Here is a 55,687-nt window from a genome sequence, read left to right as displayed (position 1 = left end):
GATCGGGGCGGAGGCGTTGAAGCTGCTCGTGGCCACGTTGGCCGTGCCGTATTCGAGGGCCGCCGCGGCCGTCAGAAGCTTGAAGGTGGAGCCGGGCTCGTAGGTGCCGACGGTCACGCGGTTGAAGCGCTGCTCGGTCGTGGCGGCGCCGATGTCGCCCGCGTCGTAGTCGGGCAGGGACACCATGGCGATGACCTCGCCGGTGTTGATGTCGAGCACCACCCCCGCGCCGCCGATGCCCGTGTACTCGTCGATCGCCTTCGCGACGGCGTCGCGCAGCGCGAGCTGCACGCGGATGTCGACCGAGATCCGCAGCGGGTCGTGCGGCCGCGCGCGCAGGCGCTCGTCGTGGTAGCGCTCCATGCCCGACAGGCCCGCGCCGTCCACGTCGACGTTGCCGAGCACGTGCACCGCGGCCCGCCCCTGCGGGTAGTAGCGGCGCTCGCCCTCCTCGAAGTGCAGCCCGGCGATGCCGAGGTCGTTCACCGCCTGCTTCTCGCGCGGCGTCAGCGCGCGCGCGAGGTAGGAGAACTGCCGCTCGCCCGAGAGCCGCCCGACCAGCCGGTCGCGGTCGAGCTGCGGCAGCACGCGCGCGAGCCGGGCCGCGACCTCCGCCGGGTTCTCGATCTGGCGCGGGTTGGCGTAGAGCGCGGTCACCGGAAGCGAGACCGCCAGGATCTCCCCGTTGCGGTCGGTAATGGAGGCGCGCCCCGTCACGGGGTCGGGCAGCGGCACCGTCGCCATCTCGCGCGCGGCCATGCGGCGCGGCTCGCGCGGGTCGAGCACCGTCGCGATGGAGAGCTTCAGCCCGACGGCGCCGAAGAGCAGCCCGAAGCCGGCGGCGGCGAGAACGAGGCGGCCGCGGCTGCGCTCGAGGATCGCGCGGCGGGCGAGGTCGGGCTGGCCCGCGCGGGCGCTGCGGCGCGAATCCGTCACGCGCGCCGCCCGCACCGGCTCGCGGAGCTGGTAGGCGGGCGCCGCGTGGGGGTCGGGGGCCGGCATGGTCACCGCCGGCGGTCCGGCGTCGCCGCGTTGGCGCTGGCGACCGGCACCGGCGGCGCGAGCGCCGCGCGGCCCGCGAAGACGGACCCGAGCGCCGAGGCCGCCTCGCCGGAGCGGGCCGAGGTTTGGGTCTGGGCAACGCCCGGCGCCGGGGCTCCCGCCGGGCCCGCGGCCGGTGCGCGCATATGCAGGGCGGTGCGCAGCAGCGCCGGCGGCTGCGGGGGCGCGCTGAGGTTCATGCGGTCCACCTCGCGCTCGGTCATGCGGATGTCGGTCGAGCGGTCGAGCGGGCGGATGGGGGCGACGAGCGCGCGCGGCGCCTTCGCCTCGGCCGGCCGCGCCTCCGGCGCCCGGGTCTCGGGGCCACGGGGCTCGGGCAGGCGCGCCTCGGCCGGCTGCGCCGGGGGCGGCGCCGGCAGCGCGGGCGCCGCCATGCGCTCCGCGGCCGCGCCGCGCTCGGGCAGCGCCGGGCGGGACGGGGCCGGCGCGCGATCGGGGGCGCGCTCCGCCGTCCGCTCGGGCGCCTTCTCCGCGGGGCGCTCGGCCGCCGGGCGCGCCACGGCCATCTGCAGCGCGCGCGGCGGCGCGGGCAGGGGCACGACGGAGACGGAGGGGGCGGCCTGGGCCGGCGGCGTCACCGCGGACTGGGCGACGCGCGCCGCGGCGTTGGCCGCCGCCACCAGCGCGGCCGCGATCGGCGCCGTGCTCGCCGCGGACGCGGGCGTCGCGGTCGTCGCCGCGTCGGCCGCCGAGGCCACCGCCGCCTGCGCGCTGCCCGGCCCGAAGAGGCTCGGCGCGCCCGCGAAGGCGACGGGGGCGGGAAGGCGGCGCTCGAGGTCGGCGGGGCGCACGAACTGCTCGGTCCGCATGACGTCGAGCGGAAGGTTGCGCGTGGCGGCGGCGCGCAGGCGCTCGGGCTCGTTCAGCAGCGCCCACTCCGCGCGCAGCACCGCCGTGCGCTCGCGGGCAAGCTCGGTCTGCTTCACCGTGTCGCGCAGCGTGCGCTCGAGCTGCGAGACCTCGTGCTTCACGCCGTAGAGGTGAAGCCCGGCCCCCGCGGCGGCCATGAGCGAGAGGAAGGTGAGCGGGCGAATCATGCGGCGGCGCGCCTCTCGATAGCGCGCAGCCGTGCCGACCGCGCGCGTGGATTCGACTTGGACTCTGCCACGGAAGGCCGCAGAGCGGTGCTGGTCAGAAGGCGAAAATCCGCCTTATTTTTGTTTCTTAGCAAGGAGGAGGGATCGAATCGCGACGCGCCCGGAGTCCGTCCCGCCGCGTCTCGCATGAAGCGCTTCACGATGCGATCCTCGAGCGAGTGAAAAGACACGACGACGAGCCTTCCGCCGGGCGCGAGCAGGCGGATCGCGGCGTCGAGTCCCCGCTCCACCTCGCCCAGCTCGTCGTTCACGCGCAGCCGCAGCGCCTGGAAGGAGCGCGTCGCGCTGTCCATGCCCGAGGGGTCGCGCGGCATCACTTGGTGGATGGCGGCCGCGAGCTGCATCGTCGTCTCGAAGGGCGCGTCGCCGCGGGCGGCCACGATCTTGCGCGCGATGCGGCGGGAGTACCGCTCCTCGCCGAGCTCCCAGAGCAGGTCAGCCAGCTCGCGCTCTGGCAGCGTGTTCACCAGCTCGGCCGCCGTCGGGCCGGACTTCTCCATCCGCATGTCGAGCGGCCCGTCGGCGCGGAGCGAGAAGCCGCGCTCCGCCTCGTCGATCTGGTAGGAGGAGACGCCGAGGTCGAGCACGACGCCGTCCAGCGCCTCGACCCCGCGCGCGGCCATCAGCGACAGCATCTCGCCGAAGCGCCCCTCGACCAGGTGCAGCCGCCCCGGGAAGCGCGCGACGAGGGCCGCCCCGCGCGCGATCGCCTCGGGGTCGCGGTCCACGGCGTAGAGGGTGCAGCCGGCGGCCGAGAGGATGGCGTTCGCGTAGCCGCCGCCGCCGAAGGTGCCGTCGAGGTAGGTCGCGCCGTCGCGGGGCGCGAGCGTCGCCAGCACCTCCGCCAGCATCACCGGCACGTGGCCGCCGCCCGTGGGGTCGGGCGCGACCCGGGGGGAGTGGGCCTCGCTCATGCCGCGCGCCCGTCGGTCGCCGCGCGGGGCGCGGGCACGGTCAGGCCGCGCTCGCGGGCGCGCTGGCGGGCCTCGGCGACGCGCTTGGCGGCCGCGGCGGGCTCCCAGATCTGGAAGGAGGTGCCCCGCCCCATGAAGGTCACGGCCTCGCCGAGCGCCGCATGGGCGACGGCGTCCTCGGCCAGCATCACGCGGCCGTCGCCGTCAGGGCGCATCGGGTAGGAGTCGGCGAAGAGGCTGAGCGAGAGGTCGTCATGGGCCTCCGAGAAGACCTCAAGCTGGTTCAGCCCGCTGGCCATGGTCGTGAAGGTCGTCAGCGGCCAGGCCTCGATGCAGGGATCGGTGTGGGACAGGCGAAGCACCAGGTCCGGGCAGCCCATGCGCTCCAGCGCAGCGCGGAAGGACGCCGGGACGGAAACCCGTCCCTTGCGATCCAGCTTGCCCGTGAAGCTGCCCATGAACTGGGTCATCCGCTGGACGTCCGCCCCCTCGCGGTCGCACCGGGCGATCTAGGTGTTCCCCTTCATCAAGTGGCCGGCGAGGCCCCCCGACCCCGCCGGCTCACCCGACCATCCCGCCAGCCCCTCGCCCCCCTCAGGTCCGGGCCCTTGCGGGATGCCGTGGGATAACATGGGCCGGCATGGGCAAACAAGCGTGATTGCACCCGCGTGACCAAGTGTTGCCATGGAGCAACGCTTTGCATTCCTGAGCAATTCAATCGGTTATACGGTGTCCTTGCCGGCTCGCGGCAGGAAAATGCCAGACGGCCTGTAAGCCGGGTTCTGTCGGTCCTTGCGGACCGGGCGACCATTCCTCTGGAGTCCCTGTCGCCAGGAACTTCTCGCGGCCAACCCGGATGGCGGGGCGGGAAGGCCCCTGGCGGCGAGCCCTTCCGGGCTCCCTCCGGCCATCCCTATTCGGCCTTGCTCCCGGTGGGGTTTACCGTGCCGCCCCTGTCGCCAGGGGCGCGGTGGGCTCTTACCCCACCGTTTCACCCTTACCCGCGGGCCTTTCGGCGACGCGGGCGGTCTTTTCTCTGTGGCACTGTCCCTGGGGTCGCCCCCGCCGGTCGTTAACCGGCACCGTCTTCTCGTGGAGCCCGGACTTTCCTCCACCGCCCCCAGGAATGACCCATGGGGGCTGGCAGCGGTCGCCCGGCCGTCTGGCGCGCCGGGTATGCGACTCGGAGGGGGACGGGTCAAGCAGCGGATGGAGTCGAGGCCGCAACTAACCGGGGGTTGTGCGACTCGGGCGCCGTTCTCCCGCCCCGCTCCCGTCATGGCACCGTCGAAGCGCCGGTCTTGCTCTCCCCCACCCCGCCGGCCGGCGCGAGCCGGAACAAGGCCTTCGGCCCGGCCGCGGCGTCCCTGACCTTCCCGGGGAGCCTCGCCTCACCCCGGTGCAACGGCATCCCCGGCCGCAACCGGCAGTTAGAGGGACGCGACGCCCCCTCAGGCCGGCAGCCGAAGGGGGAACCCCGTGTCCAGCGCCCCCGCCACGTCCAGCGGCCGGCGCAGCAGCCCGAACTCCACCGCGCGGTCGGCCGCGTCCTGAAGCTCGGCGACGACGGCGTCGTCGAGCGGGATCGCGCGCGTCCGTTGCACCCCGAAGGCGCGGCGCACGGCCTCTTCGGGCAGACGCGTCAGCCGGGCGTTGCTCGCGGCGTAGTCAGGAAGGTGCCCCTCCGCCCAGGCCCAGCCCTGGCCCTGCCGCGCCATCAGCGCCGCGAGCTGCGGTCGCCGGGCGCGCAGCGCGTTCTCGTGGGCGGCCAGGAAGCTGATGGTGGGCGTGAGGCCGATGCCGTCGAGCAGCACCCGCGCGCCGAAGCGCTCCACCTCGAGGGAGACGTAGGGCTCCCAGATCGCCCAGGCGTCCACGGCGCCGGAGCGGAAGGCGAGCGCCGCCTCGGCCGGGCCGAGGAAGACGTGCTCCACCGCCCCCGGCTCCAGCCCCTCCCGCTTGAGCGCCGCGCGCACCAGGAACTGCCCCCAGCCGCCGCGGTTCCCGGCCACGCGCCGGCCGCGCAGGTCCGCGAGGGTGCGGAAGCCGGAATCAGCCCGCACCACGATCGCCTGGGACCGCGGGTCGGCCCGCGTCGCGGCGTAGGCGCGGAGCGGCGCGCCCGAGGCGAAGACGGTCAGGAAGGCGAGGTCCCCCATGTTGCCCACGTCGAGCGCGTCCGCCGAGAGCGCCTCCAGCAGCGGGGCGGCCGCCGGGAACTCGCTCCACGCGATCGGGAAGTCGAGCCCCGCCCCGGCCCCGGAGGCCTCCAGCAGGGAGCGCAGTCCCCCCTTCTGGTTGCCGACCCGCAGCGCGGCCGGCGCGGCGCGCAGCACGGCCGGGGCCGCCGGCAGCCCGGCCGGGGCGAGCAGGGAGGCGAGGAGGAGGGAGCGTCGGGAGGGGTTCTTGCGCATGCGCGCATCCTTCCCGCCCTGCATCTGCCGCGAAAGAGCGGGGAGAAGGCGAAGATTTCCCGGAAACAGCGGCCTTGTCCTCCGCGCGTAAGGGCGCGTGGAACGGCCGCCCTCCCGCTCGCCTCAGCCCGCCTCGGCGAGCGCCAGCACGGCCTCCAGCCGCGCGAGCGTCCCCGCGTCGGCGCGCCCGCCGCACTCCTCCTGCCGCCAGTGGCGCTGGAAGGCGACGAGCGCGACCTCGGGCCGCGCGGGGTCCACGGGATAGCCGATCTGCCGCAGCAGCCCGGCCGCCCGCTCTATCCCCCCCGGCACGGCGGAGAGGTCGCCCCCCTCCACCCCCTCGGGCCAGAGCCCGACGCCGAGCGAGGCCAGCCCTTGCCAGTCGAACAGCTCCCCCGGGTCGCGCTTGCGGTCGGGCGCCACGTCGCTGTGGGCGACGACGTTGCGCGCGGGAATGGGGTGGCGGGCCAGGATCCCGAGGCAGAGATCGGCCACCGCCGCCATCTGCAGCGCCGGGAAGTCGCGGTAGCCGCAGGAATGGCCGGGGTTCACCACCTCGATGCCGATGCTGCGCCCGTTCAGCCGGTCGTGCCCGCGCCAGTGGGAGACGCCCGCGTGGAAGGCCCGCCGCGCCTCCGGCACCAGGCGGAAGACCTCCCCGTCCTCCTCCACGACGTAGTGGGCGGAGACCTTGGCGGTGGGGTCGCGCAGCCGCTCGATCGCCGCGGCCCCGCTCTCCATGTCCGTGTAGTGGAGGATGAGGGTGTCGACCGGCACGCCCTCGGGCCGGTCGTCCTGGTTGGGGCTGGGCACGTCCCGGATGGCCGGCACGCCCTCGCTCGGCACCAGCGGCAGCACGGCGCCGCCCCGCGCCCGCGCGCCCGGCGGGCCGCGGAGGGGGCCGCGCCGCGCGGTCACGCCGCGCGCCCCAGGACCGCGCGCCCGCTCACAGCTTGCGCTCCCGCTTGATGCGGTCCCAGGCCGCGTTGATGTCGGCCACCTTGCCGGCGGCGCGGCGGACGGCCTCGGCGGGCAGGCCGCGGGCGGTCATGCTGTCCGGGTGGTTCTCGCGCATGAGGCCCTTCCAGGTGTCGCGCACCTGCTGGTCGGTCGCGTTCCGCGGCAGGCCGAGCACGGCGTAGGGGTCCGGCCCCTCCTGCTCCAGCCGCGCGCCCGGGCTCGGCCGGCCGAGCCGCGCGCGCTCCCAGGCGGCGGCGTCGAGGCCCATCCGCGCGTGCATCCCGCCGAGGAAGGCCAGCTCCGCCCGGTTCACCGGCCCGTCGGCCTCGGCGATGCGGAACAGCGCGCCGAGCACGTCCTCCAGCACGTGGCGCTCCTCGGCGAAGGCGGCGCCCAGGCGCTCGGCGTAGGGCTCCGCACCCTCCGCCTGGTCCCGCGCGCGGTCGAACAGCTGCGCCACCTCGCGCATGTTCTCGGGCGGGATGCGGAAGGCGCGCTTGAAGGCGTCGATCTCCTCCCGCTTCACCGGCCCGTCGCACTTGGCGAGCTTGGCGGAGAGCACGACGACGGAGACCGCGAAAAGGCTCTCGCGCGAGCCGAGCATCGCCGCGATCCGCGCGCCGTCGAGGCCCGGCAGGCCGGGGAAGCCGCGGCCGATCGTGCCCTCGTCCGCCGCGTGGCCGAGCGCGCTGCCCAGCACGGCGCCCGCGGGCCCGCCCATGGCGAAGCCGACCGCGCCGCCGATGATCTTGCCCCAGAAGCCCATCCGTTCTCCGTCACCGGCCCGGCACGCGCCCGGCCCCCAAGCCTATGCCCCGAAACCCGCCGCGCCGGAAGCGCGGCCGCGCCCCGCCGCTTCCTTGCCGCCCGGCCCCGCCTCAAGCATGTTCCACGCCACGGATTCGGCACGTTCCAGCCGGGCGGAGGTGCGTTGTCAGGTAACGGGACCAGCGGGCGCGGGCTGCGCGGCCATCCGCGCCGCGATCACCGGCGCGCGCGCGGCCGTCGCGGCCCCGCCGCCGGGCCGGGCCCACGACGCCGGGGTCGCGCCTGAGATGCGCCGGCGCCCGTTCCGCCTCCTCGCCGCCGCCCTCCTCCTTCCCGCCGTCCTTCTCGGCGCGCTCTGGGCGGCCCCCCTCTTCACGGACTGGACGGCGCGGCGGGACCAGCTCGCCGAACTCGCCTCCGCCCGCCTCGGCCGCCCCGTCACCCTCCACGGCCCCGTCCGCCTCCGCCTGCTGCCCCACCCCGTCGTCGAGGCCGAGGGCGTCACCCTCGGGGCCTCGAACGATCCCGGCGGCGATAACCTCGCCTTCTCGGCCGGGGCGCTGCGGCTGCGGGTGGACGGCGGCGCCCTCCTGCTCGGGCGGATCGCGCCGAGGGAGGTCGCGCTGGTCGGCGCGGAGCTCCGCCTGCCCTGGCCGCCCAGCGACGCCGCCGGCCTGCCGGGCGGCCTCTCCGCCCTCTCGGCGGAGCTCGTGGACAGCCGCCTCATCCTCGGCAGCCTGCGCCTTGACGCCGTCCAGGCCCGGCTGACCGCGGGCGACGCCGCGCGCGGCCTGCGCGCCGAGGGCCGCTTCGCCTGGAACGGCCTCGCCTGGCGCTTCGACGCGGTGCTCGGCCGCCCCGGCTTCGACGGCATCACCCCCGTCGAGCTGAACCTCGCCATGGGCGACGCCGCCCTTTCCGCCCGCGGCGTCCTCACGCCCGACGGCACGCTGGAGGGGACCATCGAGACCGCGGGGCCGGACCTCTCCCTCTTCGTGCCCGGCCCGCCCGGCCCCTTCCGCGCCCGTGGGCGGCTGACGGTCGCGGCGGAGCTCCTCGCGGCCGATGACCTCGCGATCGACATCGCGGGCAGCCCGGCCCGCGGCGCGCTCACGCTGCGCCTCCTGCCCGAGGCGCGGCTGGACGCGGCGCTGCAGGCGGGGCGGATCGACCTCGACGCCTGGCTCGGCGCGCTCCGCCAGCGGCCGGGCACGATCCCCCTCGGCCTCGACCTCTCGGCGGAGGCGGCGACCTTCCGCGGCATCCCGCTGCGCCGCCTCCGCGCGGCCGTCTCGCGGGACGGCGCGGCGGCGGAGGGGGCGGCGAGCCGGATCGCCCTCTCGGACGTCTCGGCCCTCCTGCCCGGCAACACCGCGGTGGATCTCCGCGGCGCCGTCACCGGGGAGCGGCTGGAGGCGACGGCGCGCTTCGCCGGCACCGACCTCCGCGCCACGATCGACTCCCTCGGCGCGGCGCTCGGCCTCGGCACGGACTGGATCGCGCCCGCCCGCCTCCGCGGGGGCGAGGGGCGGGCGCGCCTCGTGGTGGAGCCGGGCTCGGTCGCCGTGCCGGAGCTGACGGCCACGATCGACAACGCCCGCGTCTCCGGCGCCGGCGTGCTGCGCCAGGGGCCGCGGCCGGCGCTCGGCCTCGGCCTTAACCTCGACACGCTCGACCTCGAGGGCTGGCTCCGCCCCGGCCTCGACTGGCCGACCGCCAGCCGCATGCTCGGCGGCATCGACGCCAACCTCCGCCTCGCCGCCGAGCGCGTGCGGGGCGGCGGCGTGACGCTGGAGCGCGCCTCGCTCGACGGCGCGCTGGAGAACGGCCGCCTCACGCTCCGCCGCCTCGCCGGGCGGGTGGCGGGGGGCGACCTCGCGGCCTCCGGCACCGCGACCCTCGGCGCGAGCCCCCGCCTCTCCGACGTGACGGTCGAGCTGGCCGCGCCGAACGGCCGCGCCCTCGCGGCCCTCCTGCCCGCGGGCTGGGCGCCCGGTAGCGGCCTGGCGGAGGAGGCGCTGGCGCTCCGCGCCACCCTCAACGGCGCGCCCGAGGCCCTCGCCGCCCAGCTCGGCATCGATCTCGGCGAGGCGCGGCTGGAGGCGGGCGGCACGCTCGACCTCCCGGGCCGCAAGGGCGCCGGGAACCTCACGCTCCGCCACCCCGGGGCGCCCCGCTTCCTCGCCGACGCCCTCGGCCTCGACCCCGGCGAGTGGGTGGGGCAGGGCTCGCTCTCCCTTGTCGCCGGCCTCGCCGCGGGGCCGCAGGGCGTCTCGGCGGAGCGCTTCGACCTCGTCGCCGGCGGCTTCCGCGCGAGCGGCGCCCTCTCCCTCGCCCTGGACGGCCCGCGGCCGCGCCTGTCCGGGCGCGTGGCGGCCGAGAACCTGCTGCTGCCCGCCGTCCCCTGGGCCAGCCGCGCGCCGCTGCCGCTGCTCGCGCTGCGCGCCGCCGACGCGGAGCTGGCCGTCTCCGTCGCCCGCCTCGAGCCCGCGGGGCTGCCGCCGCTGCGCGACCTCCGCGGCCGGCTGCGCCTCCTCGCCGGCGTCCTCTCGCTGGAGGAGGCCGAGGCCTCGCTGGAGCCGGGGACGCTCCGCGGCACCGCGACGCTCGACGCCGCCGGCGACGTCCCGCGCGCCACCCTCGCCGCGACGCTCCGCGGCGCCCCGATCAGCGGTCCCGTCCTCGGCCTGCCGCTCGACCTCGTGGCCGGCGAGGCCGATGCCGAGGCCCGGCTGGCGGCGGAGGGCAGCAGCCCCGCCACCCTCCTCGCGACCCTCTCGGGCGAGGCCTCGCTCGCCGCCACCCGCGGCGTGCTCGCCGGCCTCGACGCCGCCGCGGCCGGGCGCGCCGCCGCGGCGGGCGACGAGGCCGGGCTCCGCGCCGCGCTCGCCGGCGGCGCCACCGGCTTCGACAGCCTCGCCCTCCGCGCCGCCGTCTCGGCCGGCCGCGCCACCCTCGCGGAGGGCACGGCGACGGGGGAGGGGGTGGCCCTGACCCTGCGCGGGGACCTGGACCTGCCCCGCGCCGCCCTCGACCTCCTGGCGGTCGAGGCGCCGGGGGAGGGGGTGCCGCCCGTGGGCGTCCGGCTCACCGGGTCCGTCGCCCAGCCCCGTCGCATCGCCGACCTCGCCGCCTGGCTCCGTTGGCGGGCTGAGCGCTAGCGCGCCACCCGCAGCGCCAGCACCCGCAGCGCCGAGGCGAGCGGAAGCGACGGATCGTCCCGCGCCGCGTCCGCCGCCGCCACCAGCCGCAGCAGCGGCTCCCCGCGCCGCGCCGCCTCCGCCTCCAGCACCGACCAGAACTCCGGCTCCAGCGCCACCGAGGTGCGGTGGCCGGCGAGCGTGAAGGACCGCTTCACGAGGTGCCCGGCCACGCGCGCCTCAGCCGCCGGCCAGCGTCGCCCCCGGGCGCGTCATCTCCTCGGGCCGCACCCAGCGGTCGAAGTCCTCGCCCTTCACGTGGCCGAGCCTCTCCGCGGCGTCGCGCAGCGTCAGGTTCTCGGCGAGCGCCTTCTTCCCGATCTGCACGGCCTTGTCGTAGCCGATGCGCGGGTTCAGCGCCGTCACCAGCATGAGGGACTTGGCGAGGTTCTCGGCGATGCGGTCCCGGTTGGGCTCGAGCTTGTCCACCATGTTGCGGGCGAAGCTCTCGGCCGCGTCCCCCAGCAGCGTCGCGGACTGCAGCACGGCCTGGATGATCACGGGCTTGAAGACGTTCAGCTCGAGGTGGCCCTGCATCCCCGCGACGGTCACCGTCGTCGTGTTCCCCATCACCTGCGCGCAGACCATCGTCAGCGCCTCCGACTGCGTCGGGTTCGTCTTGCCGGGCATGATGGAGGAGGAGAGCCCGTCCGCCGGGATCACCAGCTCGGAAAAACCCGCCCGCGGCCCGGAGCCGAGCAGCCGGACGTCGTTCGCGACCTTGGTCAGCGACACCGCCACCGTGCTCATCGCGCCCTGGAGCGCCACGAACGCGTCATGCGCCATCATCCCCTCGAAGGGGTTCGGGTGGGCCACGAAGGGCAGGCCGGTGAGGTCCGCCATCCGCTCCGCGAAGGCGCGGGCGAAGTCCGGGTGGGTGTTCAGCCCCGTCCCCGCGGCCGTGCCGCCCTGGGGCAGGCGCATCAGGTCCGGCAGCGCCGCCTTCACCCTGATGATGCCGAGCTCCACCTGCATCGCCCAGGCCGCGAATTCCTGGCCGAGCGTGACCGGCACCGCGTCCATGAGGTGCGTGCGGCCGAGCTTGACGATCCCCGACCACTCCTCCGCCCGGCGCGCCAGGCTGGCGTGCAGCGCCTCCAGCCCCGGCACCAGGCGGCGCGTCACGGCCTCGGCGGCGGCGACGTGCATGACCGCCGGGAAGCTGTCGTTGGAGGACTGGCCGCGGTTGACGTGGTCGTTGGGGTGCACCGGCTTGCGGCTGCCCAGCGGCTGGCCGAGCGACTGGTTCGCGCGGTTCGAGATCACCTCGTTCGCGTTCATGTTCGTCTGCGTGCCGGAGCCGGTCTGCCAGACCGGCAGCGGGAAGTCGGCGTCGCGCTCGTTCGCGGCCACCTCGCCCGCCGCGGCGATGATGGGGTCCGCGATCTCGGCGGGCAGCTCGCCCAGCGCCTTGTTCGCCTCCGCCGCCGCCCTCTTCTGCAGGCCCACCGCGCGGATGAGGGGCGGCGGGAAGACCTCGGAGCCGATGCGGAACAGGCGGCGCGCCCGCTCCGTCTGCGGGCCCCAGAGACGGTCGGCCGCGATCTCGATCGTGCCGAGGGAGTCGGTTTCGGTGCGGGTGGCCTGGCTGTCTGACATGCGGCCCAGTTGGGGCACCGCCCCCGCCCATCCAACCCGTGAGGGGCGGGCGCCCGATGATCAGCGCGTGATCAGTGCCAGCCGTCCACCCGCGCCCAGCGCCCGGCCGGCCGCCCCGCGCCGTCCACCACGTCGTAGGCGCCGTAGCCCCCGGCGGCGGTCAGGCAGGCGTGGTTCGGGTAGACCCGCACCCGGCTGCCCACCGGCAGCCGCCCGAACCAGGAGGGGTCCGGCACCGGCACCGTGCCGTGCTCCTGGTGGACGATGGTCACGTGCAGCGGCAGCGCCGCGCCGGTCTCCGCGTCGGCCAGGCGCCCGTAGGCGGTCTCGGGCGCGAAGGCGTTGGCCGTGACGTCCTTCGACAGCGCCAGCGCCCCGGCATCCAGGATCAGCGCCCCGGCCGCCCGGTTGTGCCCGATGACGGTCGAGACGACCGAGAGCGCCAGCTCCTCCCAGCCGCAGAGGCCCCGCGACATCTGCGCGAGGTCCCAGAAGAGCGAGACCCCCGCCCGCACCTCGGTGACGCCCTCGAGGTGCCTTGCGTGCAGCAGCGTGGGCGTGGACCCCACCGAGACCACCGGCGCCGGCATCCCCGCGCCCCGGATGGCCTCCGCCGCCGCGACCGCCGCCGCCCGCTCCTCCTCCGCCACCGCGGCCAGGCGCGCGGGATCGTCGGTCGCGTAGGAATGGCCCCCGTGCGTCATCACGCCCGCGAGCCGCAGGCGGCGCGCCCCGTGGATCGCCCGCGCGACGGCCAGCGCCCCCTCCGGCGGGACCCCCGCGCGGTGCTCGCCGCAATCGACCTCGACCAGCACCTCGTGCGCCGCCGTCGCGGCCTCGTCGAGCTGCCGCGCCATCTCCGGGCTGTCCACCACCAGCAGCAGCCGCGTGCCGTGCGCGCGCGCCAGCGCCTCGGCCCGCGGCAGGCGCGCGGGGATGGCCGTGGCCGCGAGGAGAATGTCGGCGGCCGCCTCGGACGCGGCCAGCGCCTCCGCCTCCTTCATGGTGGAGACCGTCGCCGGCCCCGGCGCGCCCCCGTGCGAGAGCCGCGCCACCTCCACGGACTTCGCGGTCTTGAAGTGCGGCCGGAAGGCGACGCCCAGCGCCGCCGCCCGCGCCCGCAGCCGCGCCGCGTTGGCCTCCAGCCGCGCGCGGTCGAGCCGCAGCCGCGGCGTGTCGGCCGCCTCCATCAGAGGGACGCGTCCCCGTAGGAGGAGATCTCGATGAGGTTCCCGTCGGGGTCGCGGCAGTAGACGGAGTTGAGCGTGCCGAGCGCGCCCGCCTTCTCCACGGGGCCGAGCTCGATCGTGATGCCGCACTCCCGGAGGTGCGAGACCACGTCCTCGGCCGGCATGGTCACGATGAAGCAGAGGTCGTTGCCGCCGGGCGCGGCCGACACCCCCGTGAACCAGTCCTCCTGCGTCGCCTCCTGCGGGCGGAGGTTGATCTTCTGGCCGCCGAAGCGCAGCGCCGTGCGGTTCTGCGGCCCGAAGCTGTCCATCTCCATGCCGAGGACGCGCTGGTACCAGTTCGCGCTGGTCTCCACGTCGCTGCAGGTGATGACGAGGTGGTCCAGGCGGTCCACGGCGAAGCGCATCGGTCGTTTCCTCAGAAGGGGATCAGGGGGTCGCGTGGGACAGGCGCGCGGTGGCCTCGATCTCGATCCGCATGGCGTCGGTCTGCAGCCCCGCGTGGATGAGGGTGGAGGCCGGGCGGCTCTCGCCAAAGTGCCGCCGCAGGATGGGCCAGCAGGGCTCCCAGTCCGCCCGGTTCGGCACGATGAAGAGCAGCCGCACGATGTCGGGCAGCGTCGCGCCGGCCTCGGCCAGCGCGGCCTCGATGTTGCGCAGCGCCTGCTCGCACTGCGCCTCGACGCCGTCGGCGATGGTCATGCTCGCGTAGTCGTAGCCGGTGGTGCCGGAGACGAAGACCGTGTCCCCGTCCACCACCGCGCGCGAGTAGCCGATCTCCCGCTCGAAGCGGGAGCCGGAGGAGATCAGGCGGCGCACCGGCCCTGCCTCACTCGAGCCCGTCGTAGAAGTCGTGGCCCTTGTCGTCGACCACGATGAAGGCCGGGAAGTCCTCCACCTCGATCCGCCACACCGCCTCCATGCCGAGCTCCGGGTATTCCAGCACCTCGACCTTGCGGATGCAGTCCTGCGCCAGCCGCGCCGCGGGACCGCCGACGGAGCCGAGATAGAAGCCGCCGTTCCTCTGGCAGCTCTCCGTCACGGCCTTGGAGCGGTTGCCCTTGGCGAGCATCACCAGCGACCCGCCGGCCGCCTGGAACTCACCGACATAGGAGTCCATCCGCCCGGCCGTCGTCGGCCCGAAGGAGCCGGTCGCCATGCCCTCCGGCGTCTTGGCGGGCCCGGCGTAATAGACGGGGTGGTCCTTGATGTAGTCCGGCAGCCCCGCGCCGCTGTCCAGCCGCTCCTTGAGCTTCGCGTGGGCGATGTCGCGGGCCACCACGATGGTGCCGTTCAGCGAGACGCGGGTGGAGACCGGGTGCTTGGACAGCTCCGCCCGGATCTCCGCCATCGGGCGGTTGAGGTCGATCCGCACCACCTCGCCCGCCTCGGGCACGCCCTCGGTCTGGTCGGGCAGGAAGCGCGCGGGGTCGTGCTCGAGGTCCTCGAGGAACACGCCCTCGGCCGTGATCTTCGCCTTGATCTGCCGGTCGGCCGAGCAGGACACGCCGATGCCGATCGGCAGGCTCGCCCCGTGCCGCGGCAGGCGGATGATCCGCACGTCGTGGCAGAAGTACTTGCCGCCGAACTGCGCGCCGATGCCGAGGTTCTGCGTCAGCTTGTGGACCTCCGCCTCCAGCGCGCGGTCGCGAAAGGCATGGCCCGCGCGGCTGCCGGCCTCGGGCAGCGTGTCGTAGTAGCGGGTGGAGGCCATCTTCACCGTCTTGAGGTTCGCCTCGGCCGAGGTGCCGCCGATGACGATCGCCAGGTGATAGGGCGGGCAGGCGCTGGTCCCGAGCGTCCGGATCTTCTCCTCCAGGAAGGCGAGCAGCTTCGGCTTGTTCAGCACGGCGCGCGTTTGCTGGTACAGGAAGGTCTTGTTGGCGGAACCGCCGCCCTTGAGGATGAACTGCAGGAAGAACTCGTCCGCGTGGTAGTCGCCGGGCGAGGCGTAGATGTCGAACTGCACCGGCAGGTTGTTGCCGGTGTTCACCTCCTCGAACATCGTCAGCGGCGCCATCTGGGAGTAGCGCAGGTTCGTCTCGGTGTAGGTGCGGTGCACCCCGTAGGAGAGCGCCTCCTCCTCGTCGCCCTCCACCCAGACGCGCTGGCCCTTCTTGCCGAAGACGATCGCCGTGCCCGTGTCCTGGCACATCGGCAGCTTGCCGCCGGCCGCGATGTTCGCGTTCTTCAGCAGGTCGAGCGCCACGAACCGGTCGTTCGCGCTCGCCTCCGGGTCCTTGAGGATGTTCGCGAGCTGCTGCAGGTGCCCCGGGCGCAGCAGGTGCGACACGTCGCGGCAGGCCTGGAAGGCGAGCCCCTCCAGCGCCTCCGGCTTGATGCGGAGGATCGTCTTGCCTTCCACCTCGAGGGTGGAGACGCCCCCGATGTCGAGCTTGCGGTAGGGGGTGGTGTCCTCGGCCAGCGGGAACATCGGGCTGAACAGGAAGCCCTCGCTCCGCTGGGAGACGGGCATCCCCGCGTCGGCCTCGGCCCCGGCATGGGTCGCGACGGGGGTGGCGGTCTCGCTCGCGCCAGGGGGGACCGGCGGCTGGCCGGCGTCGAGGGTGTTGGAGCTCACGGGGCGGCTCTCCGGCTGGAAGCCCGGCGCGTCCGGGCGGCGCGGCCGGCCGCACGCGTGCCGCGGCCGGGCCTTGCTTGGAAACGGTGCCCCTTAGCGCGCCCCCGGCCCCCGCGCCAGCGGGGGAGGGAGGGGCCGGGGCCCGCCCTACTCGCGGGTCGGGCGGCGGCGGAAGGCGTCCAGGCTCACGACCTGGGCGGGGGTCTCGGGCTTCGGCGCGGGGGCCTCGGGCAGGGAAGGGGGGGCCTCCTCCTCCTCCACCTGGTCCGCCATGGCCTCGGCGTCGCCCTCGGCCGCGCTCGTCTCGCCGAAGCGCAGCCCCACCCGCACATGCGGGTCCCAGAAGGCGACGAGGGCCGCGAAGGGGATCACGAGCGTCGAGGCGACGCCGCCGAAGGAGAGGCCGACCGAAATCTTGGCCTCCGCTCGGTCCACCTTCAGGTCCCAGAACTGGTGCTGCAGGACGATCGTCATCTCCTGCGGGTAGCGGGCCTTCAGGTGTCCCGGCACCTTCGTGTCGGGGTGGTCGGTGCGGAAGGTGAGGTAGAAGTGGTGCTCCCCCGGCAGGCCGTTCCTCGCCGCGAACTCGAGCGCGCGGAGGGCCACGTTCCGCATGGCCTCCTCGGTCCAGCGGTCGTAGGGCAGCAAACTCTCGGGGGGCGGCGCTTGCTCGCTCATGCGCGGGTCGTGTCCAAGTCAGGTCCGGGGGGGATTTCCCCCTTCATAGGACATCCCCCCAACGCGGCATAGCAGCGCGGCGAGCGAGGGGGGCGAAGGGCGTCAGGTGGGGGGATTCTGTTGCCCCGTTCCCCCCGGACGGCGCTTACCTATCTCTAGGCAGCGAGCGCCATGGTCTCGCGACCATTATCGTTGGCACTTGTGATTTAGCCCGATAACGGCGGTACAATGCCGGGCAAAAGACACGTCTTTACCGCGCGCGTCGAGCCTGTTTCGCCCCCATGCTTCCCTCGGAAAAGCCCGGAGGCTTCGCCGAACCCGCTGATAAGGCGGGGAAGGAATGGTGGAGGCGCCGGGTACTGCCCCCGGGTCCGCAACGCTTATTCCACGAGCCGTTTATCGCCATAGCCGCCCGAAGGAGGCCCGACCCATATAGCGCGGTCGCCCCCCGATTGCGAGGGGGCAGGCCCGCCCCTCAAACGACCTTGTAGACCCGGATGCAGACCGCCGCCCGCGCCGGGCGCAGGCTGTCGAGGGTGCCGACATAGACCCCCCGGTTCAGCCAGGCGTGCGGCCCCTCCGGCGCCGTGATCTCCAGCGTCGAGAAGGCGTAGCGCGGCCCCCCTTGGGGGTCGTCCACCAGCACGCGGTTGCGCACCGTGATCACCGCCCCGTCCTCCGCCCGCAGCTCGTAGAGCGCGTCGAGCTGCCGCACCCCGTCGTGCCGGACGAGCTGCCGGTCGGCGCCCCCGGGCAGGACGGTCCCCCGGATCCGCGGTCCCTCGAAGGTGCCGCCGGTGATCGGCACCATCCGCCGCTCGCCGAGCGGCGAGTCTCCCAGCATCATCGTCGGCGCGAGGTCGCAGACGGCCTCGTAGACGAACTCCGTCCGCGGCAGCACCAGCGGCACCGCCCCGGCCATCGGCGGCGCGTAGGGCGGCGGGGACTGCGCGGCTACCGGCCCCGCCACCGGCCCGGCCGCCGCGAGCGCGACGCCCGCCACCAGGGCCCGGCGCCCTCCACCCCGCGGCGCGGGCGCGCCCCCCTCGGCATCGGCCACGGCAGCCCCTCCCTCTTTCCGGCCCGGCGGTGGACCCGCGGGGCTCATGCACCGCGGCAACATGCCCGCCGCGCCTTCCGCGCGTCGAGCCTGGAAGGCTCCGCCGGACCTTTCGCCGCCACCCCGCCGCCGCTAAACCGCCGCTCGTGCCGCCGGCCACGGTGGCGGCCGCCGGGGGATCGCGCGATGGAACTGACGGAAACCCAGCGGCAGGAGCTGGCCGAGGCCGAGGCGCAGCGCCACGAGACCCGCCGCCCCGTCTCCCCGGGGCTGGAGGCGATGCTCTTCCGCCCGCTCCCCGTCCTCGACCACGGCTTCGTCCGCGTGGTGGACTATATGGGCGACGACAGCGCGGTGGTGCAGGCCGCCCGCGTCTCCTACGGCCGCGGCACGCGGGCCGCCAACGAGGACCGCGGCCTCATCCGCTACCTCATGCGCCACCGCCACTCCACGCCCTTCGAGATGTGCGAGATCAAGTACCACGTGAAGCTGCCCATCTTCGTGGCGCGGCAGTGGATCCGCCACCGCATGGCGAACATCAACGAGTACTCGGCCCGCTACTCCATCCTCGACCGCGAGTTCTACCTTCCCGCGCCGGAGCAGCTGGCCGCCCAGTCCGCCGTCAACCGCCAGGGCCGCGGCGCCGTGCTGGAGGGCGACCAGGCCGCCCATGTGCTGGACCTCCTGCGCGAGGACGCGACCCGCAACTACGACCACTACCTCGAGATGCTGAACGAGGACGCCGAGGGCCGCGTCATCGAGGAGGGCCGCACCGGCCTCGCCCGCGAGCTCGCCCGCATGAACCTCACGCTCAACGCCTATACCCAGTGGTACTGGAAGGCGGACCTGCACAACCTCCTGAACTTCCTCGCGCTCCGCGCCGATTCCCACGCGCAGTACGAGATCCGCGTCTACGCCGACGCCATGCTGGACACCGTCAAGGCCTGGGTCCCCCTCGTCCACGAGGCCTTCCGCGACTACCGCCAGGGCGCCGTCACCCTGTCCGCCCAGATGCTCGCGGTCGTCCGCGGCATCGCCGCCGGCGCCGACCCGCGGCAGGAGGGCAGCGGGCTGTCGAAGCGGGAGTGGCGGGAGCTGATGGCCATGCTCGGCCGCGAGGCCTGACGCCCCGTCCATGGCCCGGACGCCCGCCAAGCCCGAGCCCCGCCCCGCCGCCCGGCCCCGCGGCAAGGCGCCCGCCCGCCCGGCGCGCGCCCCCCGCGGGAAGGGCGCGCTCGGCCAGAGCCTGGCCCGGCGGGCCTGGGGGGGCGGCCCCTCCTGGCTCGCCGTCGCCCTCCTCGTCCTCGCGGTCCTCGTCCTCCTGCCCATCGCCGCCGCGGTGCTCGGCGACGTCTGGGCGGTGATCCTCGGCGCCCTCCTGGGCGGCTTCGCCCTCGGCCGCGCGACGGCGCGCTGACCGGCGCGCGGCCGCGACACCCAGGCGCCCTCCCGCGCGTTCCGGACCACGGACCACAGAGGAGGCCAGCATGGCCGCGTTCGAGGGCAAGGTCGTCATTGTCACCGGGGCGGGGTCGGGCATCGGCGAGGCGACCGCCCGCCGCTTCGCCGCCGACGGCCACGCCGTGGTGCTCGCCGGCCGCACGGAGGCGAAGCTCGCCCGCGTCGCGTCCGGCCTGCCCGCCGAGCGCACCCTGGCCGTCGCGACCGACGTCGCGGACGAGGGGCAGGCGGTCTTCCTCGTCAACCGCGCGCTGGAGCGCTTCGGGCGCCTCGACGTGCTCGTCAACAACGCCGGCACCGCCGTCACGGGGCCGCTGGCCGAGGCCACGACCGCCGACTGGCGCCGCGTCATGGGCACCGACCTCGACGGCGTCTTCTTCCTCTGCCGCGCCGCCATCCCACCCCTCGTCGCGACGCGGGGATGCATCGTCAACACCTCCTCCGTCTCCGGCCTCGGGGGCGACTGGAACATGGCGGTCTACAACGCCGCCAAGGGCGCGGTGACGAACCTCACCCGCGCGCTCGCCCTCGAGCTCGGCCGCCACGGGGTGCGCGTGAACGCCGTGGCGCCGAGCCTGACCGTCAGCGAGATGACGAAGGACATGCTGTCGGACGCGGCCCTGATGGCGAAGTTCGCCGAGCGCATCCCCCTCGGCCGCGCCGCCGACCCGGAGGAGGTGGCCGACGTCATCGCCTTCCTCGCCGGCCCCGACGCCCGCTTCGTCACCGGCGTGAACCTGCCCGTGGACGGCGGCCTCTCCGCTTCCAACGGCCAGCCGCCCCAGGCCTGACGCCGGCCGCAGCGCGCTGGCGGAACGAGCGGGGCTGGGCGCCCGCCGCGCCTTGCCAGGCCCGGCCGGGCGGGCCCTAACTGGGGCCGTCCAGCAGGGAGCCGCCCCGAATGTTCCTCCGTCCGCCCCGCCCGCGCCTGGTGGCCGACGCGCCCGGCGCCTCCCGCCGCGGCTTCCTCGCGGCCTGCGCCTGCGCCTGCGCCTGCGCGCTTCCCCTCCTCCCGGCGGGCGCCCAGGCCCAGATGCCCCCGCCCGCCGCCGTCGAGGCCGGCCCCGCCCGCGCCCTGCACGCCGCCCTCGACGCCTCCGCCCGCGCGGCCGAGGCGCGGATGATCGCCTGGCGCCGCGACATCCACCAGAACCCGGAGCTCGGGAACCAGGAGGTCCGCACCTCCGCGCTGGTGGCCGCCCATCTCCGCGGCCTCGGCTACGGCGTGCGCGACAAGGTCGCGGTCACCGGCCTCGTCGCGATGCTTAAGGGGGAGGGCGGCCCCGGCCCCGTCCTCGCTCTCCGCGCCGACATGGACGCGCTGCCCGTGCCCGAGGAGGTGGACCTCCCCTTCGCCTCGCGCGCCAAGACGATGTGGGGCGGCCAGGAGGTCGGCGTCATGCACGCCTGCGGCCACGACTGCCACACCGCCATCCTCATGGCCGCAGCCGAGGTGCTGGCGAAGCACCGCGCCGACCTCCGCGGCACCGTCGTGCTCCTCTTCCAGCCCGCCGAGGAGAACCTGCCGGACGGCGAGATCGGCGGCGCCCGCCGCATGCTGGCCGAGGGCGCCTTCGACGACCCGAAGCCCGACGCCGTCTTCGGCCTGCACGTCGTCAGCGGCCTCACCGCCGGCACGCTCGGCTACCGCCCCGGCCCCGCCGCGGCCAGCGCGGACGAGTTCACCATCACCGTCCACGGCCGCCAGACCCACGGCGCGCGCCCCTGGGCCGGGGTGGACCCGATCGTCATCGGCGCGGGGATCATCTCGGCGCTGCAGACCATCCAGAGCCGCCAGGTGGACAGCGGCGCCTCGCCCTCCGTCCTCACGGTCGGCCAGTTCCACGGCGGCAACCGCAGCAACATCATCCCCGACCGCGCGACGATGAACGGCACGCTCCGCACCTACGACGAGGAGCGCCGCCAGTTCATCATGCGCCGCGTGAAGGAGGTGTCGGAGAGCATCGCCCAGGGCATGGACGGCCGCGCCGAGGTGTCCTGGATGCCCAACGGCTACCCCTCCATGGCCAACGATCCCCGCCTCACCGCGCGCATGGCGCCGAGCCTCGCCCGCGTCGCCGGGCCGGGCGCGCTGCGCAGCATGCCGCCGGGCCTCGCCGCGGAGGACTTCGCCTATTTCTCCAGCGCCGTGCCCGGCGTCTTCTTCAACGTCGGCGTCACCGCCCCCGGCACCAACCCGCGGGAGGCGCCGAGCAACCACTCGCCCCGCTTCCGCGTGGACGAATCGGGCCTGCTGCCGGGGCTGCGCGCCATGCTGCACATGGTCGCGGACTACACCGGCAGCGGCGTCGCCTAGTCCTCGCGCTCCTAGCGCGGCCTAGTCCACGCGCCGCTGGCGCGGCCTAGTCCACCACGATCCTCGGCGCCCCGGCGGCCAGCGGCGCCGAGGCCTTCTCCCAGACCCGGTCCGCGATCGCGCGATAAGCGGCCGCCTCGTGCGAGTCCGGCGCGGCCAGCACCACGGGCTTCCCGGCGTCGGACAACTCCCGCACCGCCAGCGTCAGCGGCAGCTCGCCGAGGAACTCCACCCCAAGCCGCGCCGCCTCGGCCCGCGCGCCCCCGTGCCCGAAGATCTCGCTCCGGTGGTTGCAGTTCGGGCAGCAGAAGTAGCTCATGTTCTCGACGAGCCCGAGCACGGGCACGCTCACCTTCTCGAACATGCGGATGCCGCGCCGCGCGTCCAGCAGCGCTACGTCCTGCGGCGTCGAGACGATCACCGCGCCCCGCAGCGCGACCCGCTGGGACATGGTGAGCTGCGTGTCCCCCGTGCCCGGCGGCATGTCGACCACCATCGCGTCGAGCGCGCCCCACTCCACGCCCGACATCATCTGCTCGAGCGCGCCCATCACCATCGGCCCGCGCCAGACCATCGGCGTCTCCTGGTCCACCAGGAAGCCGATCGACATCGCCTTCAGCCCCCAGCGCTCGATCGGCAGGATCCGCCCCTCGGCCGTGCGGGGCTTCTCGTGCGTGCCGAGCATCTGCGGCAGCGACGGCCCGTAGACGTCCGCGTCCAGCAGCCCGACGCGAAGCCCCTTGCCGGCGAGCGCGACGGCGAGGTTCACCGCCGTGGTCGACTTGCCGACGCCGCCCTTCCCCGACGCCACCGCGATCACGGCGCCCACCTCCTGCAGCAACATCGCGGCCGCGGGACGTCCGCCGGCTGCGGGCGGCGCCGCGGCGGGGGCGGGCGCGGCCTCGCGATGAGCCGTCAGCACCACGCTCGCGGAGAGCACGCCCGGCACCTTCCGCACCGCGGCCTCCACCGCGGCCCGCAGCGGCTCCATCGCCCGCGCGCGCTCCCGGGGGACGGAAACCTCGACCTGCACCATGCCGTCGCGCACCGCGACACCGCCCAGCAGCCCCGCCGAAACCACGTCCCGCCCGCTGGCGGGGTCGCGCACCCCGGCCAGCGCCGCCCGCACCGCCGCCTCGAGACCGCTCACCATCGCTTGAAAACCTCCGCCACCCGGCCAACATGGCCCACAACCGGAACGGCGCCAGAAAGCGGGGGCGCCGGGCCATGGTTGCCATATGGGCGGCCCCGACCCCGCGCAAGCGGCCGGGCCGCTCCTTTCCAGAGGGGAGACTGACCGGCCCATGCCGTGGAACAACAGCGGCGGACCGAGCCCGTGGGGATCCCCCGGCGGCGGCAACCGTCCGCAAGGCCCCTGGGGCGTTCCGCCCCCCGGCGGCGGGAGCGGCGGCAACGGCCGCGGCCCCAACATCGACGACGCCATCCGCCAGGCGCAGGACGCGGTCCGCCGCTGGCTCCCGCGCGGCATGGGCTCCACCGGCAACGGCGGCAAGGGCCTCGCCATCCTGGCCGTCCTCGCCGTCGCCGCCTGGGGCGCCTCCGGCTTCTACCGCGTGCAGCCCGACGAGCAGGGCGTCGTCATGCGCTTCGGAGCCTTCAACCGCACGACGCCGCCGGGCCTGAACTACCGCATCCCCTGGCCGGTCGAGAGCGTGACGACGCCGCGCGTCACCCGCATCAACCGCGTCGACGTCGGCTTCCGCAGCGCCGTCGACTCGGGCGCCATCAGCCAGCGCCCCACGCCGTCGCGCGACGTGCTCGAGGAGAGCATGATGCTGACCGGCGACGAGAACATCATCGACATCGACTTCGCCGTCTTCTGGCGCATCCGCGACGCCGGCGAGTACCTGTTCAACACGCGCAACCCCGACGTCACCGTGAAGTCGGCCGCCGAGAGCATGATGCGCGAGGTGATCGGCCGCACGCCCATCCAGCCCGCGCTGACTGAGGCGCGCGCCCAGATCGAGCAACAGGTCCGCCTCGGCACCCAGGCCATCCTCGACCAGTACCGCGCGGGCGTGGAGATCACCCAGGTCCAGCTCCAGAAGGTGGACCCGCCGGGCGCCGTCATCGAGGCCTTCCGCGACGTCCAGCGCGCAAACGCCGACCGCGAGCGCGCGCGCAACGAGGCGGAATCCTACCGCAACGACATCATCCCCCGCGCCCGCGGCGAGGCCGCGCGCATGGTGCAGGAGGCCCAGGGCCAGAAGGACAGCCAGATCGCCCGCGCCCGCGGCGAGGCGGCGCGCTTCATCTCCGTGCTCTCCTCCTACCAGGCGGCGAAGGATGTCACGATGCGGCGCATCTACCTCGAGACGCTCGAGGAGATCTTCCGCCGCAACCCGAAGATCATCGTCGACAACCGCCTCCAGGGCCTCGTGCCGCTGCTGAACCTCGACGGCGGGCGCCCGGCCGCCCCGGCCGCGCGGCCCGCGCCGCCGGCGGTCGCCGGCAGCGTCCCCAGCATGGCCCCCCCGCCACGCGCCCCGCAGACGGGAGCCGCCCGATGAACCGCCTCACCATCGCGGCCGTCGCGGCCGCCGTCATCCTCGTCACCGCGGCCTCGTCGCTCTTCACCGTGCAGCAGACGCAGCAGGTGCTCATCACGCAGTTCGGCAACCCCGTGCGCGTGATCCAGAGCCCCGGCCTGCACGTGAAGGTGCCCTTCATCCAGAGCGTCATCGCCCTCGACCGCCGCCTGCTGGACTTCGAGGCGCCCGGCGAGGAGCTCATCCTCGGCGACCAGCGCCGCCTGATCGTGGACAGCTTCACCCGCTACCGCATCACCGACCCGCTGCTCTTCTTCCAGACCGCGGGCGTTGCCGAGAACGGCATCCGCGGGCGGCTCGCCTCCATCGTCTCCTCGGCGCTGCGCCGCGTGCTCGGCAACGAGTCGCTCCTCTCCGTCCTCTCGGCCGAGCGGCTCCGCGTGATGAACGAGATCCGCGACCAGGTGAACGTGGAGGCCAAGCGCTTCGGCATCGAGGTGGCGGATGTCCGCATCCGCCGCGCCGACCTGCCGGAGGAGAACACCCAGGCCGTGCTCTCGCGCATGCAGTCCGAGCGCGAGCGCGTGGCCCGCGAGGCCCGCGCGGAGGGCGCCGAGCAGGCCACCCGCATCCGCGCCAACGCCGACCGCGACCGCACGGTGCTGCTCGCCGAGGGCGGCGCGAGCGCGGACATCCTGCGCGGCCAGGGCGAGCAGGAGGCGATCCGCATCTCCGCCGACGCCTTCCAGCGCGACCCGGAGTTCTTTGCCTTCTGGCGCGCCATGCAGGCCTATCGCGAGGCCTTCTCCGAGGGCGCCGAATCGCGCCTGCTCCTCTCGCCGGACAGCGAGTTCTTCCGCTTTTTCCGCGACCTGCCGCCGTCGACGTCAGGGACAGAGCCGGGAACGGGAGCGGCGGCAACGCCCTGACCGCCGGCCCGCCCGGCCCCGAGCGGCCCGTCCCGGAAGGGGCGGGCCGTTCCCGTGTGGCAAAGAGTTACATCCCACCGAGGCGTGATCGCGCCGGCCGCCCTTTGTTCCCCGTGGGACCTTCCCCGGCCGGGCGTTCGGGCCAAATGTCGCCTCTACCGTGACCCAACCCTCCGAAGGGAACGTGCCCGTGCGCTTCCGCCTGCCGATATCGACCACGCTCGCGCTGATTGCGGCCCTCGCCGCCGCCCCCACGGGGCCCGCGCTCGCGCAGACCCCGATGCGGGACGCCCCCACCTCCTTCCGGCCCCTCGCCCAGCAGCTTCTCCCCGCGGTCGTCAGCGTCCAGGTCAGCACGGCGCCCACCGCCCGCAACGCGGCCCGCCCCGACGCGCCCGACGCCCCCCAGGCTCCCCCCGGCAGCCCCTTCGAGGAGTTCTTCCGCGACTTCCTCGAGCGCAACCGCCCGCCCGGCCAGGGCGGCCCCGGCCAGCGCCCGGGCCAGCCGCCCCAGCAGCAGCGCCGCGGCACCTCGCTCGGTTCCGGCTTCATCATCGACGCCGCCGAGAAGCTCGTCGTCACCAACAACCACGTCGTGGAGGGCGGCACCGAGATCAACGTCGTCCTGAACGACAACACCACCCTCCCGGCCGAGCTCGTCGGCACCGACCCGCGCACCGACATCGCGGTGCTGCGCATCAAGACCGACCGCCAGCTCACCGCCGTCGAGTTCGGCAACTCCGACGAGGCGCAGGTCGGCGACTGGGTGCTCGCCATCGGCAACCCCTTCGGCCTCGCCTCCTCCGTCTCGGCCGGCATCATCTCGGCGCGCTCGCGCGACATCCGCCAGGGCCTCTACGACGACTTCATCCAGACCGACGCCGCCATCAACCGCGGCAACTCGGGCGGCCCGCTCTTCGACATGTCGGGCAAGGTGGTCGGCATCAACACCGCCATCTACTCGCCCTCCGGCGGCTCCATCGGCATCGGCTTCTCCATCCCGTCCAACCTCGCGCGCGGCATCGTCGCCCAGCTCCGCGACGGCGGGCGCGTGCGGCGCGGCTGGCTCGGCGTGAACATCCAGCAGGTGACGGACGAGATCGCCGACAGCCTCGGCCTCAAGGGCGGCTCGCGCGGCGCCCTCGTCGCCCGCGCGCAGGAGGACGGCCCGGCCGCCAAGGGCGGCATCCGCAACGGCGACATCATCCTTCGCTTCAACGGCCAGGACGTGCGGGAAATGCGCAACCTGCCGCGCATCGTCGCCGAGACCCGCGTCGGCACCGCGGCTCCCGTCACCGTCTGGCGCGACGGCAAGGAGGAGACGGTCAACGTCACCATCGCCGAGCTCCCGGCCGACCAGGCCGAGGCCCAGGCCCGCGGCTCGACCCCCGCCCAGCCGCCCCGCAGCCAGGTGGTGGAGCTGCAGGGTCTCGGCCTCAAGGTCGGCCCGATCACGCCCGAGGCGCGCGAGCGCTTCAGCCTGCGCCCCGAGCAGCGCGGCGTGCTGATCACCGAGGTGGACGCGGGCGGCAACGCGGCCGAGCGCGACCTCCGCGCCGGCGACGTCATCGTTGAGGTCCAGCAGGAGCGGGTGAACACCCCGCAGGAACTGCAGACGCGCATCGAGGCGCTGCGCCGCCAGAACCGCGCGAGCGCCCTGCTGCTGATCGAGGGCGCCCAGGGCCAGCGCTTCGTGCCGCTCCGCATCCGCGAGGAAGGCAACCAGCGCCGCAACTAGCGGCCGCCCGAGCGGCGCCGGCGGCCCTCCGCCGCCGGCGCCCGCCCCTTACCCGAGCGCCTGCCGCATCCACTCCGCCCAGCGCAGCGCCTCGCGGTCGCGCCCCGGCGCTGCCACCACCTGCACGCCCAGCGGCAGCCCGCGCGGGCCGAGCCCCGCCGGCACGCTCACGGCCGGCGCGCCGAGCGCCGTCCAGAGAAGGTTGAAGGCGGGATCGCCCGTCCATCCCAGCCCCTCCGGCGCCTCGCCCGGCGCGGCCGAGGTCAGCACGGCGTCGAAGCCCGCGATCGCCGCGGGGAAGGCGGCCCGGGCCCGCGCGAAGGCCTCGCGCGCCTCGGCGAGGGCCGCGGCCGGCAGGGCCGCCGCCGGCTCTAGCTTCTCCCGCAGCACCTCCGAGATCGCCTCCCGGTGATGGGCCAGCTCCCAGGCCAGCGCCTGCGCGCTCTCCATGTTCATCACCACCGGGTGCGCGGCCGCGGCCGCCGTCACCGCCGCCGGCAACTCGCCGCGCGTGACCGTCGCCCCCGCGCGCGCCGCCGCCTCCGCCGCCCGCTCCATCAGCGCGAGCGTCTCGGGCGCCGCCTGCGCGGCGTCGCCGGGGACGAGCAGCAGGCGCGGCGCCCGCTCCGGCCGGGCCTCGGGGTCGCCGAGGTCGGCCCGCGTCATCGCGCCCACGAGCAGCGCGCAATCGGCCACCGTCCGCGCCAGCGCCCCGATGGTGTCGAGCGTCTCGCTCATCACCTTCATCCCCGCTCGGTGGATCGCGCCGTGGGTGGGCATGTAGCCGACCACCCCGCAGAAGGCCGCCGGCCGCAGGATGCTCCCCGCCGTCTGCGTCCCGAAGGCGAGCGGGAAGAACCCCGCGGCCACCCCGGCCGCCGAGCCGGAGGAGGAGCCGCCCGGCGTGTGCGCGGGGTTCACGGGATTGGCGGTCGGCCCCGGCCGGCGCGTCGCGAACTCCGTCGTGACGGTCTTGCCGATCACCACCGCCCCCGCCCCGCGCGCGACCGCGACCGCCGCCGAATCCGCCCGCGGCACGAAGCCCTCCCAGATCGGCGAGCCGTAGCCGGACGGCAGGCCCGCTGCGTCGAGCACGTCCTTCACGCCGAGCGGCAGCCCGTGCAGCGCCCCCGGAGCCGCGCCCGAGGCGAGCCGCCGGTCCGCCGCCCGCGCGCCCGCCATGGCCGCCTCTTCGTCGAGGGAGGCGAAGGCGCGCAGCGCGGGCTCGCGCCCGCGGATGCGGTCAAGATGCGCGGCCATGACCTCCGCCGCCGAGACCTCCCCCGCGCGGAGGCGCCGGGCGAGCTGCGTGGCGGGGAGGGCGGTCAGGTCGGTCATCGGTCGCTCGCGCATGGGGGAGGGGGATGGTGTTCACTCCGCGCCCGCCCGTCCATGCCCCCCCCGTCGTGGCATGCCATGCCCGCCCTTCCACACTCCTTGCGGTGACTTCCACAAATCCGTCGCAAGCCTGTAAGCTCGGTGAAATAACGGGCCGCTAGCTGCCGGCGGCACCCAAGCACAAGGAGGTTTCGTGCCCATGCGGCGACGCACACTCGCGGCCAGCGCCCTCGCGCTCTCCGCCCTCGCCTGGACGCCCGCCGGCGCCCAGGCCCCCGCCTCCCAGCCCATCGAGATCCAGTTCTGGCACGGCCTGACGCCGCCGGTCGGCCCGCAGCTCGAGCAGATCGCGGCCGACTTCAACGCGAGCCAGACCCGCTACAAGGTCGTCCCCTCCTACCGCGGCAGCTACGCCGAGACGGTCGTGGCCGCCATCGCCGCCTTCCGCGCCAACACCGCGCCGCACGTCGTGCAGATGTTCGAGGTCGGCACGGGCACGATGATGACGGCGGGCCGCGCCGTGAAGCCGCTGCACGAGATGCTCGCCGAGACCGGCGTCGCCATCGACACGCGCGACTTCATCGGCCCCGTCGCCGGCTACTACAGCGCCGCCGACGGCCGGCTGATGGCCATGCCCTTCAACAGCAGCACCGCCATCGCCTTCTACAACAAGGACATGTTCCAGCGCGCCGGCCTCGACGCGAACACCTTCCCCCAGACCTGGGAAGGCGTCGAGCAGGCCATGGTGAAGCTCAAGGCCGCCGGCATCGCCTGCCCCATGACCAGCTCCTGGCCGAGCTGGGTCATGGTGGAGGAGCTGCTCGCCATCCACGACGTCCCGCTCGCCAGCCGCGCCAACGGCTTCGAGGGCCTGAACACCGAGCTGAACCTGACCAACCCGCTGATGGTCAGGCACCTCGAGAACCTGGTCCGCTGGCAGAAGGACGGCCTCTTCCGCTACGGCGGGCGCGACGCCACGGGCGACCCGCTCTTCCCCTCCGGCGAGTGCGCGATCGCCTTCGGCTCCTCCGGCCTCCGAGGCCGCATCGAGCGCGAGGCGCGCTTCCAATGGGGCGCGGCCATGCTGCCGTTCTACGAGGGCACCTCGCCGCGCAACTCCATCATCGGCGGCGCGGCGCTCTGGTCCATGAACCGCGGCCCGAACAACACCCGCAGCACCGAGGAGTGGCGCGGCGTCGCCGAGTTCTTCCGCTACGCGACCAGCCCCGCCGTGATGGCCAAGTGGCACCAGGACACCGGCTACGTCCCCGTCACCCGCGCCGCCTACGAGCTCAGCCGCAGCCAGAACTACTACGCCCGCAACCCCGGCGCCGACGTGCCGATCGAGCAGATGCTGCGCGGCGGCGAGCCCACGGCGAACAGCCGCGGCATCCGCCTCGGCGGCTTCATCGAGATCCGCAACATCATCCAGGAGGAGATGGAGCGCGCCTTCCAGGGCGGGCAGTCCGCGCAGCAGTCGCTGACGAACATGAACACCCGCGGCAACACCGTGCTCCGCAACTTCGAGCGCACCAACCGCAACAACTAGCCGGGGCCAGGCGGGGAGCGATCCCCGCCCGCCTCACCCGCCGCCGAGCGCGCGGTCGAGCGTCGCCGACGCCCCCGCCTCGTGCAGCGAGGCCATCCACCGCCGCAGCGCCTCCACGAAGCGCGCCTCGTGCCGCAGCCCGCCGAACAGCGATTCCACGGACAGCAGCGGCCCCGGGTCCGCGCCCCCCTCCGCCGCCCGCTCCTGCAGCAGCGCGGCCAGCGGGTGGCGGATCTCAATCGCCTCCCCCCGGTCGTCCCGCCCGCGCAGCCGCCGCATCCAGGCGGCGAGCGCGAGCGCGAGCAACTCCACCTCGCCCCCCGCCGCGAGGCTCGCCTCGATCGGCATCACCAGCAGGTTCACCGGCGCGTCCGTGTTGATGCGCTCCACCGTGTCCTCGATCGCCGGGTTGGCGAAGCGCGCGACGAGGTCGCGCTTGTAGGCGCCAAGGTCCACCCCCGGCACCGGCGCCAGCGTCGGCCCCGTCTCGCGGTCCATCAGCGCGGCCATGTAGGCGCGCATCCGGTCGTCGGCCATGACCTCGTGCACGAAGCGGTGCCCCATCAGCCGCCCGAGCGCCGCGATCGCCAGGTGGCTCCCGTTCAGCAGCCGCAGCTTCATGATCTCGTAGGGCGCGACGTCGGGAACGAACTGCGCGCCCACCTCCTCCCATTCCGGCCGCCCCGCCGCGAAGCGGTCCTCGATCACCCATTGCGTGAAGCGTTCGGAAAAGACCGGCCAGCGGTCGCGAAGCCCGTAGTCCCGCTCCAGCTGCGCGACTTGGTCGGGCCGCGTCGCCGGCGTGATCCGGTCCACCATCGTCTCCGGAAAGGCGCCGTGCTCCTCGATCCATCCCGCGAGCCGCGCGTCGCGCATCCCCGCCAGCGACAGCACGGCCGCGCGCAGCACGCCGCCGTTGCCCTGGATGTTGTCGCAGCTCATCGCCGTGAAGGCGCGGCCCCCGGCCTCCATGCGCCGCCGGTAGGCTTCCACGATCACCCCGACCGCGCTCCGCGGCCGCGCGGGCGCGGCGAGGTCCGCCCGGATCATCGGGTGCTCCGGGTCGAGCGCCCGCGTCGCCGGGTTCAGGCCGTAGCCGTTCTCGCTCACCGTCAGGCTGACGAGGCGGATTGCGGGGTCCTCCATCCGCGCGAGCAGCCCCTCCGTCGTATCCCCGGCGTAGACCACCTCCGCGAGCGAGCCGATCACGCCCGCCGTCTCCTCCACGCCGTCGCGCTCCACCAGCGTGTAGAGCCCGTCCTGCGGCAGCAGGCAGTCCCGCACCCGCCGGTCCGCCGGCAGCAGCCCCGCGCCGACGATCCCCCAGTCCAGCGCGTCCGCGCGCCGCTCCATCAGCGCGTGGGTGTAGCGGGCCATGTGCGCGCGGTGGAAGGCGCCGAGGCCGAGATGCACGATCCCCGCCCGCACCGCCGCCGGGTCGTAGCCCGGCACCCGCAGGCGCGGCGCGATCCGCGCGAGGGTGTCGCGGCGGAGGTCGACCGCCTCCACGCGGGGCCTAGTCCTCGTCCTCGCCCGTCAGGAAGTCGAAGTCGCAGCCCTTGTCGGCCTGCAGCACCGTGTCGTGGAACAGCTTCGCGTAGCCGCGCTTCGGGGCCGGGCGGGGCGGCACGACCTCCGCCGCGCGCCGCGCCAGCTCCGCCTCGTCCACCAGCAGCTCCAGCCGCCGCGCCTCGACGTCGAGCGCAATCCGGTCCCCCGTCCGCACCAGCGCCAGCGGCCCGCCCACCGCCGATTCCGGCGTCACGTGCAGCACGATCGTGCCGAAGGCCGTGCCCGACATCCGCGCGTCGGAGATCCGCACCATGTCCTTCACGCCGGCCTGCGCCAGCTTGCGCGGGATGGGCAGGTAGCCGGCCTCCGGCATGCCCGGCGCGCCCTTGGGCCCCGCGTTGCGCAGCACCAGCACGTCCTCCGCCGCGACGTCCAGCGCGGGGTCGTCGACCCGGTTCGTCATGTCCTCCACGCTGTCGAAGACCACCGCGCGCCCGGTGTGCTTGAGAAGCGAGGCGGTCGCCGCCGCGTGCTTGATCACCGCGCCGCCGGGGCAGAGGTTGCCGCGCAGCACCGCCATCCCGCCCGTCTCCTTCAGCGGCGCGCTCCGCGGGCGGATCACCGTCTGCCCCGGCACCTCCTCCGCCAGCGTCAGGTAGTCGCCGAGCGTGCCCCCCAGCACCGTCGGCGCGTCGAGGTCGAGATGCGGCTCCAGCTCCCGCAGCAGCCGCGGCACGCCGCCCGCGTGGTGCAGGTGCTCCATGTAGTGGTCGCCCGACGGCTTGAGGTCCACCAGCACCGGCACGCGCCGCCCGATCGCGTCGAACTCCTCGAGGTCCACGCGCAGCCCCACGCGCCCCGCGATTGCGGCCAGGTGCACCAGCCCGTTGGTGGAGCCGCCGATCGCCTGCAGCACCGTCATCGCGTTGCGCAGCGACCCCGCCGTCAGCAGCGCCTTCGGCGCCGGCCCGCCGCGCGCCGCCATCTCCACGGCCACCCGCCCGCTCGCCTCCCCGCAGCGCAGCCGCTCCGCGTGCGGCGCCGGGATGGCGGCGCTGTGGGGCAGGGAGAGCCCCATCGCCTCGATCATGCAGGCCATGGTGCTCGCCGTGCCCATGACCATGCAGGTGCCGACGGAGGGCGCGAGCCGCCCGCTGATCACCTCGATCTCCGTCTCGTCGATCTTGCCCGCGCGGTGCTGCCCCCAGAGCCGCCGGCAATCCGTGCAGGCGCCGAGCACCTCGCCGCGGTGGTGCCCCACCACCATCGGACCCACGGGCACGACGATCGCCGGGATGCCCGCGCTCGCCGCCCCCATGATCTGCGCGGGCAGGGTCTTGTCGCAGCCGCCGATGAGGACGACGGCGTCCATGGGCTGGGCGCGCACCATCTCCTCCGTGTCCATCGCCATGAGGTTGCGAAGGTACATCGAGGTCGGGTGCGCGAAGCTCTCGTGGATCGAGATCGTCGGGAAGGCCATCGGCAGCCCGCCCGAGAGCATCACCCCGCGCCGCACCGCCTCGATCAGCTGCGGCGCGTTGCCGTGGCAGGGGTTGAAGTCGCTGGCCGTGTCGGTGATGCCGATGATCGGCCGGTCCAGCGCGTCGTCGGAATAGCCGGCCGCCTTGATGAAGGCCTTGCGGAGAAACAGCGAGAAGCCCGCGTCCCCGTAGCTCGTCAGCCCCTTGCGCAGACCCTTGGCCATCCGCCGCCTCCCCCTTCCCCTGGCCCGCATCGGGCAAGGGGAGGAGTGCGCGGGGCGCCCGCCTTGTCAATCGCCCCCCGCCGGGGGCGAGGGGTCACCCCCGCTCGTAGAGCAGCCGCGCCCGCACCGTGCCCGGCAGCGCCCGCAGGTCGTCCAGCACGGCGTTCGCGTCGGACAGCCCCTCGGCGTCGACCACGACGTAGCCGATCTCGGAATCCGTCTGCAGGTACTGGCCGGCGATGTTGGCGCCGCGCCGCGTGAAGACCTCGTTGATGGCGGCCAGCGTGCCCGGGTGGTTGCCGTGGACGTGCAGGAAGCGCGCCCCCCGCTGCCGCGCCGGCAGCACCGCCTCGGGGAAGTTCACCGCGCCCAGCGTCGCCCCCATGTCGGAGTAGTCCACCAGCTTGCGCCCGGTCTCCTCGCCGATGCGCGACTGCGCCTCGATCGTGCTGCCGCCGATATGCGGCGTCAGGATCACGTTGCGCAGGCCCTGGAGCGGGGAGTGGAAGGGGTCGGTGTTCTTCTCCGGCTCCTCCGGGAAGACGTCCACCGCCGCGCCGCCGAGATGCCCGGACTCCATCGCCGCCCGCAGCGCCTCCAGGTCCAGCACCCGCCCGCGCGCGTTGTTCAGCAGGATGGCGCCCGGCCGCATCAGCGCGATCTCGTCGGCGCCGATGAGGTTCTGCGTCGCCGCCGTCTCCGGCACGTGCAGCGTCACCACGTCCGCCCCCTCCAGCAGCGCCCGCAGCGAGGGCACCGAGAGCGCGTTGCCGTGCGGCAGCTTCGGGATCACGTCGTAGTAGGTCACGCGCATCCCGAAGGCCTCGGCCAGCACCGAGACCTGCGCGCCGATGTTGCCGTAGCCGACGATGCCGAGCGTCTTGCCCCGTACCTCGCGCGAGTCCGCCGCCGACTTGTCCCAGACCCCCACATGGGCGCTGTTGGACCGCCCGGGGATGCCGCGGAGCAGCATCACGATCTCCCCCATCACCAGCTCGGCCACCGAGCGCGTGTTGGAGAAGGGGGCGTTGAACACGGGGATGCCCCGCCGTCGCGCGGCCGCCAGGTCCACCTGGTCGGTGCCGATGCAGAAGCACCCCACCGCGATCAGCCGGTCCGCCTCGGCCAGTACCGCCTCCGTCACCCGCGTGCGGGAGCGGATGCCGAGCAGGTGGACGCCCTTGATGGCGTCCCGCAGGGCCGCCTCGTCCAGCGCCTTCTTCTCCCGCCGGATGTTCGTGTAGCCGGCCGCGTTCAGCGTCGCGACCGCGCTGTCGGAGATCCCCTCCAGCAGCAGGATCCGGATCTTGTCCTTGGCCAGGGACATGGGGGCGGCGGAGGGAAGGGCGTCGGGCATGGCCCCTGGAATGCCGCAACCGCCACCCGCCGCGCAACAGCGCTGCGCGCGGGGCAGGACCGAGCGCCCCGGAGGGCCCGGCCCGGGGGACTAGCCGAGGTTCGCCCGGATCGAGGCCGCCATCTCCTCGGGCGTCGCGCCCGGGCGGAACAGGGCGCGCAACGAGCCGTCGCGCCCCATGAGGTAGGTGAAGGCGGAATGGTCCATCAGGTAGTCCGTCGCCCCCGCCGGCGTCACCTTGCTGTAGTAGACCCGCCAGGCGCGGGCGGCGGCGGCCACCTGCTGGGGCGTGCCCGTCAGCCCCGTGATGGCCGGGTGGAACTGGGCCACGTACTCCTTCATCTTCGCCGGCGTGTCCCGCTCGGGGTCCACCGTGATGAAGACCGGCCGCACCTGGGCCGCCTGCGGCCCCAGCAGGTCCATCGCCTGGGCGATCACCTGCAGCTCCGTCGGGCAGACGTCCGGGCAGAAGGTGAAGCCGAACAGCACCAGCGAGAGCTTCCCGCGCAGGTCGTCCTGCGTCACGGTCCGCCCGTCCCCGTCCACCAGGGTGAAGTTGCCACCGATGCTCACCCCGCCCGGCAGCGCCACCCCGCCCGCGCTGGGCGGCGTGCTCCCGCCCCCGGCCAGCCGCGCGAAGGCGGCCCCCAGCCCCTCCCCGGGCGCGCGGGTGAGAAAGGCCGCGCCCCAGAGCCCGCCGAGCACGGCGACGAGAAGAAGGACGGCGATGCGGATTGCGCGGGTCATGGCCCCCCATATAGCGCAGCCGGCGCAACGAGGGATGGGGTAGGCACGTTAGCAGCCCTGTCGCCCACCCCGAGAGCGGGGGATTGACTTGCGGCAGAGGCCCGGAAGGACAAGCGAGACGATGCCCGCCCACCAGATCCCCGCCACCGAGACGCGCGCCCGCGAGAGCCAGGCCCTCGAGAGCCGGACCCTTGCGAGCCTGGCCGAGATCGCGAACGACAACCTCGCCGAGCCGCGCCGCCACGAGGCCGCCGCCCGGGTGCTCAACGCCGCTCGCGAGGTCCGCGGCCTCGTCGGCGAGGCCGCGCGCGAGGCCGGCCAGCCCGTCGAGGCGATCGCCGCCGGCTGGGACCCCCGCGCCGTGACCGCCCTCGAGTTCGCCGAGACCCTGCCGGTCCCCACCCTCGACGGCCTGCTCGGCGACGCGCCGGGCTGGGCGCGCGCCATGCGCGCCCTCATCGCCGCCCAGGAGCCCGGCTCCGCCGCGGCCTGACCGCCTGAGGCGGGTGCGGCGGGGCACTTAACCCCGCTTTCACCCGCCCCGCCCATCCTCCGCCGCGTCAGAGAGACGCGAGCGGGGATCCGATGCCGATCACGGCTGCGGGCACGGTGCCCGCGTCCATTTTCGAGAACAACAGGGCCGGCGACTGGGTCGCGACCCTCGATCTCAGCGAACCCGGCACCATCGCCGAGATCGCCCTCACCGGACCGGACGCCTCCCTTTTCCTCGCGACGCTCGGCGGGAACGGCCGCGTCACCATCCAACCCGCCCAGGCCTTCGACCGGGAGGCCTATGCCCCCGGCCCGGACCCCGTCCTCAGCTTCAGCCTCTCCGTCCGCACGGGCACGAGCTGGATCGCGCTCGCGGATGCCTGGTCCGTCACGCTCCAGGGGGTGGACGACGAGGCACCCAGCAACCTCCGCTTCTCCACCGGCGGCCAGGTGCTCGAGACCGACGTCGGGGGCACCATCGGCACCCTCCTGGCCGACGATCCCGACAGCCCCGCCGAGAACCTCACCTACCGCGTCCTCTCGCCGGACGACGCCTGGTTCGAGATCGTCGGCAACACCCTCCGGCTGCGGGAGGGCGTGGACCTCCTCCGCCAGGGCGGCACGCTGCGCGACGTGATGATCGCCGCCTCCGACGGCGTGAACGAGTCCGCCTTCAGCCTCGACGTCGACGTCGTGAACGTCACCAACGACGACGACACCCCGCTGCCCTCTCCCCCGCCCCCCGTCTCGCCGCCGGTGTCGCCGCCCGTCTCGCCTCCCATCTCCCCGCCAGTGTCGCCGCCAGTGTCGCCGCCAGTGTCGCCGCCGGTGTCACCGCCGGTCTTGGAACCGGTGTCACCGCCCGTCTCGCCGCCGGTCTCCCCGCCAGTCTCGCCACCGGTATCGCCGCCCGTGTCGCCACCCGTCTCTCCCCCGGTCTCGCCGCCGGTGTCGCCGCCCGTGTCGCCCCCGGTCTCGCCACCTGTCTCCCCGCCACCACCACCACCGCCCCCGCCGGAGGCGAGCATCGTCGTCACCCACACCGACGGCTCCACCGATGTGACCGAGGGTGGGAGGACCGACTCCTTCACCGTCCAGCTCTCCCGAATGCCGAGCGCCGTGGTCAGCCTCCAGCTCACCGCCGACAGCGACCTGATGATCTCCACGGGCACCTCGAGCCCCGCCATGAAGACCGTCACCTTCACCATCCAGCCCGCCGACTGGGCGACGCCCCGGGTGGTCAACGTCGGCGCCGCCGTCGACACCCTCGTCGAGGGCACGGAGACCGCCCACGTCAGCTTCACGATCGGCAGCAACGACCTCAGCTTCAAGGCGCTGACGGGCACCGGCGTCGGCGTCACGGTCACCGACGGCAACCACGGCCTCCTCCTGCAGGAGACGGGATTGAACACCGCCGTGGTCGAGGGCGGCGCCGGGGACGGCTTCAGCGTCGCGCTCAGCGTGCGCCCGACCGCCCCCGTCACGCTCGAGATCCTCGGCGGCCAGGACCTGCGCGTCGCCGCCTCGGGCGGCGCGCCGGCGCCGCTCCACCGGATCGTCTTCACCCCCGACGACTGGAACACGCCCCACGCCGTGACCGTGACGGCGATCGAGGACGGGCTGAAGGAGGGCAAGGAGGTCGCCGGCCTCCTCTTCCGCCTCACCAGCGCCGACCTCCACTACAACAACCTCGCCGTCCCCCCCCTCGCGGTCCTCGTGGCGGACGCGGCCGTGCCGCGCGGCGGGGGCGCGGCCGCGGCGTCCTGGGCGGCCGACCTGCAGCGCGCCGCCCCCGCCTACGACAACCACGCCGAGAAGCACCCGGCCGCCGTCGGCCACGGCAGCGATGGGCCCTGGTAGGCGCCCGCCCTCACACCACCGCCGAGATCTCCCGCTTCAGGCAGCGCAGCGTGAAGGCGCTCCGCGTGTGCCGCACGCCCGGCAGCCGGTAGACCTTCTCCCGCAGCAGGCTCTCGTAGCCCGCCGTGCCGTTCACCGCGGCCTTGATGATGTAGTCGTACTCCCCGGTCACGAGGTGGCACTCCAGGATCTCGGGAATGGCGTTCACCGCGTCCTCGAAGCGCCGCAGCGCGGCCTCGTCGTGCTTCTCCATCATCACCTCCAGGAACACCGTGTCCGGCATCCCCAGCGCCGCTTGGTCGAGCAGGGCCGCGTAGCCCTTGATGACCCCCGCCGCCTCCAGCCGCCGCACCCGCGTCCAGCAGGGGGAGGGCGAGAGCCCCACCTCCTCCGCCAGCTCCGCGTTCGACAGCCGCCCCCGCCGTGCCAGCGCCCGCAGGATGCGGCGGTCCGTCGCGTCCAGGGCGCGCTTCTCCGGGGTGTCGGGGGCGCGCCGATCCGCTGTGTCCATGATTCCTCCCTTTCGCAGAAGCTTCTTCCGTTTCTTCGGCGCCGCACAACACAAAACGGGAGAAAACCGCCGGGACTTCCGGCGCATTCTCCCCCATATCAGGGGGCAGAGAACGAGCGCCGGAAAGGAGCCGTCCGTGGGAAGCATCCAACGCGCGACCGTGAAGCTGGAGGACCGCTGGGAGTCCGGCGCCGACCCCGTCCTGATGACGGGCATCCAGGCCCTGGTCCGCCTGCCGCTCGCCCAGCGCGCCCTCGACCTCGCGGCCGGCCACGACACCGCGGGCTTCGTCACGGGCTACCGCGGCAGCCCGCTCGGCACCTACGACAAGGAGCTCCACCGCGAGGCGAAGCGCCTGCTGGAGGCCGGCATCGTCTTCCAGCCCGGCCTGAACGAGGACCTGGCCGCGACCGCCGCCTGGGGCAGCCAGCAGGCGAACCTCTTCAACGACGGCACCAAGGCCGGCGTCTTCTCCATCTGGTACGGCAAGGGCCCGGGCGTGGACCGCAGCGGCGACGCGCTCCGCCACGCCAACATGGCCGGCAGCGCCCCGCTCGGCGGCGTGCTGGCGCTCGCCGGCGACGACCCCTCGGCGAAGTCCTCCACGGTCGCCAACGCCTCCGACCACGCCTTCATGGACCTCGAGATCCCCTTCCTCGACCCCTCCGGCGTCGGGGAAGTCCTGGAGTTCGGCCTCAAGGGCCTCGCCCTCTCCCGCTTCGCCGGCACCTGGGCCGCCATGAAGTGCGTGGCCGACACCATGGACGCCAGCGCCACCTTCCGCATCGACCCCGCCTGGGCCCCGGTCATCCCCGAGGGCGACTTCGAGGGCGAGGACGGCCGCCACATCCGCCTCCGCGACGTGGTGCTGGCCCAGGAGCGTCGCCTCCGCCTCACGCGCCTGCCCGCCGCCATCGCCTTCGCCCGCGCCAACGGCCTCGACCGCGTGGTGCTGAACGCGCCCCGCCCCCGCTTCGGCATCGCCGCCCGCGGCAAGGCCTACGCGACGCTGCGCCAGGCGATGCTCGACCTCGGCATCGACGACACCGCCGCGCGCCTGCTCGGCCTCCGCATCTGGAAGGTCGGCCTCGCCTGGCCGCTCGACGCGGAGGCCGCCCGCGCCTTCGCCAACGGCTTGGAGGAGGTCCTCGTCGTCGAGGACCGCCGCTCCTTCCTCGAGGCCCAGCTCCGCGACGCCCTCTACGGCACGCCCGGCGCCCCCCGCATCACCGGCAAGCGCGACGCGGACGGCCGGCCCCTCCTCTCCGAGCTGACGGAGCTCGACGCCGCCGCCGTCGCCCGCGCGCTCGACGCCCGCCTCCCGCGCGAGGGCCGCCCCGACACCATGGCCGCCCGCCTCGCGGCGCTGGACGCCCTGGCCCGCGCCGCCACCGACCCCGTGGCGCTGCGCCAGCCCTGGTTCTGCCCGGGCTGCCCCCACAGCACCTCCACCAAGGTGCCGGAGGGCTCGCGCGCCATGGCCGGCATCGGCTGCCACTACATGGCGACCTGGATGGACCGGAACACCGAGGTCTTTACCCAGATGGGCGGGGAGGGGACCCCCTGGCTCGGCCAGATGGCCTTCGTGAACACGCGCCACGTCTTCGCCAACCTCGGCGACGGCACCTATTCCCACTCCGGCAGCCTCGCCATCCGCGCGGCCATCGCGGCCAAGGCGAACATCACCTTCAAGGTGCTGGTGAACGGCGCCGTCGCCATGACCGGCGGCCAGACGCCCGAGGCCGAGATGACGGTCCCCCGCATCGCCGCCCAGATGGCCGCGGAGGGCGCCGCCCGCGTCGTCGTCGTCTCCGACGATCCCGAGCGCCACCAGGGCGACCCGCTCATGCCCCGCGGCGTCGCCTTCCACCACCGCGACCGCCTCGACGCCGTGCAGAAGGAGCTGCGCGAGACCGAGGGCGTCACGGTCCTCATCTACGACCAGGAATGCGCCACCGAGCGCCGCCGCCACCGCAAGCGCGGCACCGCGCCCGCCGCCGGCAAGCGCGTCGTCATCAACCCCCGCGTCTGCGAGGATTGCGGCGACTGCGGCGTGCAGTCCAACTGCCTCGCGGTGCAGCCGGTCGAGACCGAGTTCGGCCAGAAGCGCGCCATCGACCAGAGCGCCTGCAACCAGGACTTCTCCTGCCTGAAGGGTTTCTGTCCGTCCTTCGTGACCCTCGAGGGCGCGGAAGTCGCGGCCCATCCCGAAGCCGCGGCCGCCCCCGCGGACCTTCCCGACCCCGCCCCGCCCGCGCTCCGCGGCGAGGCCTGGAACATCGTCCTCGCGGGCATCGGCGGCCAGGGCGTCACCGCGCTCTCGGCCATCCTCGCCATGGCCGCCCACATCGACGGCCGCCCCGTGCGCACGATGGACCAGCTCGGCCTCGCCCAGAAGGGCGGCGGCGTGCAGGCCCAGCTCCGCATCGGCGCCGAGGGCGCGGCCGCCGAGACCCTCGCCGGCCCCCGCATCGGCGCCGGCCAGGCGGACCTGCTGATCGCCGCCGACGCCATCGGCGCCCACGGCGCCTCCGTCCGCCCGCTCCTCTCCGCGGAGCGCACGGCCGCGGTGGTCAACGCCGAGCTCGCCGCCACCGCCGGCTTCCTGCTGGGCACGCCGCGCGCCGACGCCGCCGCCGTGCTCGACAACCTCCGCGCCGCCTCCCGCGACCTCCTGGCCATCCCGGCCTCGCACCGCGTCGAGGAGGCGCTCGGCGACGCCATCTTCCTCAACGTCTTCCTCCTCGGCACCGCCTACCAGCGCGGCCTCTTGCCGCTGACGCTCGCGGCCATCGACCGCGCGCTGGAACTCAACGGCACGGCCGTGGAGAAGAACCGCCGCGCCTTCGCCCTCGGCCGCGCCGCGGCGCTGGAGGCCCCCGCCGCCCCCCGCGCGCCCGAGACGCTGGACGCCCTGATCGCCCGCCGCACCGCCGACCTCACGGCCTACCAGAACGCCGCCTACGCGCGGGACTACGCCGGCGTCGTCGCCCGCGTCCGCGCGGTCCCCGGCGCCGACGAGGCCCTGGCCCGCGCCGTCGCCGTCCAGCTCCACCACCTCATGGCCTACAAGGACGAGTACGAGGTCGCCCGCCTCCACGCCGACCCCGCCTGGCAGGCAAGCCTCCGCGCCGGCTTCACCGGCACGACGCGCGCGGTCCTCCACCTCGCGCCGCCCTTCCTCTCCCCGGTCGACCCCGAGACGGGCCGCCCCGCCAAGCGCGCCTTCGGCCCCTGGATGCTCCGCGCCATGGGCCTGCTGCGCCACGGCAAGGTGCTGCGCGGCACCGCCCTCGACCCCTTCGCCCGCACCGCCGAGCGCCGGACGGAGCGCGCCCTGATCGCCGAGTTCCGCACGGGTCTCGAGGCCCTGCTCCCCCGCCTCGACGCCACAACCCTGCCGGTCATCCAGGAATGGGTGGAGGCCTGGGGCGCCATCCGCGGCTTCGGCCCGGTGAAGGACCGCAACATCGAGCGCACCCGCCCGCGCCTCGCCGCCATCGCCGCCCGGCTGGACGCCACCGTCCCCGCCATGGCCGCGGAGTGACGGGGCCGTCAGGGACGGCGCGGCGCGAGCGTCCCGAAGGTGAAGACCCCCTGCGTCCCCGCCGCCGGGTCGGCGTTCCCCGTGAAGGCGAGCGCGAAGTCGGACGCCGCCCCGGCACTCGGGGAGATGCGGTAGCTGATCTGTCGCGCCGGCGCCGCGTTGGGCACGGGCACGGTGCCGTCGAAGGCGCGCGTCACCGTCAGCCCCGGCCGTGCCACCCGCTCGGCCAGCCGCACGAAGAGCGGCTCGGCCGTCTCCACGTCCATTCGCTGCAGCCGCATGGTGCAGCCCGCCGGCCGGTCCGACAGGATGAGCACGATCGCCCCCAGCGCCGCGCCCTCCGCCACCAGCACCCGGCCCCGCCCGCCCCGCAGCATCGCCCGCGCGCGCTCGGCCGGCACCTCGGCGAAGCCGGACTCCCGCGCCGCCGCCAGGCTGTCGCCGCCGGTCAGCACCGCCGCGCAGACCTGCATGAAGCTGCCCATGGCCGCCGCCGTCTCCTCCGTCAGCGGCGAGGCCGCCCGCGCGGGGCCGGCGGCCAGCAGCGAGAGGGCGAGAAGCAGGGCTGGACGCCGCGGCCCGGCGGCGCGCCAATACGAAAAACGAGAGAGCACGGTCATGCCCCTGGATAGCGCCTTCGACCTCCCCGAGGACACCCGCGCGCTCCGCGAGGTCGCCCAGGACTTCGCCCGCGACGTCCTGGCCCCGAAAGCGCTCGACTGGGACGCCGAGCGCCACTTCCCCGTCGAGGAGATGCGCCAGGCCGCCGCCCTCGGCATGGCCGCCCTCTACGTCCGCGAGGAATCGGGCGGCGCCGGCCTCACCCGCCTCGACGCCGCCGTCGTCTTCGAGGCGCTGGCCACCGGCTGCCCCACCACCTCGGCCTTCCTCTCCATCCACAACATGGTCGCCTGGATGATCGACCGCTGGGGCAGCGAGGCCCAGCGCGCCGAGCACCTGCCGAGCCTCGTTACCATGGAGCGCCTCGCCTCCTACTGCCTGACCGAGCCGGGATCGGGCAGCGACGCCGCGGCGCTCCGCACCCGCGCCGCCCGCGACAACGAGGGCTACGTGCTGAACGGCTCCAAGGCCTTCATCTCCGGCGCCGGCAGCTCGGACCTCTACCTCACCATGGCCCGCACGGGCGGGGAGGGGCCGGACGGCGTCTCCGCCCTGCTGGTCCCGAAGGAAACCCCCGGCCTCTCCTTCGGCGCAAACGAGAAGAAGATGGGCTGGAACGCCCAGCCCACCCGCACCATGGCCTTCCAGGACGCCCGCGTCCGCGCCGAGGCCCTGCTGGGCGAGGAGGGCCAGGGCTTCCGCATGGCCATGGCCGGCCTCGACGGCGGCCGCCTGAACATCGCCGCCTGCTCCCTCGGCGGCGCCCAGCGCGCGCTCGACATCGCCCTCGACTACACGCGCGAGCGCCGCGCCTTCGGCAAGGCCGTGTCCGACTTCCAGGCCACCCAGTTCCGCCTCGCCGACATGGCGACGGAGCTCGAGGCCGCCCGCTCCCTCCTCTGGCGCGCCTGCTCGAAGCTCGACGGCAAGGCCCCCGACGCCGGCCCCTTCTGCGCCATGGCCAAGCGCTTCGCGACCGACACCGGCCACCGCGTGGCCGACGAGGCCCTCCAGCTCCTCGGCGGCTACGGCTACCTGCACGACTACGGCGTGGAGAAGCTCGTCCGCGACCTCCGCGTCCACCGCATCCTCGAGGGCACGAACGAGATCATGCGCGTCATCGTCGCCCGCCACCTCCTCGGCCGCCGCTAGGCCCGGAGCGCCTTGACAGGACGGGGGTGGAACAGCACAGTATCGCAACGAAGGGTTGTGGACGGGAGTCGTCCCGCCACCAACCCGTCCTGTTGCGCCCCGCGCGCAAAAACCCCTGCCGCGCCCCGGCGCGAGGAGACAGCATGCCGCCGCGGCCCGCCCTTGCCGTCCTTCTCGCCGCCCTGGCCCTCGTCGCCGCCATCCAGCCCGCCGCGGCGCAGCTCCGCAGCGTCGTCGTCCCGGCCGAGGGCGCGGTGATCATCCCGCCCCGCAGCGCCCCCCGCCTCGCCGCCCGCCCGGCCAGCAGCGGCGTCTCCATCCCGCCCTCCCGCACCGGCCAGCCCGTGATGCTGCCCGACACCGGCATGGGCCTCGCCGGCCCCGTCGTCGGCGTGCTCCTGCCCGCTCTCGCCGGCGCGCTGCTGGGCGGCTCCGTCGCGGGCTCGCGCGGCGGCACCTCGGGTCCCGCCCGCACGCGCTGAGCCGCGCCCGGCCGCCGCTCCCGCTTCAGCGGCCTCGCACCGCCGGCACCGCCCTGGCCGTCCCGCGCGCCCGCGTCTCCGCCTCCTCCATCGCCGCGTTCAGCGCGCCGCCGAGCGCCGCCGAGACCGCGCCCTCCGCCTCGCCGCGCGCGGGGATGGGCGCGCCCACCACGGCCACGCAGCGCGCGAAGGGCAGGGGAAAGATCATCCGGTCCCAGGAGGCCAGCCGGCGCGACGGCGCGGCGAAGGCCCCGCAGGGCACCACCGGCACCCCCGCCATGACGGCCAGCCGCACCGCCCCGGCCGAGACCCGCCGCCGCGGCCCGCGCGGCCCGTCCGGCACCACCACCGCGACCCCACCCGCCCGCACCCCGCGCAGGAGGTTCATCCCGGCCGAGCGCCCGCCCCGGGACGAGCTCCCCTCCACCGCCGTCAGCCCGTAGCCGCCGAGCGCGTTCGCGATCAGCGCCCCGTCCCGGCTGCGCGAGACGAGCACCAGCCCGGGCTTGCGCGCCACCCCCGGCCCCATCCCCTCCCAGAACCGCGCCCAGGCGAGCGGCATCACCGGCAGGCACTCGTGCCAGAAGGCCAGCACGAAGCCTTCCCGCCCCGCGGCCAGGGCGTCGAGCGCCGCCGTCCCGTGCAGCTCCCACCGCGCCGTCCGCCGGCAGAGGCCAAGATAGAGGCCGATGAGGTGCCAGAGGGCGTGGGACAGGGCCCGGGACTTCCCCACCGCCTTCATCCCCCGCGCGAGGGGCCCGCGGCGCCGCGCCGGGGCCGCGGGCGCCCCGGGCGGGCAGGGCCCGGGAAGAGGCTGCGGCATGGCAGGGGTCCGGAAGAGGGAAGCCAGCGCATACGGTAACGGCCGCTCCCGGTCGAGGCCGCCCGCCTCGCCCCGCCGCCCGATCCGCCCTATGAGGCCAGGGCCACGAGAGAGAGGGGCCCCATGCCAAGCCGCGAAGCCGCCATCGCCCGCGCGACCGCCGAGTTCGACGGGGGCGCCTTCCGCGACCGCCTGGCCGCCCTCGTCGCCATCCCCTCCACCTCGCAGGACCCGGCCGCCGCGCCCGAGTCCCGCCGCTACCTCGAGGAGGGCCTCCGCCCCTGGCTCGCGCGGCTCGGCTTCACCTCCGAGGTCCACCCCAACCCCGAGACCGGCTGCGGCCCCATCCTGACGGCCACCCGCCTCGAGGACCCCGCCCGCCCCACGGTCCTTCTCTACGGCCACGGCGACACGGTCCTCGGCCTGGAGAAGGCCTGGTCCCCCGGCCTCGACCCCTGGACGCTGACCGAGCGCGACGGGGTCTGGTACGGGCGCGGCACCGCCGACAACAAGGGCCAGCACGTCGTCAACCTCGCGGCCCTCGAGGCCGTCCTCGCCGAGCGCGGCGGCCGCCTCGGCGCCAACGTGAAGCTCGTGCTCGAGATGTCCGAGGAGCTCGGCTCGAAGGGCCTGCGCGCCTTCGTGGAGGGCCAACGCGACCTCCTCGCCGCCGACGCCCTCATCGCCTCCGACGGCCCGCGCGTGGAGCCCGGCCTGCCGACCATCGCCGCGGGCTCGCGCGGCAGCTTCATGTTCGACCTCGTGGTGCGGCTCCGCCAGGGCGGCGTCCATTCCGGCCACTGGGGCGGGCTGACGCGCGACCCCGCCATCCTCCTCGCCCACGCCATCGCCGCCATCGCGGACCAGCACGGCCGCATCCAGGTGCGCGACTGGCTGCCCGGCGAGACCGTGCCCCCGGCCATCCGCCGGGCGCTGGAGGGCTGCCCGGTGGGCGGCGGGGAGGGGGCGGCCACGATCGACGAGGGCTGGGGCGAGCCCGGCCTCACCGCCGCCGAGAAGATCTACGGCTGGGCCTCCTTCATCGTCCTCGCCATGACCTGCGGCAACCCGGCCTCCCCCGTGAACGCCGTCGCGCCCGAGGCCCGGGCCGCCTGCCAGATCCGCTACACCGGCGACAGCGACACGTTCCGCTTCGAGCCGGCGCTGCGCGCCCATCTCGACGCCCGCGGGCTCCAGGCCGTCTCGATCGAGCGCGCCGGCATCCGCATGCCCGCCAGCCGCACCCCGCCCGACGCCCCCTGGGTGCTCTGGACGAAGGCGAGCATGGAGCGCTCGCTCGGCACCCGCGTGCAGGTCACCCCCAACGCCTCCGGCGGCCTGCCCGGCGACGTCTTCGTGGACCTGCTCGGCACGCCCCTCGTCTGGGTCCCGCACTCCTACAACGGCTGCAAGCAGCACGGCCCGGACGAGCACGTCATCCCCGCCCTCCTGCGCGAGGGCCTCGCCGCCTTCGCGGGGATCTGGTGGGACCTCGGCGAGCCCGGCACGCCCGCCCGCTAGCGGCGGCGGCGGGGGAGGGGGCCGTCACGCTTCCTCACCCGCCGGTCCTCGGTCCGTTACACCAGGGCGCCTATCCTGCCCCTCCTGAAGGAGGACCAGCCATGCCCCGCAAGACCACCCTCGCCACCCTCGCCGCCGCCGCGGCGCTCGGCGCCCTCGCCCTGCCCGCCATCGCCCAGGAGGGCCGCCCCTTGGAGAGCCGACCCCCGGAGAGCCGGGTCCAGGACGGGCGCGCGCCGGCCGGTCCGCCGGAGGGACGCCGCGCGGCCGGGCCGGCCGCCCTGTTCCGCGCCGCCGACACCGACCGGGACGGCCGCGTCACCGCCGAGGAGGCCTGGACCGCCCTCTCCATCCGCTTCGCCGAGGCCGACGCCAACCACGACGGCGGCGTCACCTGGGAGGAGGCGCGCGCCTACGCCCGGGCCCGGATGCGCCCCCCCGGCCCCCACCGCGCCGAGCCCGCCGCCTCGCGCATGGAGGAGCGCGGTCAGGGCTTCTTCCGGGCGCTTGACGCCGACCGGGACGGCAAGGTCACCCTCGCCGAGCTCCGCCCCGCCGCCGAGGCGATGTTCCGCGCCCGCGACGCCAACGGCGACGGCGCGCTGACGCCCGACGAGGTGGGCCCGCGCGCCCGCCGCTGAGGCCCGGGAAAACGGACCGGGACGCCCGGCGGAGGCCAAGGCCGCCAGGCGTTCGGCCGCCAAACGCCGAAAGCCCGGGCCATGGCCCGGGTGGGATGATCGTGAAGGGTATCCGGGGGGCGGTGGTGGGCGCGACAGGGATTGAACCTGTGACCCTTCGCGTGTGAAGCGAATGCTCTCCCGCTGAGCTACGCGCCCTGACGGGGCGGGGGATATCCCCGGCCGCCCCGCCCTGTCAAGGCGCCCTGCCTGCGCCCCTGGTCAAAGAGGAACCGCGCCACGATCTAGGGACCAACAGCGAGAAGGCCCCGCATGCCCCCGGCCCCCCGAGCGCTCCTGTCCCTCCGCTTCCCGTCCCCCCGCCTGCTGGCTGCTGGCCTCGCCGCGGCGGCCCTCCTCGCCCTCCCGGCGCGCGCCCAGCCCGTCTCCGCCACCTACCTCGTCCAGGCCGGCGGGGTCACGGTGATGGAGCTGAACGCCACCCTCGACATCACCGACGCCGCCTACTCCGTCGAGTTCCGCTCCCGCCTGCGCGGCGTCGCCTCGGCCTTCGGCGGCGGGGAGCTGGTCACGCGGGTCGAGGGCACCTGGCAGGGTGACGCCGCCCGCCCGCGCCGCTACGTCTCCGAGGGCTCCTTCCGCGGCGAGAGCCGCCGCACCGTCCTCGAGTGGCCGGGCGGCCAGCCCGCCATCCGCGTCATGGTCCCGCCCAACGAGGCCGAGCGCCTGCCCGTGCCCGAGGCCGAGCAGCGCAACACGATCGACAACCTCTCCGCCATCGCCCAGCTCGTCCGCCAGGTCCGCCGCACCGGGCGCTGCGACGGCGCGGTCCGCGTCTACGACGGCCGCCGCCTCTCCTCCATGACCGCGAGCACCCAGGGCCGCGACGCCTTCCCGCCCGCCCGCGACGAATGGTCCGGCACCGCCCTGAAATGCGGCTTCGAGGGCCGCTTCCTCGCGGGCTACCGGCGCGACGACGACCCCGAGGTCGCCCGCCGCCCGCAGCTCGGCACCGCCTGGCTGGCCGAGAGCGCGCCCGGCCAGCCCGTGGTGCCCGTCCGGATCGAGGCGCCCAGCCGCTGGTTCGGCACCCTCAGCGCCCGCCTCGCCAGCGTCGGCACCCCCGGCCGGCTGCGCCCGATCGGGAACTGAGCGCCGGAAACCAGGGACGGGGAGGGGCCTAGCCCGGCGGCTCCATCCCCCGCGCCCGCAGCACCGCCCGCCCCGCCTCGCCCGAGAGCCGCGCGAGGAAGCCCCGCGCCGCCTCCCCGGCGTTCGGCGCCAGCGCCCCGGCATAGGTCGTGTAGAGCTGCACCTCCGCCGGCAGCGGCCCCACCAGCGCCGCGCCCGCCACGGGCAGGATCTCGCTGATCTGGTGGATCGCGAAGTCGGCCGAGCCGTCCACCAGCCGCTCCGCCACCAGCCCGCCCGGCACCAGCACGCTCCGCCCGCGCATCGCCTCCGCGACGCCGAGCCGCCCGAGCAGCCAGGCGACATGCGTCCCGCTCGACCCGCCCGAGGCGGGGTCGATGTAGGCGAGGCGCGGCGCCGCGAGGATCGCCGCCCGCAGCGCCTCCACCGTGCCGATGTCCGGACGCGGCGCCCCCTGCCGCACGGCGACGCCGATGCCGACCCGCGCCAGCGGCACCGCGCCCTCCGCCACCCGCCCGGCCCGCGCCAGGGCCGCCATCTGAGCGGGCGGCACGACCAGCAGGTCGAAGCTCTCGCCCGCCGTCACCCGCCGCGCCAGCGCCCCCGCGGTGTCGTTGTCCACCACCAGCCGGTGCCCGGTCTCGCGCTCCCAGTCCGGGGCGGCGGCCACCACCACGCCCTTGAAGGCGCCGGCCGTCAGCACCCGCACCTCGTCGGCCCGCCCGCCCGCCGCCAGGGCGGGCAGCAGCGCCGCCAGGATCAATCCCCGCCGGACCGAACGCCACACCGAACGCCGCGCCATGCCGCCCTCCCGCGTTGCCGCGGGATCATGCGGCGCGCGTCACCCCGCCGCCACCCCGGGAAGCAGCCCTGCCAGCAGCCCGGGCAGGTCCCCGGGCCGCGCCGCCACCGGTGCCCCCTCGGCCATCGCGGGCGTGCCGTAGCCCCAGGCCGCGAAGACGGCGGCGATCCCCGCCGCCCTGGCCGCCCGGGTGTCGTTGTGGTGGTCCCCGATGAGCACGGCGCGCGACGCCTCGCCCCCCATCCGCGCCAGCAGCCCCAGCGGATGCCCCGGATGCGGCTTGCGCACAGGGAAGCTGTCCCCCCCGCCGACCGCGTCCAGCAGGGGCGAGAGGCCGAGGTGGTCGAGGATGATCCCCGCCGCCCGCTCCGGCTTGTTCGTGCAGACCGCGAGCCGCCAGCCCTCCCGCCGCAGGGCCGCCAGCACCGCCGGGATGCCGTCGAAGGGCCGGGTCTCGTCGGCGGCATGGGCCTCGTAGTCCTCGAGGAACCCCGCCACGACCTCCGGCGAGGCCTCCAGCCCCCGCGCCGCGCAGGCCCGCTGAACCAGCACCTGCACCCCGTCCCCGATCATCGCCCAGACCTCCGGCCGGGAGAAGCCGGGGCGGCCGAGCCGCGCCATCATCCGGTCGAGGGCGGAATGAAGGTCGGGCGCGCTGTCCAGCAGCGTGCCGTCAAGGTCGAAGAGTGCGATGCGTTCCATTCCCGCCCCAATGGCACCGCCGATTCCCGACCGCAACGGGAGTTGACCGGCCCCGGCCTTGCGGAACCCCTGGCGGCCGGGCTTAACGAACCCATGACACGCGCCGCCATCCTCCTCGCCGCGGGCCTCGGCACGCGCATGCGCTCGGCGCTGCCCAAGGCGATGCACCCCATCGCGGGCCGGCCGATGCTCCGCCACCTGATCGCCGCCTGCGAGGGGGTCTTCGACCGCGTCGTGGTCGTCGCCGGCCCGGGCATGCCCGCCCTCGAGCGCGCCGCCGCCCCCCACGCAACGGTCATCCAGCACGACCGCCTCGGCACCGGCCACGCCGCCCTCCAGGCCGCCCCCCTGCTGGAGGGCATGGAGGGCGACGTCGCCGTCCTCTACGCCGACAACCCCCTCATCACCGCCGCCACCCTCCGCCGCCTGCTCGAGGCCCGCGAGCGGGCGGACCTCGCCCTGCTGGCCATGCGCCCGGCCGACCCCGCCCGCTACGGCCGCGTCCTGCCGCACGAGGACGGCGGCGTCTCCCGCATCGTGGAGTGGAAGGACGCGACCGAAGCCGAGCGCGCCGTCGGCCTCTGCAACGTCGGCGTCATCTGCGCCGCCGCCGGCAACCTCTTCGCCTGGCTCCGCGCGCTGACCAACAGCAACGCCGCCGGGGAGTACTACCTCACCGACACCGTCGCCGCCGCCCGCGCGGCCGGCTTCCGCGCGGTGGCCGTCGAGGCCGACGAGGCCGAGTGCCGCGGCATCAACTCCCGCCTCGAGCTCGCCGCCGCCGAGGCCGCGGTGCAGGCCAGGCTGCGCGAGGCCGCCATGGCGAATGGTGCCACCCTCATCCGCCCCGAGAGCGTCACGCTCTGCTTCGACACCGTCCTCGGCCAGGACGTCACCATCGGCCCCGACGTCGTCTTCGGCCCGGGCGTCACGGTGGAGGACGAGGTCGAGATCCGCTCCTTCTCCCACCTCGAGGGCTGCACCGTCCGCCGCGGCGCCACCATCGGCCCCTTCGCGCGGCTCCGCCCCGGCACCGAGATCGGCCCCCGCGCCCATGTCGGCAATTTCGTGGAATTGAAGGCGACGACGCTGGGCGAGGGCGCCAAGGCGAACCATCTCTCCTACATCGGCGACGCCACGATCGGCCCCGCCACCAACATCGGCGCCGGCACCATCACCTGCAACTACGATGGCTTCGCCAAGCACCGCACCACCGTGGGGCGCGGCGTCTTCATCGGCTCCAACGCCACGCTCGTCGCCCCGCTCACCCTCGGCGACGGCGCCTTCGTGGCCGCCGGCTCCACCATCACCGCCCCGGTCGCGCCCGACGCCATGGCCTTCGGCCGCGCCCGGCAGGAACAGAAGCCCGGCCTCGCCGCGGCCTTCCGAGACCAGAGAACCCCCGCGAAGAAGGAGCAGCCCTGAATGTGCGGCATCGTCGGCGTCGTCGGACAGGTCGAGGCAGCTCCCCGCCTCCTGGAAGCCCTCCGCCGCCTGGAGTACCGCGGCTACGACAGCGCGGGCATCGCGACGTTGGTGAACGGCCATGTCGAGCGCCGCCGGGCCGAGGGCAAGCTCGTCAACCTCGCCAACGTGCTCGACCAGGACCCGCTGCCCGGCACCACCGGCATCGGCCACACCCGCTGGGCCACCCACGGCGCCCCCACCACGCGCAACGCCCATCCCCACGGCACGTCCCGCGTCTCGATCGTCCATAACGGCATCATCGAGAACCACGCCGAGCTCCGCTCCGAGCTGGAGGGCGAGGGCGCCGAGTTCGAGACCGAGACCGACACCGAGACCTTCGCCCGCCTCGTGGACCACCACCTCGCCCGCGGCGACAGCCCCGAGATCGCCTTCTCCGGCGCGCTCAAGCGCGTCCACGGCGCCTTCGCCCTCGCCGCCGTCTTCGCCGGCCACCCGCGCAAGCTGCTGGTGGCCCGCCAGGGCGCCCCGCTCGCCATCGGCTACGGCGAGGGCGAGATGTTCGTCGGCTCCGACGCCCTCGCGCTCGCCCCGCTCACCCGCCGCATCGCCTATCTCGACGAGGGCGACTGGGCCGTGGTCGGCGAGGCCGACGCCCAGGTCTTCGACGCCGCCGACCAGCCCGTGCAGCGCGCGGTGAAGATCACCGCCTTCTCCGGCGCCGCCATCGGCAAGGGCAACTACCGCCACTTCATGGAGAAGGAGCTGCACGAGCACCCCGCCGTCATCGGCGACACGCTCCGCCAGTACGTGGACCCGGCGTCCCGCGCCGTCGCCCGCCCCCAGCTCCCCTTCGACCCCGCGACGCTGCCCCGCCTCTGGCTCTCGGGCTGCGGCTCCGCCTTCCTCGTCGGCCAGACCGCCCGCTACTGGTTCGAGAGCCTGGCCCGCCTGCCGACCGACTGCGACGTGGCCAGCGAGCTCCGCTACCGCGACCCGCCGCTGACCGAGGGCGGCGCCGCCATGTTCGTCTCCCAGTCCGGCGAGACCGCCGACAACCTCGCGGCCATGAAGCTGCTCCGCGCCGGCGGCCAGTCCCTCGTCTCGGTCGTCAACGTCCCCGAGAGCAGCATGGCGCGCGAGAGCGACGCGACGCTGATGACCGTCGCCGGCCCCGAGATCAGCGTCGCCTCCACCAAGGCCTTCACCGCGCAGCTCTCGGTCATGGCGTGCCTCGCGATCAACTTCGCCCGCGCCCGCGGCGCGATCGACGCGGCCGAGGAGGCCCGCCTCACCCACGCGCTGCTGGAGGTGCCCGAGCACGCCGCCCGGATCCTCGACGCCACCGCCGAGATCGAGGCGGTGGCCGCCGACATCCTCGACGCCCGCGACGTCCTCTTCCTCGCCCGCGGCAGCCTCTTCCCCATCGCAATGGAGGGGGCGCTCAAGCTGAAGGAGATCTCCTACATCCACGCCGAGGGCTACGCCGCCGGCGAGATGAAGCACGGCCCGATCGCGCTGATCGATTCCAAGGTCCCGGTCATCGCCCTCTGCCCGAGCGGTCCCTTGTTCGAGAAGACGGCGTCGAACCTTCAGGAGGCCGCGGCCCGCGGCGGCCGCATCATCGCCTTCACCGACGAGGACGGCGCGGTCGCGCTGCGCCGCTTCGCCTCCCGCGTCGTGGTGCTGCCCAAGGTCGACCCCTTCGTCGCCCCCATCCTGCACACCATCCCCGTGCAGATGCTCGCCTACTACGTGGCCGTGCTGAAGGGCACGGACGTGGACCAGCCCCGCAACCTCGCCAAGGCCGTGACGGTGGAGTGAGGCCCCCGCCTCACTCCGCCTGCACGCCGAGCTCCCGCAGGATGCGCCCGTAGCTCGCGAACTCCTCCCGCAGGATCGCGTTGAGCTGCGCCCGCGGGATGAAGGCGCCGGGCGCGCGGGTGGTGGCCAGCACCTGCTTCACCACGGGCGTCTCGAGGCTCGTGCGGCAGGCCTCCTCCAGCCGGTCCAGCACCGGCGCCGGCGTGCCGCGCGGCGCGTAGATCCCGACCTGACTCAGTTGCAGCGCGTCGATCCCCTGCTCGCGCGCCGTCGGCACGTCCGGGAAGTCCGGGTGGCGCCGGTTCGAGAACACCGCGACCAGCCGCATCCGCCCGGCCTGCACCATCTCCGCGGCCGACGACACCACCGCCGCCGAGAAGTCGAGCCGCCCGGCCAGCGTGTCGTTCAGGTGCTGCGCCTCGCCGCGGTAGGGGATGTGGTTGAACTCCACCCCCGTCGCCTTCTGCACGCGCCAGACGCCGAGCTGGGGGAGCGAGTTCGGCCCCGGGCTACCGAAGCTCATCGGCCGCCGCCGCGCCTCCGCCACCAGCTCCGGCAGGGTGCGGATCGGGCTCTCCGCGCGCACGACGACGCCGAGGATGTTCTCGTTCGTCCCGCAGACCGCCTCGAAGTTCTCGGGGTTGGTGCCGGCGGTGCGCACCATGTGCGGCTGCACGACGATCGCCGTCATCGGCGTGTGGCCGAGGGTGTAGCCGTCGGCCGCGCTCGTCGCGACGGTCCGCATCCCCACCACGCCCGAGCCGCCGTCCCGCGTGATCAGCACCAGCGGCTGGCCGAGCGTCCGCTGGAAGTGCTCGCCCATCGCCCGGATCAGCACGTCCGCCGTGCCCGGCGAATAGGGCATGATCATCGTGATCGGCTTGTCCGGGTACTCCGCCCGCGCGGGGAGCGCGGCGGCCAGCGCCAGCGCGGCGCCCAGCAGCATGCGACGCATGGCGCTCAATCCTCCAGGATGGCCACGGCGCGGGTCCAGCCCGCCGAGGCCCGGTGTATCTTCACGGGAAAGCAGGCGACGGTGAAGCCGTCCGCCGGCAGGCTCTCGAGGTTCGACAGCTTCTCCATCTGGCAGTAGCCGATCTCGCGCCCCGCCCGGTGCCCCTCCCAGATGAGCGAGGCGTCGCCCGTCTCCTGCACGCGTCGGCGCGTGTGCGAGAAGGGCGCGTCCCAAGACCAAGCGTCCGTCCCCACCACGCGCACGCCGCGCTCGAGCAGCCACAGCGTCGCCGCCTTGCCCATGCCGCAGCCGGTGTCGATGTAGTCGTCCTCGCCGTAGCGGCTGGCGGCGCGGGTGTTCACCACCACGATCTCGAAGGGCCGGATCGCGTGCCCGATGCGGCGCAGCTCCGCCTCCACCTCGTCCGGCTGCACCACGTGCCCGTCCGGCTTGCCGCGGAAGTCGAGCTTCACGCCGGGGCAGAAGCACCACTCCAGCGGCACCTCGTCGATCCGCATCGACGGCCGCCCGCCCGGCACCAGCGCCTCGTCCATGCGCGAGAAGTAGTGGTAGGGCGCGTCCATGTGCGTGCCGTTGTGGGTGGAGATGCGCGCCTCCTCCACCGCCGCGTACTCACCCTCGGGCAGCGCCTCCACCGGCACGCCCATGTACTCCGCCATGCTCGGCGCGGTCGTGCGGTGGTCCCGGTAGTCGATCTGCGGCCGCATGTGCGGCGGGTCGCTCGCGATCCCCGCCTTCAGCGTGGACGAGATGTCGATGATGCGCCGTGCCATGTCCTGCTCGTTTCCTTTCCGCGAGACTGCCCGCTTACTCGTCCGCGGGCCAGTCCGGCGCCGGCGTGACCGTGCCCCGGCACTCGCCGAAGCCAATGGAGACCGCGCCCGGCGCGTGGGCCCGCCCGCGGAGGATCACCTCGTCCCCGTCGAGCAGGAAGCGCCGCGTCTCGCCGCCCGGAAGCCCAACCGGGCCCGAGAGGATGATCTCCGCCAGGCAGGCCCGGCTCTCCTCCGTCGGGCCCGAGCAGGTGCCGGTGCCGAGCAGGTCCCCCGGCAGCAGGTTGCAGCCGTTGCTCGCGTGGTGCGCCACCATCTGCGCGGGCGTCCAGGCCATCCAGGCGAACTCCGTCGCCGTCAGCCGCGCCGGCGCCGCGCCCGCCGCCCGCATCGCGGGCGTCAGCAGGAAGACCTCCAGCGCCACCGACATCCCGCCCCGCTCCCGGTTCGCGGGGGAGTCGAGATGCGGCAGGGGAGGGGGCACGCCCTCCGCCCGCGCCGCCGCCGGCACCCGGAAGGGGATCATCGCCTCCGCCGTCACCACCCAGGGCGAGACGGTGGTGAGAAGGCTCTTCGCGAGGAAGGGCCCGAGCGGCGGCATCTCCCAGCGCTGGATGTCGCGCGCCGACCAGTCGTTCAGCAGCCCGAAGCCGAAGATCCGCTCCGGCGCGCGCGCCATCGGCACGGGCGTGCCCAGCGCGTTCTCCCCGGCGATCCAGACCGCCATCTCCAGCTCGTAGTCCAGCGCCTCGGTCGGGCCGAAATGCACGCCGTCCTTCCGCCGCCACTGCCCGTTCGGCCGCACCACCTCCGCGCCGCTGATCCGCACGGAGCTCGCGCGGGAATGATAGGCGATCGGCAGGCTGTCGAAGGCCGGCGGCAGCGGCGCCTCCGGGTCCTTCAGCGCGCCGAGCCGCATGGAATGGTCGCGCGAGACCATGAAGTCCGTGAAGTTCGCGATCGCGCAGGGCGGGTGCATCCGCGCCCGCTCCATCGGCACCAGCGCCGCCTCCGCGCGCCCCGCCGCCTCGCTTCCCTCGGCCAGCAGCGCCGAGACCGCGTGGCGCAGCGCGCGGGAGGCCGGGCGGCCCATCGCCATCAGCCGGTTCAGGCCCGGCTCCGCCGCCGCCTCCGCCGCCTCCCCCTCGATCAGCCCCGCCTCCAGCGCGGCGCGAAGGTCCAGCACCCGGTCCCCGATCGCGACCCCGCCGCGCGGCGCCCCGCCATCCCCGGAGAAGACCCCGAGCGGCAGGTTCTGGAGGGGAAACTCGCCTCCCGGCGCGTTGGCCGAGGCGATCCAGGCCCGCCGTTGCGGGTCATGGGTGAAATCGTGGACGTCCATGGCCCAGACCATGCCGCCCTCTTGCCGCCTTGCCGAGGGGGGATCACGCTGTTTTCGGCGCGCCGCCCCATCTTCGGCGCCCCCCGGCCACGCGGTCCCACGAAGAGGAGCCCCCCGATGCTCGACAACGCCGCCAAGCTCGTCCTGAAGGATCCCGACCTCTTCCGCCAGGCCAACCGCGTCGGCGACGCCTGGGTGGGCGCCGCCTCCGGCAAGACCATCACGGTGAAGAACCCCGCGACCGGCGAGGCCATCGGCACCGTCCCCTCCCTCTCGCGGGAGGAGGTCCGCGGCGCCATCGCCGCCGCCAAGGCCGCCCAGCCCGCCTGGCGCGCGCTGCTCGCCAAGGAGCGCG

49 protein-coding genes, 1 tRNA gene and 2 other RNA genes (1 of these 52 cut by a window edge) are annotated in these 55,687 nt (G+C 74.8%); 20 read left to right on the top strand and 32 right to left on the bottom strand.

The genetic code is table 11. The features are described 5' to 3' along the window. The 8 genes from EAH89_RS23250 to EAH89_RS23215 form a co-directional block, all read right to left on the bottom strand. Positions 1-1,002, bottom strand: part of the annotated coding region (locus tag EAH89_RS23250; protein WP_241667168.1) for a peptidoglycan D,D-transpeptidase FtsI family protein (this coding region is incomplete at its 3' end). Its footprint begins 862 nt before the window's first position; 1,002 of its 1,864 annotated nt are in view. A 2-nt stretch (positions 1,003-1,004) separates the two neighbouring features. Continuing rightward, complete coding sequence (gene ftsL / locus EAH89_RS23245; RefSeq protein ID WP_140886095.1) at positions 1,005-2,099, bottom strand: cell division protein FtsL; 1,095 nt, start codon at positions 2,097-2,099, stop codon at positions 1,005-1,007. Further along, complete coding sequence (gene rsmH / locus EAH89_RS23240) at positions 2,096-3,073, bottom strand: 16S rRNA (cytosine(1402)-N(4))-methyltransferase RsmH (RefSeq protein ID WP_241667166.1); 978 nt, start codon at positions 3,071-3,073, stop codon at positions 2,096-2,098. The genes ftsL and rsmH overlap by 4 nt, the downstream gene beginning before the upstream one ends. Then, positions 3,070-3,543: a division/cell wall cluster transcriptional repressor MraZ gene (mraZ, locus tag EAH89_RS23235; RefSeq protein ID WP_140886094.1), complete on the bottom strand. Its 474-nt coding sequence runs from the start codon at positions 3,541-3,543 to the stop codon at positions 3,070-3,072. The genes rsmH and mraZ overlap by 4 nt, the downstream gene beginning before the upstream one ends. Positions 3,544-3,828: 285 nt before the next feature. Then, positions 3,829-4,239, bottom strand: an RNA gene (rnpB, locus tag EAH89_RS23230) — RNase P RNA component class A. A gap of 285 nt (positions 4,240-4,524) precedes the next feature. Next, positions 4,525-5,487, bottom strand: coding sequence for an aliphatic sulfonate ABC transporter substrate-binding protein (locus EAH89_RS23225; protein WP_140886093.1), 963 nt, complete (start codon positions 5,485-5,487; stop codon positions 4,525-4,527). 123 nt (positions 5,488-5,610) lie between these two features. Next, positions 5,611-6,342 (bottom strand): N-acetylmuramoyl-L-alanine amidase, encoded by a 732-nt coding sequence (locus EAH89_RS23220; RefSeq protein WP_456306528.1) that lies wholly within the window; start codon positions 6,340-6,342, stop codon positions 5,611-5,613. A gap of 91 nt (positions 6,343-6,433) precedes the next feature. Beyond that, on the bottom strand, positions 6,434-7,213 hold the full coding sequence (locus EAH89_RS23215; protein ID WP_140886092.1) for a TerB family tellurite resistance protein: 780 nt from the start codon (positions 7,211-7,213) through the stop codon (positions 6,434-6,436). Positions 7,214-7,331: 118 nt separating this feature from the next. Here EAH89_RS23215 and EAH89_RS23210 point away from each other — a divergent pair, with 118 nt between their 5' ends. After that, a complete protein-coding gene (locus EAH89_RS23210; protein ID WP_140886091.1) occupies positions 7,332-10,376 on the top strand; it encodes an AsmA family protein in 3,045 nt (1,014 codons plus the stop codon). Here the strand turns inward: EAH89_RS23210 and EAH89_RS23205 are convergent. From EAH89_RS23205 to EAH89_RS23165, 9 genes are all read right to left on the bottom strand, one after another. After that, the gene (locus EAH89_RS23205; RefSeq protein WP_140886090.1) at positions 10,373-10,588 is read right to left on the bottom strand and encodes a ribbon-helix-helix domain-containing protein; all 216 of its coding nucleotides are present in this window, start codon (positions 10,586-10,588) and stop codon (positions 10,373-10,375) included. The genes EAH89_RS23210 and EAH89_RS23205 overlap by 4 nt on opposite strands. A gap of 7 nt (positions 10,589-10,595) precedes the next feature. Next, positions 10,596-12,014 (bottom strand): class II fumarate hydratase, encoded by a 1,419-nt coding sequence (locus EAH89_RS23200; protein ID WP_140886089.1) that lies wholly within the window; start codon positions 12,012-12,014, stop codon positions 10,596-10,598. A 71-nt stretch (positions 12,015-12,085) separates the two neighbouring features. Beyond that, positions 12,086-13,204: an alanine racemase gene (locus EAH89_RS23195; protein WP_140886088.1), complete on the bottom strand. Its 1,119-nt coding sequence runs from the start codon at positions 13,202-13,204 to the stop codon at positions 12,086-12,088. Continuing rightward, a complete protein-coding gene (locus tag EAH89_RS23190) occupies positions 13,204-13,611 on the bottom strand; it encodes a VOC family protein (RefSeq protein ID WP_140886087.1) in 408 nt (135 codons plus the stop codon). Before EAH89_RS23190 ends, EAH89_RS23195 begins: the two co-directional genes overlap by 1 nt. 22 nt (positions 13,612-13,633) lie before the next feature. Then, positions 13,634-14,023 carry a RidA family protein gene (locus EAH89_RS23185; RefSeq protein ID WP_140886086.1) on the bottom strand — a complete coding sequence of 130 codons (390 nt, stop codon included), beginning with the start codon at positions 14,021-14,023 and terminating at the stop codon, positions 13,634-13,636. Positions 14,024-14,033: 10 nt separating this feature from the next. Further along, positions 14,034-15,680: a fumarate hydratase gene (locus tag EAH89_RS23180; protein ID WP_140886103.1), complete on the bottom strand. Its 1,647-nt coding sequence runs from the start codon at positions 15,678-15,680 to the stop codon at positions 14,034-14,036. Positions 15,681-15,932: 252 nt separating this feature from the next. Further along, entirely contained in the window at positions 15,933-16,463 is a 531-nt protein-coding gene (locus tag EAH89_RS23175) for an SspB family protein (protein WP_140886085.1), read from the bottom strand. A gap of 105 nt (positions 16,464-16,568) precedes the next feature. After that, positions 16,569-16,925: a transfer-messenger RNA gene (gene ssrA, locus EAH89_RS23170) on the bottom strand. A gap of 13 nt (positions 16,926-16,938) precedes the next feature. Next, positions 16,939-17,523 (bottom strand): DUF3237 domain-containing protein, encoded by a 585-nt coding sequence (locus tag EAH89_RS23165; RefSeq protein ID WP_241667165.1) that lies wholly within the window; start codon positions 17,521-17,523, stop codon positions 16,939-16,941. Between the two features lie 186 nt (positions 17,524-17,709). Here EAH89_RS23165 and thyX point away from each other — a divergent pair, with 186 nt between their 5' ends. From thyX to EAH89_RS23145, 4 genes are all read left to right on the top strand, one after another. Next, positions 17,710-18,648 (top strand): FAD-dependent thymidylate synthase, encoded by a 939-nt coding sequence (gene thyX, locus EAH89_RS23160; protein ID WP_140886084.1) that lies wholly within the window; start codon positions 17,710-17,712, stop codon positions 18,646-18,648. Between the two features lie 10 nt (positions 18,649-18,658). Further along, a complete protein-coding gene (locus EAH89_RS23155) occupies positions 18,659-18,940 on the top strand; it encodes a hypothetical protein (protein WP_140886083.1) in 282 nt (93 codons plus the stop codon). 70 nt (positions 18,941-19,010) lie between these two features. Next, entirely contained in the window at positions 19,011-19,775 is a 765-nt protein-coding gene (locus EAH89_RS23150) for a meso-2,3-butanediol dehydrogenase (protein ID WP_140886082.1), read from the top strand. A gap of 110 nt (positions 19,776-19,885) precedes the next feature. Next, the gene (locus EAH89_RS23145; RefSeq protein WP_140886081.1) at positions 19,886-21,301 is read left to right on the top strand and encodes an amidohydrolase; all 1,416 of its coding nucleotides are present in this window, start codon (positions 19,886-19,888) and stop codon (positions 21,299-21,301) included. A gap of 46 nt (positions 21,302-21,347) precedes the next feature. Here EAH89_RS23145 and EAH89_RS23140 read toward each other — a convergent pair whose 3' ends face one another. Beyond that, positions 21,348-22,454, bottom strand: coding sequence for an Mrp/NBP35 family ATP-binding protein (locus tag EAH89_RS23140; RefSeq protein ID WP_140886080.1), 1,107 nt, complete (start codon positions 22,452-22,454; stop codon positions 21,348-21,350). Positions 22,455-22,605: 151 nt separating this feature from the next. On the opposite strand from EAH89_RS23140, the gene hflK reads away from it, so the two are divergent. The 3 genes from hflK (at position 22,606) to EAH89_RS23125 (ending at position 26,478) form a co-directional block, all read left to right on the top strand. Beyond that, the gene (gene hflK / locus EAH89_RS23135; RefSeq protein WP_140886079.1) at positions 22,606-23,832 is read left to right on the top strand and encodes an FtsH protease activity modulator HflK; all 1,227 of its coding nucleotides are present in this window, start codon (positions 22,606-22,608) and stop codon (positions 23,830-23,832) included. Beyond that, positions 23,829-24,740 (top strand): protease modulator HflC, encoded by a 912-nt coding sequence (hflC, locus tag EAH89_RS23130; protein WP_140886078.1) that lies wholly within the window; start codon positions 23,829-23,831, stop codon positions 24,738-24,740. The genes hflK and hflC overlap by 4 nt, the downstream gene beginning before the upstream one ends. Before the next feature lie 160 nt (positions 24,741-24,900). Next, positions 24,901-26,478 carry a Do family serine endopeptidase gene (locus EAH89_RS23125; RefSeq protein ID WP_241667164.1) on the top strand — a complete coding sequence of 526 codons (1,578 nt, stop codon included), beginning with the start codon at positions 24,901-24,903 and terminating at the stop codon, positions 26,476-26,478. Positions 26,479-26,526: 48 nt separating this feature from the next. Here EAH89_RS23125 and EAH89_RS23120 read toward each other — a convergent pair whose 3' ends face one another. Continuing rightward, the gene (locus EAH89_RS23120) at positions 26,527-27,816 is read right to left on the bottom strand and encodes an amidase (protein WP_140886077.1); all 1,290 of its coding nucleotides are present in this window, start codon (positions 27,814-27,816) and stop codon (positions 26,527-26,529) included. 199 nt (positions 27,817-28,015) lie between these two features. On the opposite strand from EAH89_RS23120, the gene ugpB reads away from it, so the two are divergent. Continuing rightward, entirely contained in the window at positions 28,016-29,365 is a 1,350-nt protein-coding gene (ugpB, locus tag EAH89_RS23115) for a sn-glycerol-3-phosphate ABC transporter substrate-binding protein UgpB (RefSeq protein WP_140886076.1), read from the top strand. Between the two features lie 33 nt (positions 29,366-29,398). Here ugpB and EAH89_RS23110 read toward each other — a convergent pair whose 3' ends face one another. The 4 genes from EAH89_RS23110 to EAH89_RS23095 form a co-directional block, all read right to left on the bottom strand. After that, positions 29,399-30,874: a mannitol dehydrogenase family protein gene (locus EAH89_RS23110; RefSeq protein WP_206667653.1), complete on the bottom strand. Its 1,476-nt coding sequence runs from the start codon at positions 30,872-30,874 to the stop codon at positions 29,399-29,401. Between the two features lie 7 nt (positions 30,875-30,881). Continuing rightward, the gene (locus EAH89_RS23105) at positions 30,882-32,582 is read right to left on the bottom strand and encodes an IlvD/Edd family dehydratase (RefSeq protein ID WP_140886075.1); all 1,701 of its coding nucleotides are present in this window, start codon (positions 32,580-32,582) and stop codon (positions 30,882-30,884) included. 94 nt (positions 32,583-32,676) lie between these two features. Beyond that, on the bottom strand, positions 32,677-33,939 hold the full coding sequence (serA, locus tag EAH89_RS23100) for a phosphoglycerate dehydrogenase (RefSeq protein WP_140886074.1): 1,263 nt from the start codon (positions 33,937-33,939) through the stop codon (positions 32,677-32,679). A gap of 90 nt (positions 33,940-34,029) precedes the next feature. Then, positions 34,030-34,686 carry an SCO family protein gene (locus EAH89_RS23095; protein ID WP_140886073.1) on the bottom strand — a complete coding sequence of 219 codons (657 nt, stop codon included), beginning with the start codon at positions 34,684-34,686 and terminating at the stop codon, positions 34,030-34,032. Between the two features lie 121 nt (positions 34,687-34,807). Here EAH89_RS23095 and EAH89_RS23090 point away from each other — a divergent pair, with 121 nt between their 5' ends. Next, positions 34,808-35,179, top strand: coding sequence for a hypothetical protein (locus EAH89_RS23090; RefSeq protein ID WP_140886072.1), 372 nt, complete (start codon positions 34,808-34,810; stop codon positions 35,177-35,179). A gap of 92 nt (positions 35,180-35,271) precedes the next feature. Beyond that, positions 35,272-37,038, top strand: a complete 1,767-nt coding sequence (locus EAH89_RS32000; RefSeq protein ID WP_194152361.1) for a hypothetical protein — start codon at positions 35,272-35,274, stop codon at positions 37,036-37,038. A gap of 10 nt (positions 37,039-37,048) precedes the next feature. Here EAH89_RS32000 and EAH89_RS23080 read toward each other — a convergent pair whose 3' ends face one another. Then, complete coding sequence (locus EAH89_RS23080) at positions 37,049-37,549, bottom strand: Lrp/AsnC family transcriptional regulator (protein ID WP_161993721.1); 501 nt, start codon at positions 37,547-37,549, stop codon at positions 37,049-37,051. A 136-nt stretch (positions 37,550-37,685) separates the two neighbouring features. Between EAH89_RS23080 and EAH89_RS23075 the strand changes: the two genes are divergently transcribed. Continuing rightward, positions 37,686-41,096: an indolepyruvate ferredoxin oxidoreductase family protein gene (locus tag EAH89_RS23075; protein ID WP_161993720.1), complete on the top strand. Its 3,411-nt coding sequence runs from the start codon at positions 37,686-37,688 to the stop codon at positions 41,094-41,096. An 8-nt stretch (positions 41,097-41,104) separates the two neighbouring features. Here EAH89_RS23075 and EAH89_RS23070 read toward each other — a convergent pair whose 3' ends face one another. After that, on the bottom strand, positions 41,105-41,710 hold the full coding sequence (locus EAH89_RS23070) for an NMCC_0638 family (lipo)protein (RefSeq protein WP_161993719.1): 606 nt from the start codon (positions 41,708-41,710) through the stop codon (positions 41,105-41,107). Between the two features lie 4 nt (positions 41,711-41,714). Between EAH89_RS23070 and EAH89_RS23065 the strand changes: the two genes are divergently transcribed. Beyond that, on the top strand, positions 41,715-42,869 hold the full coding sequence (locus tag EAH89_RS23065; RefSeq protein WP_206667651.1) for an acyl-CoA dehydrogenase family protein: 1,155 nt from the start codon (positions 41,715-41,717) through the stop codon (positions 42,867-42,869). A 143-nt stretch (positions 42,870-43,012) separates the two neighbouring features. Further along, positions 43,013-43,351 carry a hypothetical protein gene (locus EAH89_RS23060; protein ID WP_140886069.1) on the top strand — a complete coding sequence of 113 codons (339 nt, stop codon included), beginning with the start codon at positions 43,013-43,015 and terminating at the stop codon, positions 43,349-43,351. A gap of 25 nt (positions 43,352-43,376) precedes the next feature. Here EAH89_RS23060 and EAH89_RS23055 read toward each other — a convergent pair whose 3' ends face one another. After that, positions 43,377-44,174, bottom strand: a complete 798-nt coding sequence (locus EAH89_RS23055; protein ID WP_140886068.1) for a DUF374 domain-containing protein — start codon at positions 44,172-44,174, stop codon at positions 43,377-43,379. Between the two features lie 123 nt (positions 44,175-44,297). On the opposite strand from EAH89_RS23055, the gene EAH89_RS23050 reads away from it, so the two are divergent. Both EAH89_RS23050 and EAH89_RS23045 read left to right on the top strand, forming a co-directional pair. After that, positions 44,298-45,695, top strand: coding sequence for a M20/M25/M40 family metallo-hydrolase (locus EAH89_RS23050; protein WP_140886067.1), 1,398 nt, complete (start codon positions 44,298-44,300; stop codon positions 45,693-45,695). Positions 45,696-45,796: 101 nt separating this feature from the next. Then, on the top strand, positions 45,797-46,336 hold the full coding sequence (locus tag EAH89_RS23045) for an EF-hand domain-containing protein (RefSeq protein WP_140886066.1): 540 nt from the start codon (positions 45,797-45,799) through the stop codon (positions 46,334-46,336). A 123-nt stretch (positions 46,337-46,459) separates the two neighbouring features. Here the strand turns inward: EAH89_RS23045 and EAH89_RS23040 are convergent. Further along, positions 46,460-46,534, bottom strand: a tRNA-Val gene (locus tag EAH89_RS23040). Positions 46,535-46,648: 114 nt separating this feature from the next. Between EAH89_RS23040 and EAH89_RS23035 the strand changes: the two genes are divergently transcribed. Next, entirely contained in the window at positions 46,649-47,488 is an 840-nt protein-coding gene (locus tag EAH89_RS23035) for a DUF3108 domain-containing protein (RefSeq protein ID WP_140886065.1), read from the top strand. Between the two features lie 28 nt (positions 47,489-47,516). On the opposite strand, the gene EAH89_RS23030 is transcribed toward EAH89_RS23035, so the two are convergent. Both EAH89_RS23030 and gph read right to left on the bottom strand, forming a co-directional pair. Beyond that, complete coding sequence (locus EAH89_RS23030) at positions 47,517-48,290, bottom strand: substrate-binding domain-containing protein (protein WP_140886064.1); 774 nt, start codon at positions 48,288-48,290, stop codon at positions 47,517-47,519. Positions 48,291-48,329: 39 nt separating this feature from the next. Continuing rightward, positions 48,330-48,992: a phosphoglycolate phosphatase gene (gph, locus tag EAH89_RS23025; protein WP_140886063.1), complete on the bottom strand. Its 663-nt coding sequence runs from the start codon at positions 48,990-48,992 to the stop codon at positions 48,330-48,332. Between the two features lie 93 nt (positions 48,993-49,085). On the opposite strand from gph, the gene glmU reads away from it, so the two are divergent. Continuing rightward, complete coding sequence (gene glmU / locus EAH89_RS23020; RefSeq protein ID WP_140886061.1) at positions 49,086-50,417, top strand: bifunctional UDP-N-acetylglucosamine diphosphorylase/glucosamine-1-phosphate N-acetyltransferase GlmU; 1,332 nt, start codon at positions 49,086-49,088, stop codon at positions 50,415-50,417. Further along, positions 50,418-52,241 carry a glutamine--fructose-6-phosphate transaminase (isomerizing) gene (gene glmS, locus EAH89_RS23015; protein WP_140886060.1) on the top strand — a complete coding sequence of 608 codons (1,824 nt, stop codon included), beginning with the start codon at positions 50,418-50,420 and terminating at the stop codon, positions 52,239-52,241. Positions 52,242-52,251: 10 nt separating this feature from the next. On the opposite strand, the gene EAH89_RS23010 is transcribed toward glmS, so the two are convergent. Genes EAH89_RS23010 through fahA form a run of 3 tightly spaced genes read right to left on the bottom strand, consistent with a single transcriptional unit; the run spans position 52,252 to position 55,332 of the window. Next, positions 52,252-53,196: a Bug family tripartite tricarboxylate transporter substrate binding protein gene (locus EAH89_RS23010; RefSeq protein WP_140886059.1), complete on the bottom strand. Its 945-nt coding sequence runs from the start codon at positions 53,194-53,196 to the stop codon at positions 52,252-52,254. Between the two features lie 5 nt (positions 53,197-53,201). After that, the gene (locus tag EAH89_RS23005; RefSeq protein WP_140886058.1) at positions 53,202-53,990 is read right to left on the bottom strand and encodes a cyclase family protein; all 789 of its coding nucleotides are present in this window, start codon (positions 53,988-53,990) and stop codon (positions 53,202-53,204) included. A gap of 34 nt (positions 53,991-54,024) precedes the next feature. Further along, positions 54,025-55,332, bottom strand: a complete 1,308-nt coding sequence (fahA, locus tag EAH89_RS23000) for a fumarylacetoacetase (RefSeq protein ID WP_140886097.1) — start codon at positions 55,330-55,332, stop codon at positions 54,025-54,027. A 117-nt stretch (positions 55,333-55,449) separates the two neighbouring features. Here fahA and EAH89_RS22995 point away from each other — a divergent pair. After that, on the top strand, positions 55,450-55,687 hold a 238-nt coding region (locus tag EAH89_RS22995; protein WP_140886057.1), incomplete at its 3' end, for an aldehyde dehydrogenase family protein.

The sequence above is a fragment of the Muricoccus nepalensis genome (assembly GCF_006438825.1).
In the GTDB taxonomy this organism is placed as follows: domain Bacteria; phylum Pseudomonadota; class Alphaproteobacteria; order Acetobacterales; family Acetobacteraceae; genus Roseomonas; species Roseomonas nepalensis.
Note: the sequence above shows the minus strand (reverse complement) of the source record. Positions and strands in the feature narration are given on the sequence as shown.

Excerpts from the sequence above, each read along its gene's own strand:
- ftsL (WP_140886095.1), bottom strand. The coding sequence starts at position 2,099 with ATGATTCGCCCGCTCACCTTCCTCTCGCTCATGGCCGCCGCGGGGGCC.
- rsmH (WP_241667166.1), bottom strand. The coding sequence starts at position 3,073 with ATGAGCGAGGCCCACTCCCCCCGGGTCGCGCCCGACCCCACGGGCGGC.
- mraZ (WP_140886094.1), bottom strand. The coding sequence starts at position 3,543 with ATGACCCAGTTCATGGGCAGCTTCACGGGCAAGCTGGATCGCAAGGGA.
- EAH89_RS23225 (WP_140886093.1), bottom strand. The coding sequence starts at position 5,487 with ATGCGCAAGAACCCCTCCCGACGCTCCCTCCTCCTCGCCTCCCTGCTC.
- EAH89_RS23215 (WP_140886092.1), bottom strand. The coding sequence starts at position 7,213 with ATGGGCTTCTGGGGCAAGATCATCGGCGGCGCGGTCGGCTTCGCCATG.
- EAH89_RS23210 (WP_140886091.1), top strand. The coding sequence starts at position 7,332 with ATGTTCCACGCCACGGATTCGGCACGTTCCAGCCGGGCGGAGGTGCGT.
- EAH89_RS23200 (WP_140886089.1), bottom strand. The coding sequence starts at position 12,014 with ATGTCAGACAGCCAGGCCACCCGCACCGAAACCGACTCCCTCGGCACG.
- EAH89_RS23195 (WP_140886088.1), bottom strand. The coding sequence starts at position 13,204 with ATGGAGGCGGCCGACACGCCGCGGCTGCGGCTCGACCGCGCGCGGCTG.
- EAH89_RS23190 (WP_140886087.1), bottom strand. The coding sequence starts at position 13,611 with ATGCGCTTCGCCGTGGACCGCCTGGACCACCTCGTCATCACCTGCAGC.
- EAH89_RS23180 (WP_140886103.1), bottom strand. The coding sequence starts at position 15,680 with ATGCCCGTCTCCCAGCGGAGCGAGGGCTTCCTGTTCAGCCCGATGTTC.
- EAH89_RS23175 (WP_140886085.1), bottom strand. The coding sequence starts at position 16,463 with ATGAGCGAGCAAGCGCCGCCCCCCGAGAGTTTGCTGCCCTACGACCGC.
- thyX (WP_140886084.1), top strand. The coding sequence starts at position 17,710 with ATGGAACTGACGGAAACCCAGCGGCAGGAGCTGGCCGAGGCCGAGGCG.
- EAH89_RS23155 (WP_140886083.1), top strand. The coding sequence starts at position 18,659 with ATGGCCCGGACGCCCGCCAAGCCCGAGCCCCGCCCCGCCGCCCGGCCC.
- EAH89_RS23150 (WP_140886082.1), top strand. The coding sequence starts at position 19,011 with ATGGCCGCGTTCGAGGGCAAGGTCGTCATTGTCACCGGGGCGGGGTCG.
- EAH89_RS23145 (WP_140886081.1), top strand. The coding sequence starts at position 19,886 with ATGTTCCTCCGTCCGCCCCGCCCGCGCCTGGTGGCCGACGCGCCCGGC.
- EAH89_RS23140 (WP_140886080.1), bottom strand. The coding sequence starts at position 22,454 with ATGGTGAGCGGTCTCGAGGCGGCGGTGCGGGCGGCGCTGGCCGGGGTG.
- hflK (WP_140886079.1), top strand. The coding sequence starts at position 22,606 with ATGCCGTGGAACAACAGCGGCGGACCGAGCCCGTGGGGATCCCCCGGC.
- hflC (WP_140886078.1), top strand. The coding sequence starts at position 23,829 with ATGAACCGCCTCACCATCGCGGCCGTCGCGGCCGCCGTCATCCTCGTC.
- EAH89_RS23120 (WP_140886077.1), bottom strand. The coding sequence starts at position 27,816 with ATGACCGACCTGACCGCCCTCCCCGCCACGCAGCTCGCCCGGCGCCTC.
- ugpB (WP_140886076.1), top strand. The coding sequence starts at position 28,016 with ATGCGGCGACGCACACTCGCGGCCAGCGCCCTCGCGCTCTCCGCCCTC.
- EAH89_RS23105 (WP_140886075.1), bottom strand. The coding sequence starts at position 32,582 with ATGGCCAAGGGTCTGCGCAAGGGGCTGACGAGCTACGGGGACGCGGGC.
- serA (WP_140886074.1), bottom strand. The coding sequence starts at position 33,939 with ATGCCCGACGCCCTTCCCTCCGCCGCCCCCATGTCCCTGGCCAAGGAC.
- EAH89_RS23095 (WP_140886073.1), bottom strand. The coding sequence starts at position 34,686 with ATGACCCGCGCAATCCGCATCGCCGTCCTTCTTCTCGTCGCCGTGCTC.
- EAH89_RS23090 (WP_140886072.1), top strand. The coding sequence starts at position 34,808 with ATGCCCGCCCACCAGATCCCCGCCACCGAGACGCGCGCCCGCGAGAGC.
- EAH89_RS32000 (WP_194152361.1), top strand. The coding sequence starts at position 35,272 with ATGCCGATCACGGCTGCGGGCACGGTGCCCGCGTCCATTTTCGAGAAC.
- EAH89_RS23080 (WP_161993721.1), bottom strand. The coding sequence starts at position 37,549 with ATGGACACAGCGGATCGGCGCGCCCCCGACACCCCGGAGAAGCGCGCC.
- EAH89_RS23065 (WP_206667651.1), top strand. The coding sequence starts at position 41,715 with ATGCCCCTGGATAGCGCCTTCGACCTCCCCGAGGACACCCGCGCGCTC.
- EAH89_RS23060 (WP_140886069.1), top strand. The coding sequence starts at position 43,013 with ATGCCGCCGCGGCCCGCCCTTGCCGTCCTTCTCGCCGCCCTGGCCCTC.
- EAH89_RS23055 (WP_140886068.1), bottom strand. The coding sequence starts at position 44,174 with ATGCCGCAGCCTCTTCCCGGGCCCTGCCCGCCCGGGGCGCCCGCGGCC.
- EAH89_RS23050 (WP_140886067.1), top strand. The coding sequence starts at position 44,298 with ATGCCAAGCCGCGAAGCCGCCATCGCCCGCGCGACCGCCGAGTTCGAC.
- EAH89_RS23045 (WP_140886066.1), top strand. The coding sequence starts at position 45,797 with ATGCCCCGCAAGACCACCCTCGCCACCCTCGCCGCCGCCGCGGCGCTC.
- EAH89_RS23035 (WP_140886065.1), top strand. The coding sequence starts at position 46,649 with ATGCCCCCGGCCCCCCGAGCGCTCCTGTCCCTCCGCTTCCCGTCCCCC.
- EAH89_RS23030 (WP_140886064.1), bottom strand. The coding sequence starts at position 48,290 with ATGGCGCGGCGTTCGGTGTGGCGTTCGGTCCGGCGGGGATTGATCCTG.
- gph (WP_140886063.1), bottom strand. The coding sequence starts at position 48,992 with ATGGAACGCATCGCACTCTTCGACCTTGACGGCACGCTGCTGGACAGC.
- glmU (WP_140886061.1), top strand. The coding sequence starts at position 49,086 with ATGACACGCGCCGCCATCCTCCTCGCCGCGGGCCTCGGCACGCGCATG.
- glmS (WP_140886060.1), top strand. The coding sequence starts at position 50,418 with ATGTGCGGCATCGTCGGCGTCGTCGGACAGGTCGAGGCAGCTCCCCGC.
- EAH89_RS23010 (WP_140886059.1), bottom strand. The coding sequence starts at position 53,196 with ATGCGTCGCATGCTGCTGGGCGCCGCGCTGGCGCTGGCCGCCGCGCTC.
- EAH89_RS23005 (WP_140886058.1), bottom strand. The coding sequence starts at position 53,990 with ATGGCACGGCGCATCATCGACATCTCGTCCACGCTGAAGGCGGGGATC.
- fahA (WP_140886097.1), bottom strand. The coding sequence starts at position 55,332 with ATGGACGTCCACGATTTCACCCATGACCCGCAACGGCGGGCCTGGATC.